The organism is Streptomyces sp. NPDC000594 (assembly GCF_040299965.1).
Taxonomy (GTDB): domain Bacteria; phylum Actinomycetota; class Actinomycetes; order Streptomycetales; family Streptomycetaceae; genus Streptomyces.
This window is the reverse complement of the sequence record NZ_JBEPCY010000015.1, coordinates 57672-114181: the sequence shown is the minus strand read 5'-3', so window position 1 is coordinate 114181 and position 56510 is coordinate 57672. Positions and strand designations below refer to the sequence as shown.

Annotated in this window: 51 protein-coding genes (2 of these 51 cut by a window edge); 22 read left to right on the top strand and 29 right to left on the bottom strand. The window is 72.2% G+C overall.

Annotated elements, in window-relative coordinates:
* Positions 1 to 162: the 5' end (the start) of a polysaccharide deacetylase family protein gene (locus ABT354_RS21575; protein WP_351496168.1), read on the bottom strand. Its footprint begins 624 nt before the window's first position; the window shows 162 of its 786 coding nt (coding positions 1–162); the start codon lies at positions 160 to 162; its stop codon lies off the left edge, out of view.
* 294 nt (positions 163 to 456) lie between these two features.
* Here ABT354_RS21575 and ABT354_RS21570 point away from each other — a divergent pair, with 294 nt between their 5' ends.
* The 4 genes from ABT354_RS21570 to ABT354_RS21560 all read left to right on the top strand — a co-directional run bounded on the left by ABT354_RS21570 (position 457) and on the right by ABT354_RS21560 (position 4441).
* On the top strand, positions 457 to 1872 hold the full coding sequence (locus ABT354_RS21570) for an APC family permease (protein WP_351496166.1): 1416 nt from the start codon (positions 457 to 459) through the stop codon (positions 1870 to 1872).
* 270 nt (positions 1873 to 2142) lie between these two features.
* Positions 2143 to 2421, top strand: a complete 279-nt coding sequence (locus ABT354_RS38100; protein WP_502983464.1) for a helix-turn-helix domain-containing protein — start codon at positions 2143 to 2145, stop codon at positions 2419 to 2421.
* 24 nt (positions 2422 to 2445) lie between these two features.
* Positions 2446 to 2913, top strand: a complete 468-nt coding sequence (locus ABT354_RS38095) for a Scr1 family TA system antitoxin-like transcriptional regulator (protein WP_502983470.1) — start codon at positions 2446 to 2448, stop codon at positions 2911 to 2913.
* Positions 2914 to 3550: 637 nt separating this feature from the next.
* Positions 3551 to 4441: a S1 family peptidase gene (locus ABT354_RS21560; protein ID WP_502983463.1), complete on the top strand. Its 891-nt coding sequence runs from the start codon at positions 3551 to 3553 to the stop codon at positions 4439 to 4441.
* Positions 4442 to 4581: 140 nt separating this feature from the next.
* Here the strand turns inward: ABT354_RS21560 and ABT354_RS21555 are convergent, their stop codons facing one another.
* The 3 genes from ABT354_RS21555 to ABT354_RS21545 form a co-directional block, all read right to left on the bottom strand.
* Complete coding sequence (locus ABT354_RS21555) at positions 4582 to 5355, bottom strand: alpha/beta fold hydrolase (protein WP_351496164.1); 774 nt, start codon at positions 5353 to 5355, stop codon at positions 4582 to 4584.
* A gap of 46 nt (positions 5356 to 5401) precedes the next feature.
* Entirely contained in the window at positions 5402 to 5734 is a 333-nt protein-coding gene (locus ABT354_RS21550; protein ID WP_351496162.1) for a MazG-like family protein, read from the bottom strand.
* Between the two features lie 89 nt (positions 5735 to 5823).
* A complete protein-coding gene (locus ABT354_RS21545; protein ID WP_351496160.1) occupies positions 5824 to 6600 on the bottom strand; it encodes an SDR family oxidoreductase in 777 nt (258 codons plus the stop codon).
* Positions 6601 to 6769: 169 nt separating this feature from the next.
* Between ABT354_RS21545 and ABT354_RS21540 the strand changes: the two genes are divergently transcribed.
* Positions 6770 to 8140, top strand: a complete 1371-nt coding sequence (locus tag ABT354_RS21540; RefSeq protein WP_502983462.1) for a Bcr/CflA family multidrug efflux MFS transporter — start codon at positions 6770 to 6772, stop codon at positions 8138 to 8140.
* A gap of 60 nt (positions 8141 to 8200) precedes the next feature.
* The gene (locus tag ABT354_RS21535) at positions 8201 to 9229 is read left to right on the top strand and encodes a small ribosomal subunit Rsm22 family protein (RefSeq protein ID WP_502983469.1); all 1029 of its coding nucleotides are present in this window, start codon (positions 8201 to 8203) and stop codon (positions 9227 to 9229) included.
* Positions 9230 to 9312: 83 nt separating this feature from the next.
* Here ABT354_RS21535 and ddaH read toward each other — a convergent pair whose 3' ends face one another.
* Positions 9313 to 10137 (bottom strand): dimethylargininase, encoded by an 825-nt coding sequence (ddaH, locus tag ABT354_RS21530; protein WP_351496153.1) that lies wholly within the window; start codon positions 10135 to 10137, stop codon positions 9313 to 9315.
* Between the two features lie 197 nt (positions 10138 to 10334).
* On the opposite strand from ddaH, the gene ABT354_RS21525 reads away from it, so the two are divergent.
* Both ABT354_RS21525 and ABT354_RS21520 read left to right on the top strand, forming a co-directional pair.
* Positions 10335 to 10946 (top strand): TetR/AcrR family transcriptional regulator, encoded by a 612-nt coding sequence (locus ABT354_RS21525; protein ID WP_351496151.1) that lies wholly within the window; start codon positions 10335 to 10337, stop codon positions 10944 to 10946.
* A gap of 162 nt (positions 10947 to 11108) precedes the next feature.
* Positions 11109 to 11948, top strand: coding sequence for a bifunctional DNA primase/polymerase (locus tag ABT354_RS21520; protein WP_351496149.1), 840 nt, complete (start codon positions 11109 to 11111; stop codon positions 11946 to 11948).
* A gap of 19 nt (positions 11949 to 11967) precedes the next feature.
* On the opposite strand, the gene ABT354_RS21515 is transcribed toward ABT354_RS21520, so the two are convergent.
* The 4 genes from ABT354_RS21515 to ABT354_RS21500 form a co-directional block, all read right to left on the bottom strand.
* On the bottom strand, positions 11968 to 12813 hold the full coding sequence (locus ABT354_RS21515; protein ID WP_351496147.1) for an FTR1 family protein: 846 nt from the start codon (positions 12811 to 12813) through the stop codon (positions 11968 to 11970).
* Positions 12814 to 13035: 222 nt separating this feature from the next.
* Positions 13036 to 13878 carry a heme ABC transporter ATP-binding protein gene (locus tag ABT354_RS21510; RefSeq protein ID WP_351496144.1) on the bottom strand — a complete coding sequence of 281 codons (843 nt, stop codon included), beginning with the start codon at positions 13876 to 13878 and terminating at the stop codon, positions 13036 to 13038.
* Entirely contained in the window at positions 13875 to 15044 is a 1170-nt protein-coding gene (locus ABT354_RS21505; RefSeq protein WP_502983468.1) for a FecCD family ABC transporter permease, read from the bottom strand. The genes ABT354_RS21510 and ABT354_RS21505 overlap by 4 nt, the downstream gene beginning before the upstream one ends.
* Before the next feature lie 26 nt (positions 15045 to 15070).
* Entirely contained in the window at positions 15071 to 16123 is a 1053-nt protein-coding gene (locus tag ABT354_RS21500; RefSeq protein WP_502983467.1) for a heme/hemin ABC transporter substrate-binding protein, read from the bottom strand.
* A gap of 314 nt (positions 16124 to 16437) precedes the next feature.
* Here ABT354_RS21500 and ABT354_RS21495 point away from each other — a divergent pair, with 314 nt between their 5' ends.
* From ABT354_RS21495 to ABT354_RS21485, 3 genes are all read left to right on the top strand, one after another.
* Positions 16438 to 17868: an HtaA domain-containing protein gene (locus ABT354_RS21495; RefSeq protein ID WP_351496138.1), complete on the top strand. Its 1431-nt coding sequence runs from the start codon at positions 16438 to 16440 to the stop codon at positions 17866 to 17868.
* 20 nt (positions 17869 to 17888) lie between these two features.
* A complete protein-coding gene (locus ABT354_RS21490; RefSeq protein WP_351496136.1) occupies positions 17889 to 19586 on the top strand; it encodes an HtaA domain-containing protein in 1698 nt (565 codons plus the stop codon).
* A gap of 236 nt (positions 19587 to 19822) precedes the next feature.
* On the top strand, positions 19823 to 20578 hold the full coding sequence (locus tag ABT354_RS21485; protein ID WP_351496134.1) for a PhzF family phenazine biosynthesis protein: 756 nt from the start codon (positions 19823 to 19825) through the stop codon (positions 20576 to 20578).
* A gap of 36 nt (positions 20579 to 20614) precedes the next feature.
* Here ABT354_RS21485 and ABT354_RS21480 read toward each other — a convergent pair whose 3' ends face one another.
* Both ABT354_RS21480 and map read right to left on the bottom strand, forming a co-directional pair.
* Entirely contained in the window at positions 20615 to 21283 is a 669-nt protein-coding gene (locus ABT354_RS21480; protein WP_351496132.1) for a biliverdin-producing heme oxygenase, read from the bottom strand.
* A 257-nt stretch (positions 21284 to 21540) separates the two neighbouring features.
* Positions 21541 to 22398, bottom strand: coding sequence for a type I methionyl aminopeptidase (gene map, locus ABT354_RS21475; protein ID WP_351496130.1), 858 nt, complete (start codon positions 22396 to 22398; stop codon positions 21541 to 21543).
* 59 nt (positions 22399 to 22457) lie between these two features.
* Between map and ABT354_RS21470 the strand changes: the two genes are divergently transcribed.
* Positions 22458 to 22703, top strand: coding sequence for a hypothetical protein (locus ABT354_RS21470; protein ID WP_351496128.1), 246 nt, complete (start codon positions 22458 to 22460; stop codon positions 22701 to 22703).
* A 61-nt stretch (positions 22704 to 22764) separates the two neighbouring features.
* On the opposite strand, the gene ABT354_RS21465 is transcribed toward ABT354_RS21470, so the two are convergent.
* The gene (locus ABT354_RS21465; protein ID WP_351496126.1) at positions 22765 to 24126 is read right to left on the bottom strand and encodes an MFS transporter; all 1362 of its coding nucleotides are present in this window, start codon (positions 24124 to 24126) and stop codon (positions 22765 to 22767) included.
* A gap of 127 nt (positions 24127 to 24253) precedes the next feature.
* Positions 24254 to 24859 carry a hypothetical protein gene (locus ABT354_RS21460; protein ID WP_351496124.1) on the bottom strand — a complete coding sequence of 202 codons (606 nt, stop codon included), beginning with the start codon at positions 24857 to 24859 and terminating at the stop codon, positions 24254 to 24256.
* Between the two features lie 158 nt (positions 24860 to 25017).
* Between ABT354_RS21460 and npdG the strand changes: the two genes are divergently transcribed.
* Together npdG and ABT354_RS21450 are read left to right on the top strand one after the other, a co-directional pair.
* Complete coding sequence (npdG, locus tag ABT354_RS21455) at positions 25018 to 25755, top strand: NADPH-dependent F420 reductase (protein ID WP_351496122.1); 738 nt, start codon at positions 25018 to 25020, stop codon at positions 25753 to 25755.
* 148 nt (positions 25756 to 25903) lie between these two features.
* Complete coding sequence (locus ABT354_RS21450) at positions 25904 to 26089, top strand: hypothetical protein (protein WP_351496120.1); 186 nt, start codon at positions 25904 to 25906, stop codon at positions 26087 to 26089.
* Between the two features lie 64 nt (positions 26090 to 26153).
* Here the strand turns inward: ABT354_RS21450 and ABT354_RS21445 are convergent, their stop codons facing one another.
* On the bottom strand, positions 26154 to 26969 hold the full coding sequence (locus ABT354_RS21445; RefSeq protein WP_351496118.1) for a site-2 protease family protein: 816 nt from the start codon (positions 26967 to 26969) through the stop codon (positions 26154 to 26156).
* A gap of 193 nt (positions 26970 to 27162) precedes the next feature.
* On the opposite strand from ABT354_RS21445, the gene ABT354_RS21440 reads away from it, so the two are divergent.
* Complete coding sequence (locus ABT354_RS21440) at positions 27163 to 30621, top strand: AfsR/SARP family transcriptional regulator (RefSeq protein ID WP_351496116.1); 3459 nt, start codon at positions 27163 to 27165, stop codon at positions 30619 to 30621.
* Positions 30622 to 30665: 44 nt separating this feature from the next.
* Here the strand turns inward: ABT354_RS21440 and ABT354_RS21435 are convergent, their stop codons facing one another.
* From ABT354_RS21435 to panB, 3 genes are all read right to left on the bottom strand, one after another.
* The gene (locus ABT354_RS21435; protein ID WP_351496113.1) at positions 30666 to 31589 is read right to left on the bottom strand and encodes an ABC transporter permease; all 924 of its coding nucleotides are present in this window, start codon (positions 31587 to 31589) and stop codon (positions 30666 to 30668) included.
* Positions 31586 to 32638 (bottom strand): ATP-binding cassette domain-containing protein, encoded by a 1053-nt coding sequence (locus ABT354_RS21430; RefSeq protein WP_351496111.1) that lies wholly within the window; start codon positions 32636 to 32638, stop codon positions 31586 to 31588. The genes ABT354_RS21435 and ABT354_RS21430 overlap by 4 nt, the downstream gene beginning before the upstream one ends.
* A gap of 242 nt (positions 32639 to 32880) precedes the next feature.
* Positions 32881 to 33741 carry a 3-methyl-2-oxobutanoate hydroxymethyltransferase gene (panB, locus tag ABT354_RS21425; RefSeq protein ID WP_351496109.1) on the bottom strand — a complete coding sequence of 287 codons (861 nt, stop codon included), beginning with the start codon at positions 33739 to 33741 and terminating at the stop codon, positions 32881 to 32883.
* 470 nt (positions 33742 to 34211) lie between these two features.
* Here panB and ABT354_RS21420 point away from each other — a divergent pair, with 470 nt between their 5' ends.
* Positions 34212 to 35237: an endonuclease/exonuclease/phosphatase family protein gene (locus ABT354_RS21420; RefSeq protein WP_351496107.1), complete on the top strand. Its 1026-nt coding sequence runs from the start codon at positions 34212 to 34214 to the stop codon at positions 35235 to 35237.
* A 60-nt stretch (positions 35238 to 35297) separates the two neighbouring features.
* Here ABT354_RS21420 and ABT354_RS21415 read toward each other — a convergent pair whose 3' ends face one another.
* From ABT354_RS21415 to ABT354_RS21385, 7 genes are all read right to left on the bottom strand, one after another.
* On the bottom strand, positions 35298 to 37058 hold the full coding sequence (locus tag ABT354_RS21415) for an NAD+ synthase (RefSeq protein ID WP_351496104.1): 1761 nt from the start codon (positions 37056 to 37058) through the stop codon (positions 35298 to 35300).
* Positions 37059 to 37171: 113 nt separating this feature from the next.
* Complete coding sequence (locus ABT354_RS21410; RefSeq protein WP_351496102.1) at positions 37172 to 38857, bottom strand: multicopper oxidase family protein; 1686 nt, start codon at positions 38855 to 38857, stop codon at positions 37172 to 37174.
* An 86-nt stretch (positions 38858 to 38943) separates the two neighbouring features.
* A complete protein-coding gene (locus tag ABT354_RS21405) occupies positions 38944 to 39393 on the bottom strand; it encodes a DUF6153 family protein (RefSeq protein ID WP_351496100.1) in 450 nt (149 codons plus the stop codon).
* Positions 39394 to 39578: 185 nt separating this feature from the next.
* A complete protein-coding gene (locus ABT354_RS21400) occupies positions 39579 to 39998 on the bottom strand; it encodes a CBS domain-containing protein (protein ID WP_351496098.1) in 420 nt (139 codons plus the stop codon).
* A gap of 272 nt (positions 39999 to 40270) precedes the next feature.
* Positions 40271 to 40924, bottom strand: coding sequence for a DUF305 domain-containing protein (locus tag ABT354_RS21395; RefSeq protein ID WP_351496096.1), 654 nt, complete (start codon positions 40922 to 40924; stop codon positions 40271 to 40273).
* A 5-nt stretch (positions 40925 to 40929) separates the two neighbouring features.
* Entirely contained in the window at positions 40930 to 41577 is a 648-nt protein-coding gene (locus ABT354_RS21390; protein ID WP_351496094.1) for a thioredoxin-like domain-containing protein, read from the bottom strand.
* Between the two features lie 113 nt (positions 41578 to 41690).
* Positions 41691 to 42065: a hypothetical protein gene (locus ABT354_RS21385; protein WP_351496092.1), complete on the bottom strand. Its 375-nt coding sequence runs from the start codon at positions 42063 to 42065 to the stop codon at positions 41691 to 41693.
* 208 nt (positions 42066 to 42273) lie between these two features.
* Between ABT354_RS21385 and glnA2 the strand changes: the two genes are divergently transcribed.
* Together glnA2 and ABT354_RS21375 are read left to right on the top strand one after the other, a co-directional pair.
* Positions 42274 to 43635, top strand: a complete 1362-nt coding sequence (gene glnA2 / locus ABT354_RS21380; protein WP_351496090.1) for a gamma-glutamylpolyamine synthetase GlnA2 — start codon at positions 42274 to 42276, stop codon at positions 43633 to 43635.
* A 110-nt stretch (positions 43636 to 43745) separates the two neighbouring features.
* Complete coding sequence (locus tag ABT354_RS21375; RefSeq protein ID WP_351496088.1) at positions 43746 to 44024, top strand: antitoxin; 279 nt, start codon at positions 43746 to 43748, stop codon at positions 44022 to 44024.
* A gap of 91 nt (positions 44025 to 44115) precedes the next feature.
* On the opposite strand, the gene ABT354_RS21370 is transcribed toward ABT354_RS21375, so the two are convergent.
* Entirely contained in the window at positions 44116 to 44664 is a 549-nt protein-coding gene (locus ABT354_RS21370; protein WP_351496086.1) for a pyridoxamine 5'-phosphate oxidase family protein, read from the bottom strand.
* A 256-nt stretch (positions 44665 to 44920) separates the two neighbouring features.
* On the opposite strand from ABT354_RS21370, the gene ABT354_RS21365 reads away from it, so the two are divergent.
* Complete coding sequence (locus ABT354_RS21365; RefSeq protein WP_351496084.1) at positions 44921 to 47911, top strand: bifunctional [glutamine synthetase] adenylyltransferase/[glutamine synthetase]-adenylyl-L-tyrosine phosphorylase; 2991 nt, start codon at positions 44921 to 44923, stop codon at positions 47909 to 47911.
* On the opposite strand, the gene ABT354_RS21360 is transcribed toward ABT354_RS21365, so the two are convergent.
* Positions 47899 to 48555: a TetR/AcrR family transcriptional regulator gene (locus ABT354_RS21360; protein ID WP_351496082.1), complete on the bottom strand. Its 657-nt coding sequence runs from the start codon at positions 48553 to 48555 to the stop codon at positions 47899 to 47901. The genes ABT354_RS21365 and ABT354_RS21360 overlap by 13 nt on opposite strands.
* 288 nt (positions 48556 to 48843) lie before the next feature.
* On the opposite strand from ABT354_RS21360, the gene ABT354_RS21355 reads away from it, so the two are divergent.
* The 3 genes from ABT354_RS21355 to ABT354_RS21345 all read left to right on the top strand — a co-directional run bounded on the left by ABT354_RS21355 (position 48844) and on the right by ABT354_RS21345 (position 53375).
* Entirely contained in the window at positions 48844 to 50406 is a 1563-nt protein-coding gene (locus tag ABT354_RS21355) for an APC family permease (protein WP_351496079.1), read from the top strand.
* A complete protein-coding gene (locus tag ABT354_RS21350; RefSeq protein WP_351496077.1) occupies positions 50382 to 51959 on the top strand; it encodes an amidohydrolase in 1578 nt (525 codons plus the stop codon). The genes ABT354_RS21355 and ABT354_RS21350 overlap by 25 nt, the downstream gene beginning before the upstream one ends.
* A gap of 144 nt (positions 51960 to 52103) precedes the next feature.
* Entirely contained in the window at positions 52104 to 53375 is a 1272-nt protein-coding gene (locus tag ABT354_RS21345) for a serine hydrolase domain-containing protein (RefSeq protein WP_351496076.1), read from the top strand.
* 26 nt (positions 53376 to 53401) lie between these two features.
* On the opposite strand, the gene ABT354_RS21340 is transcribed toward ABT354_RS21345, so the two are convergent.
* From ABT354_RS21340 to ABT354_RS21330, 3 genes are all read right to left on the bottom strand, one after another.
* On the bottom strand, positions 53402 to 54346 hold the full coding sequence (locus ABT354_RS21340) for a phosphatase PAP2 family protein (protein WP_351496074.1): 945 nt from the start codon (positions 54344 to 54346) through the stop codon (positions 53402 to 53404).
* 194 nt (positions 54347 to 54540) lie between these two features.
* Complete coding sequence (locus tag ABT354_RS21335) at positions 54541 to 55632, bottom strand: LacI family DNA-binding transcriptional regulator (RefSeq protein WP_351496071.1); 1092 nt, start codon at positions 55630 to 55632, stop codon at positions 54541 to 54543.
* Between the two features lies 1 nt (position 55633).
* A protein-coding gene (locus ABT354_RS21330) for a glycoside hydrolase family 13 protein (protein WP_351496069.1) crosses the window boundary here: on the bottom strand, positions 55634 to 56510 show its 3' portion. 725 nt of this gene lie beyond the right edge of the window; the window shows 877 of its 1602 coding nt (coding positions 726–1602); its start codon lies off the right edge, out of view — the gene reads right to left on this strand; it ends in the stop codon at positions 55634 to 55636.

Here is a 56510-nt window from a genome sequence, read left to right as displayed (position 1 = left end):
GAACGTCGCCGGAACACCGATACGGTCCAGCATGTCGAGAAGCTGCGGAACGGCTATTTCCGCGCCGTACCGGGCCTGGGAGAGAACCCCGGGACGGGCCGCGTTCGCCGGGTCCTCGGCGAGCCACAATTCCTCGGCGTCGAAGTCGACCGTCAGCGCCAAAGCCGCCTTATAGCCTGCTGGCCACATATGAGGTGGTCCTCTCTCACGGGACATCCCGGTGGGTAGAGGAACACGGTAGCCACGGGTCTCCTTTCCTGGCTTCCGTAAGATTACGTATCGACCGTGCGAACGGCCGAAGCGCTGGGACCGGGGCCCCTCAGGGCCGTATCGAACCGTATTCGGCGCGCTCCCCGTACGTACAGATACGTATGTCGGTCACCCCCTGGTTTTGCGACTCTTCGGGAATCGATTGAACTCCCGTTGAACCGACGGGCGCGGAGAGGAATCAAGCCGGTGTCCAGTACCAACAGAGTCAGCACCGAGAGTGCCCCCCATCTGAAGCGCGTGCTGCGGCTCCCCGCCATCGTGCTCTTCGGCCTCACCTATATGTCGCCCGTCGCCGTCTTCACCACCTACGGCATCGTCAACGACGAGACCGGCGGCCATCTCCCCGCCGCGTATGTGCTGGCACTCGGAGTGATGCTGCTGACCGCACACAGCTACGGACGCATGGTGCGCAGCTTCCCGGCGGCCGGCTCCGCGTACAAGTACTCACAGAAGGTGTTCGGCGGGCATGTCGGTTTCCTGACCGGCTGGACCCTGATGCTGGACTACCTCTTCCTCCCGATGGTCTCCTTCCTGCTGGCGGGCATCTACCTCCACGCCCAGTTCCCCGCGGTGTCCCAGGGCGTGTGGAGCGTGCTCGTCCTGCTGGTCGTACTGGTCTTCAATGTCCTCGGCGTGAAGTTCGTCAGCCGCATCACCGCGATCATCATGGGCGCCACCGCCCTGCTGCTCATCGCCTTCGTGGTCCTGGGCGCCGTGAACTCCGAGGTCCCGGCCGGTGACGCCTTCCAGTCCTTCGTCCCCGAGTCCGGTCAGTGGACCCTCCTCGCCGGTGGCGCGGCCATCCTCGCCCTGAGCTTCCTCGGCTTCGACGCCGTCTCCACCCTCGCCGAGGAGGCGCACAACCCGCGCCGGACCATCCCGCTGGGCATCATCCTCACCACCGCCATCGGCGGCGGCCTCTTCATCCTGGTCGCATGGATCGGCTCCCTCATCCGCCCCGACAACGTCTTCGCCGACCCGGACTCCGCCGGCGCCGAGCTGATGCGTACGGTCGGCGGCTCCGCCATGAGCGGTGCCTTCACCGCCGTCTATGTCCTCGGCTGCTTCGGCTCCGCGATGGTCTCCCAGGCCAGCGTCTCCCGGATCATCTTCTCCATGGGCCGTGACGGGCTGCTGCCCCGCCGGATCTTCGGACGGCTCCACCCCCGCTACGGCACGCCCGTCGGCGCGCTGCTGGCGGTCTCCGCCGTGGCCCTTCTCTCCACCCTTCTCACCCTCGACCAGGCCGTTGTCATGATCAACTTCGGCGCCCTGGCCGCCTTCTCCATGGTCAATCTGAGCGTGATCAAGCACTACCTCTTCGGAGCGGGCCGCCGCACCGGCGAGAATCGATCCCGGAGCCGATTCCTGCTGGTCAACGGCTTGCTCCCGACGCTGGGCTTCGCCAGCACCGTCTGGTTGTGGACCAGTCTGACAGGGGACACCTTCGTCGTGGGGATCCTGTGGATAACTGTCGGAGTGGTGCTCCTGGCCATCTCCACCCGCTTCTTCACCCGCCGCCCGCCCGAGCTGCACATGGGCGAGGAGGGCGAGGAACTCTCCCCCGGCCCGGAGGACGTCCCCGCCCCCGCCCCGCGCTGACCGGACGGCCGGCCCCGGGGGCTCATGCCGCGGCCGGGACCGTGCACCAGGTGCACGTCCCGCGATTTCGCTCACCAGAAGGCGCACCGTGTCGACGGCATTCCAGTCGAGCACACCACTGAGATTCTGAAATCAAGTTTCTGCGTGAACTGCTCCTGTTTCACGGGCCGTTCGCGCGACGGCGAAACATCCTGCTGTGGCGCAGAACGTTTCCTGCTGTGGCAGAACCTTCGCCGACGCACTGGGCAACGCGCGCAGGAAGGACAGCGGATGATCACGGACATCGAGTCGGCCACGCCCGCTCTGTGCCGTCTGCATCTCAGAACGGAGTTAAGGCAACTGCGGCACGCCGCCGGGATGAAGGCCGACCAGGTCGTCCGGCGGCTCATCTGGAGCCCGTCCAAGCTGACGAGACTGGAGACGGGCGAGGACGCCACCGTCGAGCCGTCCGATGTCATCGCGCTCTGCGACATGTACGGCGCCGACCCGGACAAGCGGCAGCTCCTCATGGAGTACGCCGTGGTCACCAAGACCAAGCGCGACTGGTGACAGACGCCGGAGTACCGGCCCGCCATAAGCCCCACCTTCAAGGCGTACCTGGGCCTTGAGGAGACCGCCGCCTCCATGCACAACTACGAGTCCGAGTTCGTCCCGGGCCTGCTCCAGACCGAGGGCTACGTCCGGGCCATCTATCAGGTCGCCTCCGAGAGCCGTGACCCGGATGAGATCGACAGGCATGTGGGCGGGCTGTCGGTGATCCGTGCTCAGCCATCTTCGAGGGCCCCGCCTGGATCGGCTTTGTCGACTCCCTCAAGTCGGGCGCGCTGTAGCGGGCGCCGCTCCGGCACTCGGCCACGGGCCACTCCGTTATTACTGCGGGGTGGCCCGTTGTCGTTGAACTCTCCGGCCCGCTGGGGCGTTGTAAGAGGCAGAGGCCGTGCCCCCGTGTGGGCGTACGGCCATCCCGAGCCGGGTGAACCGCCCCCGCCCCGGCGGAAAATATCCCCACAGCGCGCATTACCGGTCACCCCAGGTCGGTGAAGGAACCGGGCATGAAGCCCAAAGCGGTGATCTGAGGCGGAAGTGGATAGGAGTATTCCGTCCGCCCGTCCACTCGGCGTGATCCATCCGCCTGTCTCGTCGGTCAGTCGCGGCGCCTCCCCGGCGGCGTTCGCGCGGCGGGTCTCCGCGCGGCTCCATGGACCGTAGCGGAATGGCGGAAAGCCACTTTGCGCCCCGTGAACATTCCGTGCCTCACTGTCACTGCCCCGTGTCATATGACGGACTGTCAAGTACGCGTCGATCAGCCAACCCGACGCGGATGGGCTGCTCGGGGGCACTGAAGGATCTTCACATCGGTGTGGCCGATGTAGACCCCATCGACTGGTGGCGGAATCCGGAGGGTGATCGTCAGGATCGTTCGGGACGATCTATGCATATAGCACCGAGTTGCTTCGCGCGCGGATTCGAACAAGAGCCACTTCACGCCATGGCACCCCCTTGCCCATGAGGACGCGCGTAGTGCGTCCTAAAGCCGCGCTGTACCGGTGGGGTGCGGCGGTTGAGGATCGCAACCACGTCGATTGACAGGCCCATGACTGCCGCATTGTCCATGGGGTTGTCCGACGCGTATCCGAAGGTCCGGCCACCGAACGGACCTCAGATCCTCGGAGGATTTGTGAACATCAAGAGGCTCTCCGCCACCAAGTCGGCTCGCATGTTCGCCGTCGCCGCCAGCTTGGTCACCGTCTCCGCGCTCGCCGCTCCCACCGCGGTGGCCGCCGAGTCGGTTGCGAAGCCCACCACGGCGCAGCTCTCGAAGACCAACAGCGCCGTCCTCGACGCCAATATCGGTGGTACCTCCTGGTACACCGACGCCAAGTCGGGCAAGGTCGTCGTCACCGCCGACACCACGGTCTCGGCCGCCGAGATCGCCAAGATCAAGAAGCAGGCCGGCGCCAACGCCGGGAACCTGCAGATCAAGCGGGTCGACGCCAAGATCAACAAGATGATCGCCGGCGGCGAGGCCATCTACACGGCCGGTGCCCGATGCTCCCTGGGCTTCAACACCGTGCGTGGCGGTGTCTACTACGCCCTGACCGCCGGTCACTGCACCAACCTCGGTGCCAGCTGGACGTGGAGCGGTGGTGGCGGCACCCGTGCCGCGTCGGTCTTCCCGACCTACGACCACGGTGTCATCCAGCACAGCAACGCCGCCCAGGCGGACGGCCGGGTGTACCTCTACAACGGCACGTACCGTGACATCGTCAACGCCGCCAACCCGTCCGTCGGACAGCGCATCGAGCGCAGCGGCAGCACCACCGGGTACCGCACCGGTGTGGTCCAGGCGCTGAACGTCACGGTCAACTACGGTGGCGGCCAGGTCGTCTACGGCCTGATCCAGACCACCGCCTGTGCCCAGCCCGGTGACAGCGGTGGCCCGCTCTTCGCCGGCAACACCGCGCTGGGTCTGCTCTCCGGTGGTGCCGGTAACTGCACCAGCGGTGGCTTCACCGTCCACGAGCCGGTCACCCGGCCGCTGAGCGGCTACGGTCTGACCATCATCTGACGCTGAACCGACCCGCAGGGTCATAGCGGCATGGGTGCAGGTGGCCCCCGTCCTCCGGGACGGGGGCCATCCGCCGTCCGTATTCCGCCGGGCCGGGGCCGGGCCGCGCCGAGTCCGAGTCCTGGTCCGGGGCCGAGGGCTCAGACGGAGTGGCTCCGTATCGTTTCGGCGATCAGGTCGGGGACCCGGAGCGGGGCGAGATGGTCCACCCCCGGCATCCGAACGGTGCGGCAGCCGGGCACGCTCTCGGCGATCCGCTCATTGCACTCGACCATGGTGGGGCGGTCCACCTCGCCGATCATGACGACGGCGGGGACGGTGATCTCGCCGAGACGGTCGAAGACCGGCGGGTCCTCGCCCTCGTACTCGGCCTCGGTGATCCAGGCGTTGGCCGCAGAGCGCATCTGCTCCCGGGCCTCGGTGTCCTGCCCGGAACGGGCCCACTCGCGCAGTCCGAAGGCGGTCAGGCCCTGGACGTCCACCCGGTCCACCAGCTGTTCGTACTCCTCGTCCACCTCGGGCTCGTCGGGCCAGGGGTAGCCGCCCACGCCGGGGGTGACGAGCACCAGCGAACCGACCCGCTCCGGTGCCGTGACCGCCAGGGCCAGCGAGGCGGCGCCGCCCATGCTGCATCCGACCAGAGGGACCCGGCCGAGTCCGAAGTGGTCCAGGACGGTGACAAGATCCGTGAGGAGGGTGTACGAGGTGGTGGGCGCGGGGGAGCGGCCATAGCCCCGTACGTCGTAGCGGATGACGCGGTGATCCGGTGTGAGCCGCTCCACCACCCGGTCCCAGATCCGTGAGTCGCCGACGCCGGGGTGGAGCAGGACCAGAGGGGTGCCGTCGCCGCCGGTGTCCTCGGCCCAGATCTCGTCGCCGCCGGCTACGGGGATCAAGTGGTGCGTGATGTGCATGGAGGCAGCTTGAGGCCCGGAAGGAGGCAGGGCAAGGGGATGTGGATCACACCAGCGCGGCGCGCTCGGCGACGACCTCCACCCGGTCCCGGAGGACGCCCGCCGCGTCGGGGGTGAGGGAGCGGAGGGCGACCATCGCCGTGAGGATCACATCGCACAGCTCGGACTCCACATCGGACCACGCGTGGGTGCGGCCCTTGCGGGGATTCTGTCCGGTGGCGCCGACGACCGCTGCGGCCACCTCGCCTATCTCCTCGGACAGCTTGAGCACGCGCAGCAGGATCTCCTCCTCGCGCGGGCGGGTGGAGTGGGCGTCGAGCCAGGTGTGGAGGCGGTCCACGGTGTCCCAGATGGGGTCGAGATCGGCGTGCTGATCCATGCGGGCCAGAGTGCCACGGCCCACGGGCCCCGAGGCAAGGGGTCGGCGCGGGAACCACTCGAACTGGTGATCCCCGCACCTCTGCGCGCTTAGCCCCGTCCGATGTAGGGCATGCTCGTGGCCATGATGGTCACGAACTGGATGTTCGCCTCCAGCGGCAGCTCGGCCATGTGCAGTACGGTCCGGGCGACGTCGGCCACGTCCATCACCGGCTCGACGACGACGGTCCCGTTCGCCTGCTCCACCCCCGCCTCCATACGCCGGGTCATATCCGTGGCCGCGTTGCCGATGTCGATCTGACCGCAGGCGATCCCGTACGCGCGCCCGTCCAGCGACAAGGACTTCGTCAGCCCGGTGACGGCGTGCTTGGTCGCTGTATAGGGAGCCGAGTGCGGGCGCGGGGCATGGGCCGAGACGGAGCCGTTGTTGATGATCCGTCCGCCCTGCGGTGACTGATCCCGCATCGCGCGGAACGCGGCCTGGGCGCAGAAGAACGCCCCGGTGAGATTGGTGTCGACCACCGCGCGCCACTGCTCGGGGGTCAGATCCTCGAAGGGGACACCGCGTGGAGCGGAGACGCCCGCGTTGTTGAAAAGGAGGTCCACGCGGCCGAAGTGGTCGCGGGTGGTGGTGAAGAGACGGGTCACCTCGTCCGGCGAGGTCACATCCGTGGGTACGGGGAGGACGGCGGCGTCCGGCGCGGTCTCCACCGCGAGGTTCGCGGTCCCGGCCAGGGGCTCGGGTCGGCGGCCGGCGGCCACCACGGACCAGCCCGCCCGAGCCAGGGTGACGGCGACGCTCCTGCCGACACCGGAGCCGGCGCCGGTCACGACGGCGACCTTGGGGGAAGCGTTCACAGAGTCCATGGAGCGGCAGCGTAGACCCTTAGCAGGACAGGACTGTCGGTAGGACAGGCAGGACAGGACCGTCAGCAGGACAGGGGTGCGCGGGCGGGTTCGGAGTGGGGAAAATCCCGTTCGGGTCGGATGGATGAGCTGAGAAGATAGGAAAGGATTCAACGATATGGAGAGCTGAATGGACGGCGGCGGAGACGGTCGGACGGCCGAAGCAGACATACGCGTGGGGCGCTCACCCGGAGGAGCACCCCACGCCGACACCACCGGATCCGGTGCCGGGCGGACCCGCACCGCCGCAGCCCCGGCACAGGGAAGCCCGCAGATCACCGCCGCCCGCCGGGCCGGGCTGCTGGTCACCCTGGTCCTCGGTGGACTCACCGCGATGCCGCCGCTGTCCATGGACATGTACCTCCCGGCACTGCCCGCCGTGACCGAGGCCCTGTCCGCCCCGGCCGCCACGGTCCAGCTCACCCTCACCGCCTGCCTCGCCGGAATGGCGCTGGGACAGCTGGTCGTCGGCCCGATGAGTGACAAGTGGGGCCGCCGTCGGCCCCTGCTCGTGGGGATGGTCGTCTATATCGTCGCCACCGCCGTCTGCGCCTTCGCCCCCTCCGCCGGGCTGCTCATCGGCTTCCGGCTGGTGCAGGGGCTGGCGGGAGCGGCCGGGATCGTGATCGCCCGTGCCGTGGTCCGTGATCTGTACGAGGGCGAGGAGATGGCACGGTTCTTCTCCACGCTGATGCTGATTTCCGGCGTCGCGCCGGTCATCGCGCCCGTCATCGGGGCGCAGGTGCTCCGGTTCACCGACTGGCGGGGCATCTTCGCCGTGCTCACCCTCGTCGGGGTGCTGCTCACCCTCGTGGTGGTCAAGTGGCTGCCGGAGACCCTGCCCCCGGAGCGGCGGCAGGACGGCGGGGTCGGCACTGCCCTGCGGACCATGCGCGGGCTGCTCGCGGACCGGGTCTTCAGCGGTTACGTCCTGATCGGCGGCTTCGCCTTCGCCGCGCTGTTCGCCTACATCTCGGCGTCGCCGTTCGTGGTGCAGGAGATCTACGGCGGGTCCGCCCAGACCTTCAGCCTGCTCTTCGCGATCAACTCCATCGGGCTGATCGCGGTGGGCCAGCTCAACGGCCGGGTGCTGGTGGGACGGGTGGACCTGGACACGGTCCTGGCGGCGGGGCTGGCCGTGCTCACCCTGGCGGCGGTGGCGCTGGTGGTGATGACCACGGGCGTCCTCGGGGATCCGGGGCTCTTCGGGGTCAGTGCCGGACTCTTCGTCCTCATGGCGGCCATGGGTGTGGTGATGCCCAACATCACCGCGCGGGCGTTGAGCCGGACCCCGCACGCGGCGGGCTCCGCGTCGGCGCTCATCGGCACGTCGTCGTTCCTCACCGGTGCCCTGGCCTCACCGCTGGTCGGGATCGCGGGGGAGGGGACCGCCGTGCCCATGGCCGTGGTCCAGCTGGTCTGCGCGCTGCTCGCGGTGGGATGTCTGCTGGTGCTCTGCCGTCCATGGCGGCGGTCCTCGGCAGAGGTGGGTACGACCTAGAATCGGCCGGTGTCTTCCACCCACCCCGCCGCCGAATCGCTGCGCGCCGCCCTTGCCGGAATGCTCGATGGGCTGCCCCCCACACGGGCGGCCCAAGCAGTAGAACGACTGATCGCGAACTATCGGGGAACGACCCCGACGGACGCCCCGATTCTCCGGGACCGTTCCGATGTCGCGGCCTACGCCGCGTACCGGATGCCCGCGACCTTCGAGGCGGTACGGGCCGCACTGGCGGCGCTGCGGGATGCCGCGCCCGAGTGGGACCCGGCCACCCATACCGATATCGGTGGCGGAACGGGTGCGGCGACCTGGGCGGTGGCCGATGCGTGGGAGGACGTTCAGCAGGGCGGGCCCCGGACCACCGTGCTGGACTGGGCCGCGCCCGCGCTGGAGCTGGGGCGGGAGCTGGCCGCCGCCTCCGGAATTCCCGCGCTCAAGGCGGCCCGGTGGGAGCGCTCCCGTATCAGTGGGGCGCTCCGGATCGAGAGCAGTGATCTCGTCACGGTGTCGTATGTGCTCAAGGAGCTGAGCGAGGCCGACCGTGCCGCCGTGGTGAACGAGGCCGCGCGGGCCGGCCAGGCGGTGGTGATCGTGGAGCCCGGTACTCCCGATGGTTATGAGCGGATCATCGAGGCGCGTGAGCGGTTGATCGCGGCCGGGATGACCGTGGCCGCGCCCTGTCCGCACAGTGGCGGCTGTCCGATCGTCCCCGGTTCCGACTGGTGTCATTTCTCGGCCCGGGTCAGCCGTTCCTCTTTGCACCGGCAGGTGAAGGGGGGCTCGCTGGCGTACGAGGACGAGAAATTCAGCTATGTCGCCGCCACCCGTTTCCCGGTCCGCCCGGCACCCGCCCGGGTCACCCGCAAGCCGCAGATCCGCAAGGGGCTGGTGCTGCTGGACCTCTGCTCGGAGGACGGGACCCTGGGCCGTGCCACCGTGACCAAGCGGCAGGGCGCGCTGTACAAGGAGGCCCGGGACGCGGAGTGGGGGGACGCCTGGCCCCCGTACACGGAGGACGACTCCGACCCCACCCCGCCCGCCGACCCCACTCTGCCCGCCGACCCCACCCTGCCCACCGACCCGGTCTGACCCCGGCAGAATCCGAACTCAGCGGGATCCGCTCGGGTCAGGGGTCAGGGGTCAGGATTCAGGGGGTCAGGCCCGAAAGGCCATCAGGGGCGCAGCTCCTGGGTGCAGCACTTCACGCTCCCGCCCCCCTTCAGCAGCTCGCCAAGATCCATGCCGATCGGCTCGTACCCCCGGTCCCGCAGGGGTTCGTACAGACCCAGGGCCGCCTGGGGCAGCAGCACATGGCGGCCGTCGCTCACCGCGTTCAGGCCGAACGCCGCCGCGTCCGCCTCCTGGGCGATCAGGGCGTCCGGGAAGAGCCGGGCGAGGACCGCCCGGCTGCCGGGGGAGAAGGCGCCCGGGTGGTACATGATCTCGTCCGCCCGGTCGTCCAGGACACAGAGCGCGGTGTCGAGGTGGTAGTAGCGGGGGTCCACCAGATCGAGGCCGATCACCGGGCGGCCGAAGAACTCCTGGGCCTCCCCGTGGGAGAGCGGACTGGAGCGGAAGCCCCGCCCGGCCAGGACCCAGGAGGCGGTGACGGCGAAGTCGCCCTCACCCTCGTTGATGTGGAGGGGTTCATGGACCGTGGCCCAGCCGTGGGAGCGGAACCACTCCCGGTGGGCCACTGCCTCTCCCTCCCGTTCCCGGTGGGCGAAGCGGGCGAGCAGGACCCGGCCGTCGACCACGGTCGCGCCATTGGCGGCGAAGACCATGTCCGGCAGTTCGGGACGGGGGACGAGCAGCTCGACACGGTGGCCGAGCGAGCGGTAACGGTCCCGCAGATCCTCCCACTGGGTGGTGGCCAGGGGCAGGTCGACGGGTTTCGCCGGGTCCATCCATGGGTTGATGGAGTACGTCACTCTGAAATGCGCGGGTGGGCACATCAGATAGCGACGCGGCGAGGCCTCACGAAGCGATGAGCGCAAGGAACAGCTCCCCTCACCTACGATGCGACAGCTGCGACAGCGGCACGCGGTCCGCGTGCGTGGGAGCCATGGTGAGGCCCCGGTGACCGTCGGCCAACACGCTGTACGGACCCGAAAGTGAAACGGTTCACCACACCGCTGTCGCCTCGGCAAATCGAGACGATACGTATCGGATCCGGCATTGCTAGATTGATGACGTGAACGACACCAGGCCCCCCGGCGCCCCCGACACGCGCCGTCGCAGCGAGCGCTCCCGCCGAGCCATCTATGACGCGGCCCTCGCGCTGGTCACCGAGACCGGTTACAGCCGCACCACGATCGAGGGCATCGCCGCCCGCGCGGGCGTCGGCAAGCAGACGATCTACCGCTGGTGGCCCTCGAAGGCGGCCGTGCTGCTGGAGGCCTTCCTCGATCTGGCCGGCCAGGCGCCCGACGGTGACTACGCCTTCCCCGACACCGGGGATCTGGCCGCCGATCTCCGGCTGGTGCTGCGCGCCACCGTGGACGAGATCCATAACCCCGTGTACGAGGCACCCATCCGTGCGCTGGCCGCCGAGGGGATCATCGACGCCGAGGTCGGCACCCAGTTCGTGCAGCGGCTGCTGGAGCCGCAGCTGCGCCTCTTCACGGAGCGGCTCCGGACCGCCGAGGAGGCCGGTTCCCTCAGGCCGGGGCTGGATCTGCGGACCGCCGTCGAACTGTTCGTCGGCCCGCTCACCCATCGCTGGCTGCTGCGGACCCTGCCGCTCACCCATGCGTACACGGACCGCCTTGTCGACTACGCCCTGTACGGCCTGACCCCTCGCTGATCCCCCGCGACCGAACCGGCCGGGCGGTCCATCCTGAAGATCCATACAGTGCCCGGGAACACCGACGCCGCCCCCCGGTTGGGAAGGGTGGCCACCCGGAGCGCAGGATGGTGGGACGATGGTAGAGACCACGTGGGGCGAGCGTGAGCTGTGAGGGGATAGATGGGCGACGGCAAAGACCGGTACAGCGGCGGTACGGAGGACGGAGCCACCTGGGAGATGCGGCTCCCGCGATGGCTGCGCAGGCGCTCCCGGGAGACCGCCGCCGACGAGGCGTCCCGTCGCGAAGAGATGCTGCTCGCCGTCGCCGGGGCGGGCATGCCGCTGGCGCCCGCCGCCTACCCGGTCGCGTACCGGTGCTCCTGTGAGCGGATCGGCTGTCCGATCCCGGCCCGGCACCCGGTCTCCTTCGCCTGGCAGACGCAGTCCACCACCGACCGGGCCCAGGTGCTGCGCTGGTCGCAGGGCCAGCCGCAGGCGAACTTCATCACCGCGACCGGCATGGTCCACGATGTGCTGGACGTTCCGCTGGACGCGGGCCGTGAGGCGCTGGAGCGGCTGCTGGAGCAGGGCATCGACGTCGGCCCGGTCGCCGAGTCCTCCGGGGAGGGCGACGAGGGCCGGGCCCTCTTCTTCACCGCGACCCGGGGCACCCCCGAGGACGAGGACGAGTGGTGGCCCTGTGAGCTGGACTGCCGCCCCGAGACCATGGACGAGCACCCGGGGCTGCGCTGGCACTGCCGGGGCAGCTATGTCCTGGTGCCGCCCGCCCGGCTCCCCGGGGACCACGCCGTCCACTGGGTACGCGGCCCCGAGCATCCGCTGCCCGATCCGCTGACCCTGCTGGCCGCGCTGACGGATGCGTGCGCACGGTACGCGGGCGAGGCGGAGGCGTACGACGAGTACGCCGGGGAGGGTGACGAGGACGCGGACGGAGCGGAGGGTTCCCCCTACGCCGGGAACGGTGCGCCGGGGGCGGCATGGCCGATGGGGCGCCGCTGAGTACGGCCGTCCGTCCGGTTCATCCGGATCGCTGATCCCCGGTACGTCCGGTGACGGTCCAGGCGCCGGCGCCGGCGATGGTGACGAGGGCCAGCAGCGGTCCGGCCGACCATACGGCGCACTGGAGCGCGGTGGGTTCCACCGGCAGTGCCAGCGCGCCGGTGATCAGGACCCCGTACCAGGAGTCCGGCGGCAGGACGGTGCCGAGGTCGAACACGGCGGTGGCGGGACCACCGCCGAGGAGGCCCGCCGTCCGGAGGTCGCCGACGCCCTGGGCCGTGGCCCCGGCGGCCACCACCGCGAGCAGCGCGCCGGTCGCCCGGTGGAGGGTGGCGCCCGTCAGTCGTGACCAGGCCCGGTGGAGGAGGAGCCCGAGCCCGATGGCCGAGGCCGACCCGAGCAGCAGCAGCGGCAGGGGCAGCCAGGAGCCGGCCGGGTCGGCGCCGGAGCGTACCGTCGCCCAGAAGTAGAGCCCGGTGTCGAGCCCCTGCCGGCCGGTGGCGAGCAGTCCCGCCGTGCCCAGCAGCCAGATGGCCGGTGCCGGGCCGGGTTCCCCGCGGTACGGGGCGCCGCCCGGCGGCCGTGCGGTACGGATGATCCGGTACGCGGCCGTGAGCAGCAGCCCCCCGGCGGCGGTGGAGAGCAGGCCGGAGAGGGTGAGCCGGGCCTCGGGGGTCGGGCCCGCCGCCGCGAACTCCAGTGGCAGTGCGGCGGTGACCGACAGGACGACGGCGAGGACCGCGCCGAGCAGCAGCGGATGGAGCGCGTCCCGCCGTCCGGCGCCGAGGAGATGGCAGGCGATCAGGGTGAGGGCGACCACGGCGGTGAGGCCGTGGCCCAGCCCGAAGAGATAGTTGTCGAACACCCCTGAACACCCCGCCCTGTTCGCCCCCGTCGGCCCTGCGGCCCCACAACCCCCGCAGGTCCCCCGATGATCAGATCATGGGGGCGCGCCCGGGGCCATGGGATTCCCGGCGGGCCCGGCACCATGAGCCACGGACCCGGGCCCCATGAGCCTCGGATCCGGGCCCGGCGTCAGGAGTCACGGACCCGGGCCCCGGCGCCAGGAGCCTCGGGAGCGGTGGCGTCAGGAGTCGCGGCGCGGGAGCACCACCGGGTCGCCGGAGCGCGGATGGGGGAAGACCTCCACCGGCTGTCGGTAGACCCGGGTCAGCAGTTCGTCGCGGAGTACCTCGGCCGGCGGGCCGTCGGCGGCGATCCGGCCCTCGTGGAGGACGGCGACCCGGTCCGCGTGGGCGGCGGCGAGGCTCAGATCGTGCAGGACGACGACGACCGCGTCCCCCGCCGATGCGCGGTCGCGGCAGACGCGCAGGACGAGTTCCTGGTGGCGCAGGTCGAGTGCGGCGGTCGGCTCGTCGAGGAGCAGCAGCGAGGTGCGCTGGGCCAGCACCCGGGCGAGGGCGACCCGGGCGCGTTCGCCCCCGGAGAGCGCCGAGAAGGGGCGGCCGGTGAACTCGCTGGTCTCGGTCGCCGCCAGGGCCTCGGCCACCGCGTGGTCGTCGTCGTCCTCGCGGTCGGTCCCGGCCCAGGGCGCGCGTCCCATCCGTACCACCTCCTCCACCGGGAAGGGGAAGGAGACCACGGCGGTCTGCGGCAGGACCGAGCGGCGCAGGGCGAGTTCGGCCGTGGTCCACTCGGTGGCCGGGCGGCCCGCGATCCGTATCGTGCCCCGGTCGGCGGGGAGATCGCCGGCGAGCGCGCCGAAGAGGGTGGACTTCCCGGCGCCGTTGGGGCCGACCAGGGCGAGGATCTCGCCCGCGCGGGCGTCGAGGTCGATCCCGGTGAGCACCTCGCGGCCGCCCCGGCTGACCCGTACCCCGGTGGCGCGGGCGAGGACCGCGCCGGGTTCGGGCGTCGCGGGAACGGTCCGACCACGGGCCCGGAAGAGGTTACGGACGATCGTGCTCATGCCCAACCACCTTGCTTGCGACGGGTCCTGCGGAGCAGCCAGAAGAAGAACGGGCTGCCGATGAGCGCGGTGAGCACGCCGAGGGGCAGCTCGGCGGGTTCCGCGATGGTACGGGCGAGCAGATCGCCCGCCGCGAGGACCAGCGCGCCGCCCAGCGCGGAGCCGGGGACGAGGAAGCGGTGGCCGGGCCCGTTCGCCAGCCGCAGCAGATGCGGAACGAGCAGTCCCACGAAGGTGATGACACCCGCGACGGCGACCGCCGCCGCCGTGAGCAGCGCCACGACCAGGATGAGGGCCATCCGCATCCGTTCGACATCCACCCCGAGGTGGCGGGCGGGGCGCTCGCCGAGGGAGAGGAGATCGAGCTTGCGGGCGTAGAAGGGGGCGACGAGCAGCCCGATCGCGGTGCACGGCAGCACGGCCAGCACCTTGGGCCAGGTGGCTTGGGAGAGCGAGCCCAGCTGCCAGAAGGTGATCTGGGTGATCTGCGCGTTGTCGGCGAAGAAGATGAAGAGGCCGATGAGCGCGCCGCCGAAGGCGTTGACGGCGATCCCGGTGAGGATCAGGGTGACGATCTCGCTGCGGCCGTCGGAGCGGGAGAGGGTGTAGACCAGGGTGACGGTGATCAGGCCGGAGATGAAGGCGCAGATCGTCACGGTCCAGTTGCCGAAGAAGCTCAGTCCGAGCGCGATGCAGGCGACGGCTCCGACGGCGGCTCCGGCGGAGATGCCGATGATGCCGGGCTCGGCGAGCGGATTGCCGAAGACGCCCTGCATCAGGGCTCCGGCGCAGCCGAGGGAGGCGCCGATGAGCAGGGCGAGGACGACCCGGGGCAGCCGGACGTTCCACAGGACGCTCTCGCCGACCCGGTCCAGGGGGGTGCCGCCCAGTCCGAGCCGGTGCTGGGCGGAGGCGAGGACATCGCCGATCGGGATGTCGTACGCGCCGTAGCCGGCGGAGACCAGGGCGACGGCGAAGAGCGCGGCGAGGAGTCCGGCGGTCAGCAGATAGCCGGTGGAGCGCCGGGCGCGCGGCACCGGCTCCGCGCGGCCCTTCCCGGAGGGGAGGCGCTCCTTCCCGGAGGGGTCGGGCCCGGTACCGGAATCGGCCGCCGGGCTCGCCTCGGTGAGCTCCACCGGTGGTACGGGGGAGGGGGTACGGGACATCTGGGGGTCCGCTTCGATCGTCATGGTCAGCGCCCGTCCGCGTACAACTGGTCCACCAGGGACTTCAGTACCTCATCGGTACGGGGGCCGTAGTTCAGCAGGACGCCGTCCGGGATGGAGACCACCCGGCGGTCCATGCCCGCCGGGGTCTGGGCCACTCCGGGGATCTTGACCAGGCCGTCCACTCCGCCGACGGAGTCCAGCCCCTTGGACATCACCAGGATGGCGTCGGGCGCCGCCTTGGCCAGGGCCTCGCTGGTGATCGCGGTGAAGTCCTTGGTCAGCCCGGACTCCTTGCCCGCGTCGGCGGCGCCCGCCGCCTCCAGGAGGGAGGCGGCGCCGGAGTCGGCCCCGCCGAGGAGATAGACGGAGGCGGTGCCCCGCAGATACAGGAAGGCGACCCGGGGCCGCTTGCCCTCGGCGGGCTCGGGGATGTCCTTCTGGACGGCCGCGATCCGCTCCTGGGTGCGCTGCTTCAGCTCCTTGCCGGAGGCGGGTACGCCGAGCGCGCGGGCGACCGTGTCGATCCGGGGGCCGACATCGGAGAGGCCCTTCGCGGTCTTCACCACGATCAGCGGAATGCCGGCATCGCGGATCTGCTGAATGGATTCGCCGGGGCCGGACACCGTCTCCGCGAGGACGAGGGTCGGCCTCAGCGAGAGGACGCTCTCGGCGGAGACATCGTGGCCCCGGGTGACCACGGGGAGTTTCTCCGCCTGTTCGAAGGTGGCGGTGACATCGCGGGCGACGACCCGGTCGCCGAGGCCCAGGGTGAAGACGATCTCGCTGAGCGAGCCGGTGAGCGGAACGATCCGCTCGGTGGAGGTGACGGTCACTTTCCGGCCGTCCGCGGAGGGCACGGTGACGGGGAGTTCGGGGGTGGGCTTCGTGGTCAGTGGCTCCACCCGGTCGGTGGCGGCGGTGCCGGAGCCGCCCTTCCCGCCGGGGGAGGGGGTGGAGTCCCCGCCGCAGCCGCTCGCCGTCAGGGCGACGGCGAACGCGGTCAGCACCGCGCCCGCCAGGCGGAGTCCGCGCCGGGTCGTCCGCGCCGAGCGTGTCGGGCCCTGAGAAAGCACCAGAAGTACCGTCCTGTCCGTTCCGTCGCCCGCCGGGTGGGGGAGGGCGCTGGGGGGCGTTCCCCCGTACCGAGCCATGTCGAGCCGCCCCGCCCCGGGCCGCTCCGGTCACCGTCGCGGGCCGTTCCGGGTGCCGCTCATCTCCCCGCTCCGGGCCGCTTCCTGGCGGAATCGGTGCGGGATCCGTCGCGGAACCGACGTCCGGGGCGGAACCGGAACGCATGGGGCTACCGGCACAGGCTGGACATAGCTTAGGTTAGCCTTACCTCGCTTTGCCAGACGTCGTACCCCGTCGTACCCCTCGGAAGGGACCCTTCATGCTGCCGTTCAGACCGGCCCGCGCCGTGGTCGCCGCCCTGTTCGCGGCCCTGCTCGCGGCGTTCGTGCTCCCGGCCGCGACCGCGGTCGCGGACGACCGGACGGTCCAGGGCGGCAGACTCGACTGGGGTCTCAAATCGTCGTTCCAGAAGTACGTCACGGGGCCCATCGCCAAGGGCAACTACCGTCTGACCGGAGGCTCGGCGACGGTCGGTCAGAGCCTCTTCCGCTTCCACTCGGCGCAGGGCTCGTACAACGCCGGGACCGGTGCCTTCGAGGCGGGCTTCAGCGGCGGTGTCCACTTCACCGGCCACCGCAAGCCCGACGGCAGCCATGAGATGGACCTCACCCTGAACCGGCCGACCGTCCGGATCGCCGGCGGCCGGGGCACCCTCCATGTCGACATGGTGAGCAAGGAGCGGGGCACCGGGAAGATCACCCGGTCCACCCAGGTCGCCTTCGCCGCGCTCAACCTCTCCGGTATCGACATGCGCGGCGGCACCACCCCCATCGCCCTCACCAACGTCCCCACCACGCTCACCGCGCAGGGCGCCACCGCCTTCGCCGGCTTCTACGAGGCGGGCACCCCGCTCGACCCGATCAGCCTGAGCGTCGATGTGGCGGCGGGCGCCCCGCGGGGCGAGGACCCGAAGCCCGAGAAGAAGCGCGAGTCCGCCGCTCCGGAGAAGAAGAAGGAGAGCGCGAAGGCCGCGGCCGTCCATGACGCCGCCGTCGACTGGGGTGTGCGCCGCACCTTCCGCGAGTACGTCACCGGCTCCATCGCCCAGGGCGAGTGGACCCTCACCGGCGGGGCCCAGGACGGCGGCGCGCTCTTCCGCTTCCCCAGCGGCAAGGGCAGCTACGACGCCGGGAAGAAGACGCTGGACGCCTCGTTCGCCGGAGCCGTGCGCTTCACCGGTGAGCACCTCGACCTCACCCTCGGCAAGGTCACCGCCCAGGTGCGGGACGGCAAGGGCACGCTGAGCGCCGATGTCACCAGCGCGGGCCGCACCCAGCGGGCCGTCCCCCTGGTCACCTTCGCCGCCGCCGACCTCACGCCCAAGGACGGGCTGGTCGCCCTGACCGAGGCCCCGGCCACCCTCACCGCGCCCGGCGCCAAGGCCTTCGGCTCGATGTACAAGGCGGGCACCGCCATGGACCCGATCTCGCTCGCCGTCGCGGTGGAGAAGAAGGCCCAGCTGCCCGCCCTGCCCGACCTCGGCAGTGACGCGGCGGCCACCCCCGCGCCCACCGCCTCGGCCACCCAGGACGCGGCGGGGAAGACCGCCACCGACACCACCGAGAACGTGGCGTCCACCTCCAAGACCTCCACCACGTGGGTGTATGTCGCCGTCGGCGCGGTGCTGCTCGCCGCCGCCCTGGCCACCGCCCTCCTCGTCGTACGCCGTCGTCGTACGACCCAGAACTGATCAACCCAAGGAGTACCCCCATGTCCGCCCCCGTCTCACGCCGTCCGCTCACCCTCATCGCGGCCGTGGCCACCGCCACCGCCCTCGGGGCCGGCGCCCTCTCGCTGCCCGCCTTCGCCTCCGGGACCACCTCCGGGACCACCTCCGGGACCGCTTCCGGGACCGTCTCCGGGGCCGAGGGCACCACCGGCCGGGCCGCCGCCGCGCCCTCCATCGCCCTGAAGGACGGCACCCTGGAGTGGGGCTTCAAGCAGTCCTTCCGGGACTATGTCGGCGCCCAGGGCATCACCGTCAAGGGCGGGGTCAAGCAGGCGGCGGGGAACGGCGCGTTCACCTTCACCGGTGGCAAGGGCGCGTACGACATGGCCACCCATGGCACCCGTACCGCCTTCCCCGGCTCCGTCACCTTCACCACCAGCCGCTTCTCCATCGTGCTCGCCGATGTGCAGGTGATCACGGCGAAGGAGAAGGGGACCATCCAGGCGGATGTCACCGTGGACGGCAAGAAGCGGAACGACATCGCCGTGGCCGCGCTCGATCTGACCGGCAAGTCCCGGCCGGAGCAGGGCCAGGGCGGGGCGATGGTCTTCCGTACCGTCCCGGCGGCGATGACCGCGTCGGGCGCCGCGGCCTTCCGCTACCCGGCGGGCGAGGCGCTGGACCCGGTGACCCTCTCGGTGAAGGCCGACGCCTCTGGGCGGCCGGACCCCAAGCCCACCGCGACCGGCCAGCCGAAGCCGACCAAGAAGCCCGAGCCCACCAAGAAGCCGGAGCCGACGAAGAAGCCCACGGAGAGCCCCAAGCCGCCGGCCAAGACCTCCGGGAAGATCGTCGACGGCAATCTCGACTGGGGTGTCATCGAGCGCTTCCGCAAGTACGTCACCGGCAAGATAGCCAAGGGCAAGGTCGAGCTGGCGGGCGGCGCGAAGAAGTCCGGCGACATCTACCGCTTCCCCAAGGGCAAGGGCAGCTTCGACGCCAAGAAGCAGAAGCTCAACGCCTCCTTCGACGGCAGTGTCCGCTTCCTGGGGCACAAGACCCCCGCCGGGAAGTGGCTGCTCGACCTCAAGCTGAGCGGGTTCGAGGTCCGTGTCGACGGCACCAAGGGCACGCTCGTCACCGATGTCACCTCCAAGAGCCGCTCCACCGGGAAGGTCTCCACCCGCAAGGACGTCGCCTTCGCCACGGTGAAGGTCCCCTCCGGCGGCCTCAAGGCGAAGAACTCGGTGGTCAAGGTCACGGGTGCGGAGACCCGGCTGACCAAGGCGGGCAACGCGGCCTTCGAGAACATGTACACCGTGGGCGACAAGCTGGACAAGCTCACCTTCGCGGTCTCGCTGGACAAGAAGGCGGCGCTGCCGCCGCGGAGCACCGGTGGTGCCACCGGCGGTGACGGGGGCACCGGTTCGACCGGTTCGACCGGCTCCACCGGGGCCTTCACCTCCGGCGGGACGACCGGGGGCGGTACCTCCACCACCGGCGGGGGCACCGTCGGCGGCGGTACGGTCGGCGGCGGCACCGGCGGTACGACGGGCGGCTCCGTGGGCGGGGCGGCCGACAGCGGCGTCGCGGCGACCGGCGGATCGGTCGGCGGCGCGCTGGCCGCCACCGGCTCGGAGCTGCCGACCGGCGTGCTGATCGGCGCGTCGGCGGCGGTGATCGCGGCCGGTGCCGGAGTGGTCCTCGTCATGCGGCGCCGGGGCACCTCGGAGGCCTGATCCGACGGCAGGCCACCGGGCCCGGCCCCGAACCCCGCTCCTCAAACTCCCCCAGACTCCGTCCGGGGGGACCCCCATGGGGCTGATTGTGGTCCGGCCCGGGGCCCGTGCCCGGTGGTCCGGAAGGCCGTGCCCGCGCTCCCCGCGCGGGTACGGCCTTCCCCCGTTTGCGGACGGACCGCACGTCAGAGGGGTCCAGGTGCTTCAATGCCCCCGTGAACCAAGGCGATGCCCCCGTGAACCGACGCGATCCGCGCCAGGCCCTCGATGTCCTCCATGTCTTCTGCGACGCCGAAGGGCGGCACGGCAACGCCCTCGGGGTCGTCCGGGACCCCAGGGCCTGCCCCGATGAGGCCTCCCGGCAGGCGTTCGCCGCCGAACTCGGCTTCAGCGAGACCCTCTTCGTGGACGACCCCGAACGCGGCACGGTGGACATCTACACCCCCGGGCTGCGCCTCCCCTTCGCCGGACATCCGCTGGTCGGCGCGGCGTGGCTGCTCGACCTGGAGGAGCTGAACCCCCCGGCGGGCACCGTCTGGGCGCGTGGCGACGGCGAGTTCACCTGGATCACCGCGCGGGCCGAGTGGGCCCCGCCGCGCACACTGGAGCGGTTCCCCGACCCGGCCGCCGTGGACGCGCTGCCGGCCCCGCCGCCCGGCGAGGGCTGGCTCTACGCCTGGGCCTGGGAGGACGAGGCGGCGGGGCGGGTCCGGGCCCGCGCCTTCCCCCGGCGGGACGACGGCATCGTGGAGGACGAGGCGACGGGCGCCGCCGCGCTGCTGCTGACGGAGCGGCTGGGGCGGGCCCTGAACATCACTCAGGGCCGGGGGTCGCAGATTCTGACGGCCCCCGGCCCCGATGGCACGGTGGAGATCGGCGGGCGGGTCAGGCTCGCCTCCCCGGCGCCCGTCCGGGCGCGCGGGATGCAGGGCCCGGCCCCGGTACCGGCGCGCAGGCTGACGGTGGCGGACGCGCTCAGGATGATGACCTGAGCGGACCCCGGCACCCGGCCCGCGCGGTACCGCGGCTCAGGCGGCGCTGAGCGGGAACTCCTCGGTCAGCGCGGCGAAGATCGCGCCATTGAAGTCGTACGCCCGGCGGCACTCGTCCACGATCCGCTGCCGCTCCAGATCGTCCGCGTTGACCGCGTCCAGCAGGGCGCGGTACTCACGGCGGAAGGCGGCGGGGTTGGTGATCTCGTCGAAGACGTAGAAGCGGACGCCGTCGCCCTTGCGGTCGAAGCCCCAGGTCTTCTCCGCCCGGTCGCGGACGACCTGGCCACCGGCGAGGTCGCCGAGGTAGCGGGTGTAGTGGTGGGCGACATATCCGGCGGTCCACTCCTGGGCGCACTCCCGGATCCGGTCGGCGTACGCCATGGTCTCCGGCAGCGGGACCAGGCCCTCGCGCCAGTGGTCGCCCAGCAGATGGGCCAGATCGCGCTCCAGCCCGGCGGTGCGGAAGAGCACGGGCTGGATGAAGGGCCCCGCCACCGGGTCGTCCTTCAGGGCGTCGGCGGTCTCCTCCAGGGCCTGGTAGACGAACCACAGCTGGGCGGTGTACCGGGCGAAGGCGGCGACATCGTGGCGCCCGCCGAGCAGGTCGCTCATGAAGGGCGACTCGTTCGCCTCGTCGTGCTTCTCGTGGGTCGCCACCCGGATCTGAGCGGAGAACGGGGTAGCTGCGGCGGTGGCGTCCAAGGCGGTGACCTCCAGGGCCAGGGGACGGACAGGTGTACGGCCATACGGGCGCGGCCGTACGGAAGGCGGCGTCGGCCATGGCCGTCACCGCCTCCGATCATCCTACTTAGGCTTACCTAAGTCAATGAGATGCCGACGCCCTGTCGGTAAATTCCCGACGCCCTGTCGGTAAAACCTCCCCGGTGGGACGGATCCTCCGCGCCCGCCCCGCCCCGGGAGCCCCGAGGGTCCGCGGGACCCGCAGGACCCGCGCGACCTCAGGGAAGGGTGAGGATCTCCGTCCCGGTCTCCGTCACCACCAGCGTGTGCTCGAACTGCGCGGTCCGCTTGCGGTCCTTGGTGACCACGGTCCAGCCGTCCTCCCACATGTCGTACTCATGGGTGCCCAGGGTCAGCATCGGCTCGATGGTGAAGGTCATCCCCGGCTGGATCACGGTGGTCGCGTGCGGTGAGTCGTAGTGCGGGACGATCAGTCCGGAGTGGAAGGACGTATTGATCCCGTGGCCGGTGAAGTCGCGGACCACGCCGTAGCCGAAGCGCTTGGCGTACGACTCGATCACCCGGCCGATGACATTGATCTGACGGCCCGGCCGGACCGCCTTGATGGCGCGGTTGAGGGACTCCCGGGTCCGCTCCACCAGCAGCCGGGACTCCTCGTCGACCTCCCCGCAGAGATAGGTGGCGTTGTTGTCCCCGTGCACCCCGCCGATGTACGCGGTGACATCCAGATTCACGATGTCGCCGTCGCGCAGGACGGTGGAGTCGGGGATGCCGTGACAGATGACCTCGTTCACCGAGGAGCACAGCGACTTCGGGAAGCCCCGGTAACCGAGGGTGGACGGGTACGCTCCGTGGTCGCACATGAACTCATGCGCCACCCGGTCGAGTTCGTCCGTGGTCACCCCCGGGGCGATGTGCCGGGCGGCCTCCTCCATCGCGCGGGCGGCGATACGGCCCGCGATCCGCATCCGCTCGATGGTGTCGGAGTCCTGCACCTCCGGCCCGGTGTACGGCGTCGGGGCGGGCCTGCCGACGTATTCGGGGCGCCGGATGGCGGCGGGGACGGAGCGTGCGGGGGACAGCGTCCCCGGGACGAGCAGTGACTGGCCAGACATGTCAGCGAGTCTATCCAGGGGGCGTGGGGCAGCATGGCTGATGAGGAAGGGAGGACCTGATGGCCCTGTTCACGAGGCGCGAGGCGGGCAAACCGGGCGAGTGGTACTACTGCCTGAAGCACGGGAGGGTGGAGGAGGGTCCGGAGTGCCGGGCCGCCGACCGGCTGGGGCCCTATGGGACCCGGGAGGAGGCGGCGCACGCCATGGAGACCGCGCGGGAGCGGAACGAGGAGTGGGACAACGACCCCCAGTGGAACGACTCCCCCCGCGGGGACTCGCCCCGGGGGCCGTCCGACGGGGGCTGAGCCCCTACCCGCCACCGGAAGGCCCCGGGCGCCGGTCCCGGTCCCCGTCCCGGCCCTGTCCTCAGCCCTGGCCCGGGACCTGGGGCCGGGGCCCGGCCGGGGCGTCGGCCTCGGCCTCGGCCTCGGTCTCGGCCTCGGCCTCGGCCTTCGCCAGGGTCGCCTCCTGCTGGGCGCGGCGCCGCAGCGCGTCCTCGTCCGTCTCGGAGTCGTACCGCACCAGCTTCGGCAGGGCGGCGGTCAGCAGCACCACACCCGCCACACACATCAGCCCGCCGCTCCAGATCGCCGCGCGGGTACCGGTCCACCCGGCCATCGCACCGGAGCGGACCTGGCCGAGCTGGGGGCCGACGCTGTACGAGAGCACCTCGATCCCCGCCAGCCTGCCCCGTAGCTCCTCGGGGATGGTCTGGTTCCAGATGGTCATCCGCCCCAGACCGCTGAGGGTGTCGCCGGCGCCCGCGACCGCGAGGGCGAGCAGTACCAGCCAGATGTTGTCGAAGAAGCCCGCCGCCGCCATGGCCAGGCCCCACACCCCCGCGCCGAAGACCACGAAGAGCCCGTGCCGCCGGACCCGGGAGGTCCAGCCGCTCATCACGCTCAGCAGCAGGGAGCCGACCGCGAGGGCCGTGTACATCAGCCCCATCGCCCATTCGGCGTCCAGGTCGTCGGCGAGGAAGGGGAAGATCGCCACCGGGAAGGCGAAGAACATCGCCACCAGGTCGATGGCGTACGTCCCCAGCAGCACCGGACGGGACCAGGCGTACCGGGCGCCCTCCACGATGCCGCGCAGCGACGGCTTCTCCGCCCCCTCGGCGGCGGGCGCGGGCGCCAGCCGCAGACACATCAGGGCGGAGGCGGCGAAGGTGACCAGGGTGATGCCGTACGCGGTGGCATGGCCGGACCACGCCACCACGATGCCCGCCGCCGCGGGCCCGGCTATGCCGCCGAACTGCCAGCGGAGGTTGTTGAGCGCGGCGGCGGCGGTGAGCTGGTCGTGCGGGACGATCCGGGCCATCAGCGAGTCCAGCGCCGGGCGCTGGAGCCCGGCCATCGCGGAGACCCCGGCCGCGACCACATAGAGCGGCCAGAGCATCGGATCCGGCAGCATCGCGTTGACCAGCAGGATCGTGGCGAGGACGGCCAGCCCCAGCTCGGTGTTGACGATCAGCTTCCGCCGGTCGGCGGAATCGGCGAGCGCTCCCCCGTACAGCCCGAAGACGATCAGCGGGATCAGCTCCACCGCGCCCATCGCGCCGACCGCGAGCGGGGAGCCGGTCAGATCCTTGATCTGGAGCGGTAGCGCGATCATCGCCATGAAGCTGCCGAAGTAGGCGATCAGTCCCTGGACCCAGAGCAGCCGGAAATCGGCGGAGGAGCGCCAGGGGGAGAGATCGGGCAGCAGGCCGGAGCGCTTCGATGTCACAACAGGCCATGGTGGGGGCGGGCGCCGACGCCGGGCAAACGATTTAGGTGGCGGATGCAGCGGAGTACCGCCGGAGTCCAGTGGCGTGCGGCCCGGGTCCGGCGGGGTTACGGGGCCGTGGGCGCGGCTACCAGCGCGCGGGCGGGGGCGAGGTGAGGTGGTCCACCACCCGGGAGAGCCGGTCCCGGAAGCGCCGCCGCCCCCGCGCCCCCGGCACGCTGTTCTCCCCCGCCGCCGCGCTCACCAGGTGCTGCACCATGTCGAGATCGACCTCGGGGCCGGGCGACTCCAGCGTCAGCGCCTCGTGCGCCAGCTCCGGCAGCGCCCGGTCCCGCCCGCCGAGGGCCAGCACCGTGGCGCCCGCCCGGCGGGCGTCGTGCACCCGTTCCAGCAGTCCGTCCTCCGGGCGGTCCGGGGCCACCACCAGCAGGGTCTCCCCCCGGCGCACCGCCTCCAGCCGGGACAGCCCGATCGCCAGATGGGCCGGGTCACCGGCCCGGGGACGGTGCCGCACCAGGGTGGGGGCCAGCTCCGGCTGGCCCGACCAGGCGGCCTCGTCCACCAGATGGGCGGCGAGATGCCAGGGCTCGTACGCGGCGGTCCCCACGAGCAGCAGCCCCCCGCCCTGGGGGACCACCGAGGAGCGCAGCGCCCCCGCGAATCTCCGGGTCGCCGCCGGCCACTCCGTACCCGCCAGAACCTCGCGCAGCAGCGCCACCCGTACGGCATCCATGGCCGCATCCTGCCTCCGGGGCGGTCCGTCCGGGGCCGCCCGCGCACCGGCTCACCCGTTCGTGGCAACGGACGTACGGGCAGCGCGCCCGGGGCGGCCGGAACCGTACCCCGGTGACCGGCGGTCCACCGCCCGTACCAGCGAGTAGGGTCGGCCCCATGACTTCCACTGACAACACGGCGACTTCCCCCGACAGCACCGCCGCACCGGCCGCCCCGGCCCCCGCCCGGGACCCGTGGGACCTGCCCGATGTCTCCGGTCTGGTCGTCGGCGTCCTCGGGGGCACCGGTGACCAGGGGCGCGGCCTCGCCTACCGGCTGGCCCGCGCCGGACAGAAGGTGATCATCGGCTCCCGGGCCGCCGAGCGCGCCGAGAGCGCCGCGGCGGAGCTGGGCCTCGGTGTCGAGGGCGCGGAGAACGCCGAGTGCGCCCGCCGCAGCGACATCGTCATCATCGCCGTGCCCTGGGACGGCCACGCCAGGACCCTGGAGGCGCTCCGCGCGGAGCTGGCCGGGAAGCTGGTGATCGACTGCGTCAACCCGCTCGGCTTCGACAAGAAGGGCGCCTACGCGCTCAAGCCGGCCGAGGGCAGCGCCGCCGAGCAGGCCGCCGCCCTGCTGCCGGAGTCCCGGGTCACGGCCGCCTTCCACCATCTGTCGGCGGTGCTCCTCCAGGACACCTCCATCGAGGAGATCGACACCGATGTGATGGTGCTGGGCGAGTCCCGCGCCGACACCGATCTCGTCCAGGCGCTGGCCGGCCGGATCCCCGGGATGCGCGGGGTCTTCGCCGGACGGCTGCGCAACGCCCACCAGGTCGAGTCGCTGGTGGCCAATCTGATCTCGGTGAACCGCCGCTACAAGGCCCACGCGGGGCTGCGCGTCACCGACGTCTGACCGGCCCCGCCCCGGCCGGGCCCGACGGGCCGATCGGTCCGATCCGGTGACCGGAGGGCGACCGGAGTGTCCCGGCGGACGGGGCATGGGGGACACTGAACGGGACGGACATACCCCCCGGTACATCCCCCGACAGGAGTCACCTCCCATGCCCCGCCTCGCCCGCTACGCCCTCGCCGTCTGTGTGCTCGCCGTCGTCGCGGCCGTGCTCTCCTTCACCCAGGGCCTCTGGATCGGTGTCGTCTGGGTGCTGCTCGCCGGGCTCTCCTCCAACATGGCCTGGTACTACTACCGCAAGGCCAAGCTGGAGCGGATCCGCTCGGCCGCCGGCTGAGCGGACCGCCGCCGGACCGCCGCCGGAGCGGTACCGCCCGAACCGAGCACCGCCGGGAGGCGGCCTACCGCTCGGCCAGCGAGGCGCAGAACGGGTTCTCCTCCTGCCAGAAGCGGTAGTACTCCAGCCCGCACGAGGTCTCCAGCTCGCCCACGCCCAGGGCGCTCAGCACCGCGTCCACCCCGTCGAAGAAGATCCGGTTCAGCTCCGGGACGAAGAGCAGCGCGAAGATCAGCAGCAGTCCGAACGGGGCGATCGGCTCGACCTGGCGGCGGATCCGGTACGAGAGCCAGGGCTCGATCACCCCGTAACCGTCCAGCCCCGGAACCGGCAGGAAGTTCAGGATCGCCGCGCTCACCTGGAGCAGCGCCAGGAAGGCCAGGGCGTACCGGAAGACCACCGGCACCCCGTCCAGCGCGTCCAGCCAGAACGGCGCCGTGCAGACCACCGCGAAGAGCACATTGGTCAGCGGGCCCGCCGCCGAGATCAGGCTGTGCTTCCAGCGGCCCTGGATGCGGTTCCGTTCGATGAAGACCGCACCGCCCGGCAGACCGATCCCGCCCATGATCACGAAGAGCACCGGCAGCACGATGCTGAGCAGGGCATGGGTGTAGCGGAGCGGATTGAGCGTCAGATACCCCTTGGCGCCGATGGAGAGATCCCCGCTGTGCAGCGCGGTCCTGGCGTGGGCGTACTCATGCAGACAGAGCGAGACGATCCACGCCGAGGTGACGAAGAGGAAGACGGCGAGCCCCGCCGAAGCGGCGAAATCGGTCCACACCGCCCACCCCGCGACCGCCGTCACGGCGGTGATACCGATGAAGACGGGGCTGACGCGCCGGTCGCTCCGCTGGGAGTACCGGGAGGACGAGGTGGACATGCGGGCGACTCCAGGGCCGGTGATGTACGGGAACGTCCCGAAACGCAGGCGGTGACAGCGGCGGCGGTGACCTCGTTACGGGGACGGGGCGCGCGGATCGACCGTACCCGCGCCGCCCCTCCGCACACAGGGGACACCGCCGCCGCCCGCTCCCGGACCGAACGGCCGCTCCCGGAGCGGGGACAATGACCGGGTGCGCTTCTCCCTCTTCGGCACCACAGAGGCCGTCCACGCCGACGGCACCCCCGCCGCGCTCGGCGGCGCCCGGCTGCGCGCGCTGCTGACCGTACTGGCGCTGCGGCCCGGACATCCCGTCACCGTCGGCCGGATCGTGGCGGAGGTCTGGGACGGCGATCCGCCCGCGGACACCTCCGGCGCCGTGCAGGCCCTGGTGGGACGGTTGCGCCGGAGCCTCGGACGGGACACCGTCGTCTCCGCGCCCGGCGGGGGCTACCGGCTGCTCACCGACCCCGACTCGGTGGATCTGCACCGGTTCGACCGGCTGGCGGGGGAGGGGGTACGGGCCTATGACACGGGCGATCCGGCGAAGGCGGCGGATCTGCTGGCGGAGGCGCTGGAGCTGTGGCGCGGGCCGGTGGTCGCGGACCTCCCGGACCGGACGGCCCGCGCGGCCCACTGGGAGTCCCGGCGGCTGGAGGCCCGCCGCACCCGGCTGGCGGCGGCGCTCGCCCTGGGGCGGGCGGAGGAGGCGCTGCCGGAGCTGACCGAGCTGTGCGCGCTGCGGCCGATCGACGAGTCACTGCAGACCCTGCGGCTCACCGCGCTGGGCGCGCTGGGCCGCCCGGCGGAGGCGCTGGCGGCGTACGAGACCTTCCGCCGCAGGCTCGCGGCCGAGCTGGGGGCGGATCCCTCGGCGGCCCTCCAGGCCCTGCACCGGAGCCTGCTGAGCGCCCCGGCGCCGCACACCGCGCCGGTACCGGTACCGGCGCCGGCCCCCGTACCCGTATCCGCATCGGTGCCGGAATCCGTACCCGCTCCCGCTTCCGTACCGGCTCCCGCTCCCGTACCCGCTGCCGTGCCCGCAGCGCCCCTGGAGAATCCGCCCGCCGGGGTCCGGCCGGCCTCCCGGGGCAATCTGCCCGCCCGGCTCACCTCCTTCGTCGGCCGGGAGGCGGACATGGAGATGCTCCGCACCGATCTGCGCGCCGCCCGGCTGGTCACCCTGCTGGGCCCCGGCGGCTCCGGGAAGACCCGGCTCTCCCAGGAGGTCGCCGACCGGCTCGCGGACGACACCCCCGACGGTGTCTGGCTGGCCGAACTCGCCCCCGTGGACGACCCGGACACCGTCGCCGAGGCCGTCCTCACCGCGCTCGGCGCCCGCCACACCGTGCTGCGCGGCGCCGGGGCCGGGGAGCTGTGGGCCGCCGACAGCCACTCCGACGACCCGCTGGTGCTGCTCACCGAGTACTGCGCCCGGCGGCGGATGCTGCTGATCCTCGACAACTGCGAGCATGTGGTGGCCGCCGCCGCCCGGCTCGCCGAACGGCTCCTCCAGAGCTGCCCCGGACTCACCGTCCTCGCCACCAGCCGGGAGCCCCTCGGCGTGCCCGGCGAACTGGTCCGGCCCGTGGAGCCGCTGCCCGCCCCCACCGCGCTGCGGCTGCTCGCCGAACGCGGTGCGGCGGCCCGGCCCGGCTTCAGCACCGGGGACGACCCCGAGGCGTGCGCCGAGATCTGCCGCCGCCTCGACGGGCTGCCGCTCGCCATCGAACTGGCCGCCGCCCGGCTGCGGATGCTCGCGCCGCGCCAGATAGCCGACCGGCTGGACGACCGGTTCCGCCTGCTGACCAGCGGCAGCCGTACCGTGCTGCCCCGGCAGCAGACCCTGCGCGCGGTGGTCGACTGGTCCTGGGAGCTGCTGGAGGACGACGAACGGGCGGTCCTGCGCAGGCTCTCCGTCTTCATGGGCGGCTGCGATCTCGCCGCGGCCGAGGCCGTCTGCTCGAACGACCCCACTGACCCCACAGGCATCACTGACCCGACCGATCCGGCGGGCGAGCCCGGCCCCGGCCGTCACGATGTCGCCGCCCTCCTCGGCTCCCTCATCGACAAGTCGCTCGTCGTCGCGGCATGCTCCGGCCCCGGCGGGACCATGCGCTACCGCCTCCTCGAAACCGTCGCCGAGTACGCCGCCGCCCGCCTCGACGAGACCGCCGGACGCCCCGCCGCCGAACGCCGCCACCTCGTCCACTACCGCGAACTCGCCCGCACCACCGACCCGCTGCTGCGCGACCGGCGGCAGTCCACCGCCGTCGAGACCTTCCGTGCCGAGTACGAGAATCTGCGCACCGCCCTCCGCCGCGCCGTCGCCGCCCGGGACGAGCAGGAGGCCCTGGTCCTGGTGCTCTCGCTCGCCTGGTACTGGCACATGCGCGATCTGCGGGCCGAGGCACGCCACTGGACGGTGACGGTCTCCGCGCTCGGACCGGACCCGTTCGGACCCGACGCGCCCCTCGCCCCGCCCATCCACGAACGCTGCACCGACGCCCCGCCACCGCTCGGCCCCGAACTGCTCCAGGAGGCGCGCCGACAGGTCGGGCTGCTGAGACTCATCCACCTCAACGCCGACGCCGACGCCTGGACCCTCGCCTGCATGGCGGAGCTGCGCCGGGCCGCCGAGATCTACCGGCCGGGGCTGCCGCAGGTCTGCCGCCCGCCCGCCTCGCACTGGTTCTTCGCCGTCGTCGTCACCGGCGACGGGGAACGGCTGCTGAACATGCTGAACTCGACCGTCGACAGCTGCCGCCGGTACGGCTACGAGTGGGAGCTGGCCTACGGGCTCGGGACCCGCGCCAATGTGCTCGCCAACCGCAGCCACTGGGTCGGGGACGCGACCCGGGACGCGGACGAGGCGCTGGCCATCTTCACCCGCCTCGGCGACGCCTGGGGCGCGGCCGAGGCGCTCTCCGCCCGGGGCGAGGGCCATGAGCGGGCGGGCCGCTACCAGGAGGCGGCCGACGACTTCATCGCCGCCATCGCCCACGCGGAGCGGATCGGCGCCCGGATCCAGGTGGGTCTGTTGCGCGCCCGGCTCGGCGGGCTGCTGATCGAGACCGGGGAGCCGGAGCGGGGCGAGGCGCTGCTGCGCGAGGTGCTGGCGGACAGCGAGGGATCGGCCAATGAGTGCACCGCCGTGGCCCGGATCCATCTCGCCGTCTGGCTCGGCCGCACCGACCGCCGGGCGGAGGCGCGTTCCGTGGTGGAGGCGCTGGGCGGGCAGTTCGGCGACGGCACGCTGGCGATCTTCGAGGCGCTGGTGATCGGCTATCTCGCCTGGCTGGACCTGGTCGACGGAGATCTGGAGGGGGCGCTGGAGCGCGCCCGGAAGGCACTGCGCCTCTCCGACGACGCGCTGACCACCATGGTCGCCCCCCAGTTCGCCTCGGCCCATCTGGTGACGATGGCCGAGGCGCTGGTCCTGCTGCGCCCGGAGCGGGCCGCCGACGCCGCCCGCCTGCTGGGCGCGGCCGACGCGCGGCTGCCCGAGGGGCATGTCCACTATCCGCATGAACGGGAGGCCCGTGAGGTGGCGGAGACCGCCGTGCGGAGCGCGCTCGACGCCGACGCCTACGCACGGGCGTACGCGTCGGGGGCGGGGCTGACGGTCCATGAGGCGGCTGCCCTGGTGTGAGCGCCCCGGTTCGCCGGGCCCCACCGGCCCCACCGGCGCCACCGTCAGTCGCGGCGGCAGAAGCGGGCGACCGCGATCGGCGCGGTGATCGCGGTGATCGCCACCGCCCAGCCCAGCGTCCACCACACCGACGAGGCCAGCTCGCCGCCGTTGACCAGGGCCCGGGCGGCGTCCGCCAGATTCGACAGCGGATTGACGTCGGTGAAGGTCTGAAGCCAGTCCGGCATGGTCGACGTCGGGGCGAAGATCGAGGACCCGAACTGGAGGGGGAGCACCACCAGCATCGCCACTCCCTGCACCGACTGCGGGGTCTTCATCGCCAGCCCCAGCAGAATGAAGATCCAGATCAGCGAGGCGCCGAAGAGGAGCGAGAGCGCCATCGCGGCCAGCAGATGCAGCGGCGAGGTGTGCACCTCCATCCCCAGCAGAAAGCCCATCACCAGCAGGATCCCCATGGAGAGGGACATCCGGGCCAGCTCGACCACCAGCTTGGCGATCAGCACCGACGAACGGGCGATCGGCATGGACCGGAAGCGGTCCATGACCCCCTTGCCGATGTCGTCGTTGATTCCGGTGCCCACCGCCATCGCGATGGAGAGCCCCATCATCGCCATCAGCCCCGGCACCACATAGTTCACATAGGCGTCCCGGCTGCCGTCGCCGGAGACGGCTCCGCCGGGCAGGGAACCGTCGGAGATGGCTCCGCCGGAGATGGCCCCGCCGAAGACATAGACGAAGAGCAGGGTGAAGATGATCGGCGCCGCCAGGGCGTCGGCCATCGACTCCGGATCCCGTTTGATCTGGAGGGCGTTGCGGCGCACCAGCGCGACGATGTGCCGCAGATGGGTGCGGGCTCCGAGCCGGGTGTCGCGGACCGGCGCCGGTGGTCCGTGTCCGGGCGCCCGGGAGGGCTCTGTGTGCCTCCCCCGCTCCTGGGGGACGGTGGACTTCGTCGTGGTGGTGGTCATACGGCGGCCTCCTCGACCGGGGTTCCCTGAGGTGCGGATGTGGTCCGTGAGCCGGGTGCGTCGTCCGGGCCGGCGGCGGCATCGCCGGTGATCGAGAGAAAGACCTCGTCCAGGCTGGGCAGCTGGGTGCTGATGTCCGCGATCCCGAAGCCCCGCTCGGCCAGCAGCGCCACCACGGCGGTGAGCTGCACATCGGCGAGGATCGGCAGCGAGACCAGCCCGTCGTCGGCGAGCACGCTCACCCCGGCGACCCCGTCCAGGCCGGACGCGCGCAGCGCGTCGGCGAGCGGCATCAGATCGGCCGGTTCGGTGGGACGGATCCGCAGGGTCCGCCCGCCGGCGCGGGCCTTCAGCTCCTCCACCCGGCCGCCCGCGATGACCCGGCCCTTGTCGATCACGGTCAGCTCGTCGGCGAGCCGCTCCGCCTCCTCCATGTACTGCGTGGTGAGCAGGACGGTCACCCCGTCCGTGACCATGCGCTGGACCTCGTCCCACACCTCGTTGCGGGTACGGGGGTCGAGACCGGTCGTCGGCTCGTCCAGATAGAGCACCGAGGGCCGGCCGACCAGGGAGGCCGCCAGATCGAGCCTGCGGCGCATCCCGCCGGAGTACGTCCTCGGGGGGCGGTGGCCCGCGTCGGTGAGGGAGAAGCGCTCCAGCATCTCGTCGGCGCGGGCGCGGGCGTCCCGGCGGGAGAGATCGAGCAGCCGCCCGATCATGTAGAGGTTCTCCCAGCCGGACAGCTTCTCGTCCACGGAGGCGTACTGGCCGGTCAGCCCGATGACCCGGCGCAGCTGCCGGGGCTGGCGCAGTACGTCGTACCCGGCGACGGTGGCGGTGCCCGCGTCCGGCACGAGCAGGGTGGCGAGGCAGCGCACCAGGGTGGTCTTCCCGGCGCCGTTGGGTCCGAGGACGCCGAGCACGGTGCCCTCGCGGACATCCACGTCGACCCCGTCCAGCGCGGTGGTGGCGCCGAAGCGTTTGACGAGCCCCCGTACCCGCACAGCGCTGCCGGCCCGGTCGCCGTCGATGGTCCTGTTCTCTGTCATGACCCCACCTTGGGGCCCGGCCCCGACAGGGCGCCGACCGGCCGCCGACAGCTCGCCTACATTCCGCCGACGCCCGGTACTCGGCGCCCGACGCCCGGCGCCCGGTATTCCATGCCCGGCCCGGCCGCCGTCCCGACCGGCCGGAGAAAGGTTCGGGAAGGGCCGGGGAAAGGCGACAGCCCGCCGACGGGGGGAGGTCGACGGGCTGTCGTGCCGGTGGTGGACCACCGGCGGGGGAGGGATCAGTGGAAGGTGTGCTCCTCCTGCGGGAACGCCCCGCCGGCCACATCCTCGGCGAAGGCGCGCGCCGCGTCGCCCAGGGTCTGGCGGAGGTTGGCGTACTGCTTGGTGAAGCGCGGCACCCGGCCCGCCGTCAGACCCGCCATGTCGGTCCAGACCAGGACCTGGGCGTCGGTATCGGGGCCCGCTCCGATACCGATGGTCGGGATGTGCAGCGACCGGGTGACCTCGGCCGCCAGGGCGGCCGGGACCAGCTCCAGGACGACCGCGAAGGCACCTGCCTCCTGCGCCGCCTTGGCGTCCCGCAGCAGCCGGTGCGCCGTCTCGTCGTCACGGCCCTGGACCCGGTAGCCCATGGTGTTCACGGACTGCGGGGTCAGACCGAGGTGGGTCATGACCGGGATCCCGGCCTCGACCAGCAGTTCCGTCTGCGGCAGGGAGCGCTCGCCGCCCTCCAGCTTGACGGCGCCCACCCCCGCCTCCTTGACCAGCCGGGTGGCGTTGCGCAGGGCCTGGACGGGGCCCTCCTGGTACGAGCCGAAGGGCAGGTCCCCGACGACGAGCGCGCGCCGGGTGCCCCGTACCACGGCGGCGGAGAGCAGGGTCATCTCGTCCATGGTGACCGGGACGGTGGTGTCGTAACCGAGGTGGGTGTTGCCCATGGAGTCACCCACGAGCATCACCGGGATCCCGGCCTCGTCGAAGACGGAGGCGGTCATGGCGTCGTACGCGGTGAGCATCGGCCACTTCTCGCCGCGCTCCTTGGCGGCGGCGATGTCATGGACCGTGATGCGGCGGGTGCCCTTGCCTCCGTACAGCGCCTTGCTGCTGTCGGTGGATTTCGGGGCAGCCTGAAGCGTCATGGCTAACGGCTCCTTTTTGTCATCTCGAAGCGCCCTGACGGCGTCTCCGGACCACCTCCATGGTGGCACTTCGTGCCGACCGCACGGAAGGGGCCCTCGCTGGTCACCCAGGGTTTCCGCATGGCTACGGCGGCCGGGCGACGGCACCTCGTGCCGCCCCGCCCGCCCGGTGCCCGCGGCCCCGCCCCGCACCCCGTCCCGCCCGGTGCCCCGACGCCTGGGGCAGGGTGCCCCGGGGGCCCGGGCAGGGTGCGCCGCGCCGGGTCGAAGGATCGATACCTCATGGAACACCCCACCTGTGCGGCTTTGGTCACACCATTCCCACCTGGACCGATTCGGGGAACCGTGTACCCCTTCCGGTCGTCCTGGGCACAGAACGGCCGCCCCCGGGGCGGCGGCACACGGACCGTCATCGCCTAGGGTCTTCCATGAGGCTTGTGTGACGGCAGCAAGGTGTAAGGGACAGCTCCATGGCGCAGACGTTCACAACGGAGGAAGCGAACACCGATCCCGAGGCCCCCGCCCCGGGATCCCGCTTCCACCGTCTGCTCGGACGGCTGCGCAGAGACCCGGGCATCTGGCGGCGCGGTGTGGTGCTCGCCGTCTGCGCCGTCGTGCTCACCCTGCTGATGGGGCTTCATGCGAGCCTCCCCAACCGGTTCGGCAACCTGGGCTCGCTCAGCGAGACCTTCCTGCCCTGGCTGGGCATCGTCTTCGTGCCGCTGCTGCTGGCGGCGGGGATCTGGCGGCGCTCGGCCACCGCACTGCTCGCGCTGCTGCTGCCGGTGGTCGTCTGGCTGGACCTCTTCGGCGGGCTGCTGACGGACAAGTCCTCCACCGGTGGCGATCTGACCGTCGCCACCCACAACGTCAACGCGGAGAACCCGGATCCGGTACGCACCGCCCAGGAGGTCGCCGCCTCCGGCGCGGATGTCCTGGCCCTCCAGGAGGTCGCCCAGGGGCAGGGCAAGGTCTATGCCAAGGCGCTGGCCGGGACCTATCGCTATCACTCGGTGCAGGGCACCGTCGGACTCTGGAGCAAGTACCCGCTGACCGACACCCGGCCGGTCGACCTCCGGCTCGGCTGGACCCGGGCGATGCGCTCCACCGTCCGTACCCCGCAGGGCGATGTGGCCGTGTATGTGGCCCATATGCCCTCGGTACGGGTGAAGCTGCGGGCGGGCTTCACCGCCGGGCAGCGCGACGCCAGCGCGGACGCCCTCGGCACCGCCATCGCCCATGAGCGGGTGGACCGGGTGATCCTGCTCGGCGACCTCAACGGCACCATGAACGACCGCGCGCTCAACGCGGTGACCTCACAGATGCGTTCGACCCAGGGCGCGGCGGGCGACGGCTTCGGCTTCAGCTGGCCCGCGTCCTTCCCGCTGGCCCGGATCGACCAGATCATGGTCAAGGGCGTGGAGCCGGTCTCCTCCTGGACCCTGCCGCGCACCGACAGCGACCATCTGCCGATAGCGGCCCGGATCGACCTCTGACCGCCACCTCCGACCACCACCTCCGACCCCCGCCGCGCGGCGGGGCCAGAGGCGGGTGGTTCAGTGGTGGGTGGTCTCGCGCCAGCGGTTGGTGATCGGCAGCCGGCGGTCCTTGCCGAACCCCTTGGCGGAGATCTTCGTCCCCGGCGGGTACTGGCGCCGCTTGTACTCGGCGGTGTCCACCATCCGCAGGGTCCGCGCCACCAGCTCCTCGTCGAACCCGGCCGCCACGATGGCGTCCTTGCCCTGGTCGCGGTCGACGTACAGCTCCAGGATCCGGTCCAGGACGTCGTAGTCGGGCAGTGAGTCGCTGTCCACCTGGCCGGGCCGCAGCTCCGCGCTGGGCGGCTTGGTGATCGAGGCCTCGGGGATCGGCGGGGTCTGCCCGCGCTCCTCGGCGGCCCGGTTGCGCCAGCGCGCCAGCCGGAAGACCGTCGTCTTGTAGACGTCCTTGATGGGGCCGTAGGCGCCGACGGAGTCCCCGTACAGCGTCGAGTACCCCACCGCCAGCTCGGACTTGTTGCCCGGCGCGAGGACGATATGGCCCTCCTGATTGGAGACGGCCATCAGCAGGGTGCCCCGCAGCCGCGACTGGAGGTTCTCCTCGGCCAGGCCGGTCAGGGCGAGCGAACCGGTGTACGCGTCGAACATCGGCTCGATCGACACCGTACGGAAGGAGAGTCCGGTACGCCGGGCCAGCTCGGCGGCGTCGTCCTTGGAGTGCTCGGAGGAGTACTTGGACGGCATCGAGACGCCGTAGACGTTCTCCGCGCCGACCGCGTCACAGGCGATGGCCGCGACCAGCGCGGAGTCGATCCCGCCGGAGAGCCCGATGAGGACCGAACGGAAGCCGTTCTTCGCGGCGTAGGCGCGCACCCCGACCACCAGCGCGGAGTAGATCTCCTCGTCGTCGTCGAGGCGTTCCGCGTAACCGCCGGCCAGCTCCGCCGGGTAGGCGGGGACCGGGTCGGTGGAGAGCACCGCGTGGTCGATCCGCAGCCCGTCGTCCACGATCCCGGAGGGGACCTCCGGCCCGGCGGCGGGCAGCTCCAGATCGAGGACCACACATCCCTCGGAGAACTGCGGCGCCCGCGCGATGACCTCGCCCGAGGCGTCGACCACGATGGAGTCGCCGTCGAAGACCAGCTCGTCCTGGCCGCCCATCATCGCCACATAGGCGGTGGTGCACCCGGCCTCCTGGGCGCGCTTGCGCACCAGCTCCAGCCGGGCGTCGTCCTTGCTGCGCTCGTACGGCGAGGCGTTGATCGAGATCAGCAGCCCGGCACCGGCGGAGCGGGTGGCGGGCACCCGGCCGCCGTCCTGCCAGAGGTCCTCGCAGATGGCGAGGGCGACATCGACCCCGCGTACCCGGATCACCGGCAGGGTGTCCCCGGGGACGAAGTAGCGGAACTCGTCGAAGACGCCGTAGTTGGGCAGATGGTGCTTGGCGAAGCTGAGCGCCACCGAACCCCGGTGCAGCACGGCGGCGGCGTTACGGGGCGCGCCGGCGGGCTGGCCGAACCTCGGCTGGGCGACATCGGAGCGGTCGAGATAGCCGACGACCACGGGCAGCTCGCCCAGGCCCTCGGCGTCCAGCCGGGCGGCGAGGGCCAGCAGTGCGGCGCGGGACGCCGCCACGAAGGAGGCGCGCAGGGCCAGATCCTCCACCGGGTAGCCGGTGAGCACCATCTCGGGGAAGGCGACGAGATGCGCCCCCTGCTCGGCGGAGTGCCGGGTCCAGCGCACGATCGACTCGGCGTTGCCGGAGAGATCGCCGACGGTCGAGTCGATCTGATTCAGGGCGAGGCGTAGTTGAGGCACGCCCCCCAGTCTAATCGTCTTTCTGACGCGATGGGGTGGGTGGCGGTGTGGGGCGCCCCACGGCCGGGTGCCCCGGGCGGCGTGCCCGGGGCCGGCGGCGGGGCGCCCGGGGCTCACTTCCGGTAGCCGAGGGCCGTCATCATGCCCGCCTCCGCGTGGTAGACGTTATGGCAGTGGATCATCCACCTGCCCGGGTTGTCGGCGTCGAAGTCGGCCGTCAGGGTGGTGCCCGGCAGCACCACGGCGGTGTCCTTGCGGGCGCCGCCCGCCCGGTCGGCCAGGGCGAAGGTGTGCCCGTGCAGATGGACCGGGTGCCACATGGCGGTGGTGTTGCGCACGACGAGCCGTACCCGCTCCCCGGCGCGGACCGCGTACGGGATCCGGCCCGGGGTGTACGGGGTGCCGTCGAAGGCCCAGTCGTACCGCGCCATCCCGCCGGTCAGATCGATCCGCAGGGTCCGGTCGGGGGTACGGCGGGGCAGGGCGACGGAGTCGTCGGCGCGCAGCCTGCCTGCGGTGAGCAGCCGCCGGGACAGCTCCCGGGGGCGGGTTCGGGCGGTGGGCGCGGTGCCGGAGCCGGTGCGGAGCACGGCCAGCGCGGCGGCCCGTTTGCCCTCGGCGACGGCGGTCAGCGGGAAGACGCCGTCGCCCGCCGTCACCAGCACGTCGTACCGCTCGCCCATGCCGAGCAGCAGGGCGTCGGTCCTGGCGGGCCGCACCGGGAAGCCGTCGGTGTGGGTGACGGTCATCTCATGGCCGCCGAGGGCGACCCGGAAGGCGGTGTCGCCGCCCGCGTTGATGATCCGCAGCCGGATGCGGTCGCCGGGCTTCGCGGTGAGGACGGCGGGATCCTCCGGGGTGCGGCCGTTGATCAGGTAGTACGGGTAGGCCACGTCCCCGGCGTCGCCGCCCAGCAGATCGCTGCGGGCGCCCATCATCATCCGGGAGGGGCCCTTGCCCCCGGGGTCGGGCTTCCGGGGCGCGGTGGCGGCCCGTCCGCCCATCGGAGCCGTCCCGCCGTGGCCCTCATGGCCGCCACCGCCGCCGCCCATGCCCTTGCTGAGTTCGGCGAGGACCGCGTCGGGGGTGGAGCCGTCGACGCCGTCCACCCAGTCGTCCAGGACGACGACCCACTCGCGGTCGTACGCCAGCGGCTCCCGGGGGTCCTCCACGATCAGCGGCGCGTACAGGCCCCGGTCCTGCTGGACGCCGGAGTGCGGATGGAACCAGTAGGTGCCGGGGTGGGCCAGCGCGAAGCGGTAGGTGAACTCGGCGCCGGGGGCCACCGGCCGCTGGGTGAGGCCGGGGACGCCGTCCATGTCGTTGCGGAGGGCGAGGCCGTGCCAGTGGAGCGAGGTGGCCTCGGGGAGGTTGTTGGCCAGGGTGAGGGCGAGGGTCCGGCCCGCCGTGACCCGGACCTCGGGGCCGGGGAGGTCGTCCCCGTACGCCCAGGAGCGGACCGTGCGGCCGCCGCCCAGCTCCAGCCGGGCGGGGGTGGCGGTCAGCCGGACCCGGTGCTCGGCGCCGCCGCGCCGGGCGGCCTCGGCGGCGGCGACCTCCTTGCCGTCGGGGGCGACGAAGCCGCCGGGGGCCTCGGAGGGGTCGGTGGCGGCGGGCCGGGGCGCGGAGCCGCCGTGGCCGCCGTGGTCACCGCCGCCGGAGCCGGAGCCGGAGCAGGCGGCCAGGACACCGGTTCCGGCCACGGCGAGGGACGCCCCGATGAGGGAGCGGCGGGTGAACGGGCCGGAACGGGTCGCGGGGGTGGCGGTGTCCGGGGTGGTGGGAGTGCGCGAAGGCATGACGCGGTGCACCTCGTGGTGTCGGGAAGGCATACGGACCGGGCCGGGCGCGCCGGGGACGGGAGGTCCCGGGCGCGACGGCCTCTCTAGGTCCGCAGCACCGACAGCCGGATGAGCGTCGTACGGGGTGGCGGCGCCCGGGGGCCCTCGCCCCGGGCCGCCCGTGACGGGCGGGTCCGCACGGCCGGGGTCCGCCGGCGGCGCGGCCCGTGGGCGCCGAGGGTGAGCAGGGCGGCCCCGAGGGCGCCGAGGACGGCGAGACAGACCATCGCGGGGTCCATCCCGTGGCCGCCGCCGGATCCGCCCTCGCCGGCCCGCACCTCCGCCGGGGAGCCGGGGGAGTGCTCCAGGATGTCCTGGCCGCCCGGGCCCGGGGCGCTGTGCCCGCTGTGTCCGGTGGGGGCATGGGCGCTGTGTGCCGCCGGGGTCCCCTCGGCGGACGGGTGGCCCATGGTGTGCATCGAGGTCAGCCCGAGGAGCAGGGCGGCCAGCAGCAGAAGCCGCCGTGCCGTGTGTCCGCAGGTTCCCCTCGCCATGATCCGTATAGTACCCCTACTGGGTAGGGGTGTCCGCGCGGCCCACGGCACCGATCGCGGGGGCGCCGGATCCGGGCGCCGGGCCGATGGTGCCCCGGGTGGCGGTCCTGTGGTGTCCGGGTGGCGGGGCGCCGGGTCGTAGGGGTGTCCGCCGCGTCCCCGGCGGCGAGACCGCCGCAGAGGGGTCAGGCCGTTGCGTAGACCCGTTCCACCCACTCCGCCAGCTGGTCCTCCGGCAGATGCTGGGCCAGATCGGCCTCGCTGATCATGCCGACCAGCCGCTTGTTCTCGATCACCGGAAGCCGCCGGATCCGGTGGGTCTCCATCTCGTACAGCACCTCGTCGACCCCGGAGTCCGCGTCGATCCAGCGCGGTGTGCCCTGGGCCATCTCGCCCGCCGTGGTCTTCGCCGGGTCGTGCCCCTTGGCCACGCACCCGACCACGATGTCCCGGTCGGTGAGGATGCCGCAGAGCCGCTCGTTGGAGTCGGCGATCGGCAGCGCGCCCACATCCAGCTCGCGCATCAGCTGAGCGGCGCGGTCGAGCGTCTCATGGGCGGGGATCCACTGGGCCCCGGCGTGCATGATGTCCTTGGCGGTGGTCATGGTCTTCGAGCCTCCTCGGGCGGTGAACGGCGGGCGACGGGGGGCCGCGCCCACCCGGGCGCGTACGCCCTCGCGCTTTCCGGAGTACCGCGAGCGCACCGGACCAAACCACACCGTGCCCTGCCCGGCCTGAGGGAACCGGGCCGTACCCCACCCACCGCACCGCACCCGCACCGCGCCGGACCGCCTGGTCCGGACCGCTCGCCGGGCCCGTCCGCCCCGGTCACCCGGGGCGGACGGCTGCCCGTGGGGCCGCCGCAGGGGCGCCGGGCTCAGGTACGGACCTGGGCCCCGCGCTTCCTGAGCAGATCCACCATCAGCTCCACCTCGGAGCGCTGTGCGTCGACCATGCCCTCGGCGAGCGTCCGCTCGGTGTCCACCGCGCAGAGCCGGACACAGCCCTGGGCCATGTCCACGCCGCCGTTGTGGTGCACGATCATCAGCTGGAGATACTCGATCTCCGCCTTCTTGCCGCTCAGCTCGCCCAGCCGGGCCAGCTGTGCGGGGGTCGCCATGCCCGGCATCGGGATGTCGGCGCTCTCCCCGGAGCCCGCTCCATGGCCGGCGTGACCGCCGTCGGCGGCCATCCAGGCCATGGGCTCCTGGTCGGGCGCGGTCTTCGGCAGACCCCACAGATCCAGCCAGCCCTGCATCATGCCGCGCTGGTTGGCCTGGGTGTTGGCGATGTCGAAGGCCAGCCTGCGGATCTCCTCGTCATCGGTGCGGTCCCGCACGATGAACGACATCTCCACCGCCTGCTGGTGGTGGATCGACATGTCCCGGGCGAACCCGGCGTCGGCGGAGGAGTCGGAGGGGGCCGCCGCGCGGGCGGGCCCGTCGTCCTCGCCCGCCACCACCGTGGCGGTGCCCGCGAAGAGCAGCGCCAGGACGACGGCGGCGATCGAGGCCCAGTGGGTACGGGACATACCCATCACTTGGCGCTCACTCCGCCGGTGCACGCGGCACCCGGCTCCGGGGTCTGCGGACCCTGGACGTACTTCTTGAAGAAGGTGTCCACCCGCTTGTCACTGGCGCTGTCCACGGTGAGCTGCTTGCCCCAGGCCGTCAGCATGATCGGGCCCGTCTGCTCCTTGACCGGGCTGATGAAGGTGTAGGAGGTCTTCTTGACCTTCTCCTCCAGCTTCTTCACCTCGGCGGCGGGCGTCTTGTCGTTGTAGCTGACCCAGACCGCGCCGTGCTCCAGGGAGTGCACCGCGTTCTCGTTGGGGACCGCCTCCTGGTAGACATTGCGGTCGCAGTTCAGCCACGCCTGGTGGTGGTCGCCGCCGACCGGGGGCGTCTGCTCGTACTTCACCTGCTTGTCGACGTGGTTGCGGCCCAGCTTCTTGGCGTCCCAGGACTTCTCGTCGGCTATCGGCTGGGTGAGGACCTTCTGCTCCGCCTTCTCCTCCTCGTTCTCCTTGTTGAGCACATAGGCGCCGAAGCCGACGAGGCCGAGCACGACCACGCCGCTGAGGGAGATGGTGAGGATGCGGTTGCGGCGCTCGCGGGAGGCCTCGGCCTTGCGCATCGCCTCGATACGGGCGCGCCGGTCGTCGCTGGTCTTACGGGAAGCCATGGTGTGTCGTCCTTCGTCGTGGGGAGCTGCGTAATGATCGGATGATCGTGAGGGGAGGCGGAACGGAGCAAGGGCGCACGGCTGTACGGCCCCTGTCACCACCTGACAAGGGCCTAGGTCCGTGACACCTGAAGGACGTGCAGATCGGGGGCGCGCGGCCGGGCCGGCGTCACCGGGGACGTGCCGGCCGCCGGCTCCTGGTCCAGGCGTGGCACCGGCTGCCCGGCGTCGGCCGGGGCGTCCGGGGGCGACGCGGTCAGGACGGCGGCCGTGACCACCGGCAGCAGCCCGCAGGAGCCGTTCTCGTACGGGCAGGAGAAGGCGGGTGCGGGCGGTCCCGAGACCGGGGTGAAGGCGGCCCGGGGGCCGCTGTGCTCGTCCGGTGCGCCGAGACAGAGGAAGAGCACGCCGAGCAGCGTCGCCACGGCACTCAGCAGTGCCGTGGGACGCTGGACGCGTGCGCTGCGGCCGGAGTGTGGACCCCCCATGTCCGCAGATCGTAGCGAGCGTGGCTGTGCGGCACCTCCCATGGGGCGGCACGGTGGCCGGTCCGCCCCCGGGCGGGGACCTTCGGGGTCGTTTCACCAGGACCGCTGACCCACAATGGGGCTCGGCCCCGGGTTCGCAATGTGCCCGAAACCCGTGGATGGGATGCTCAGCGGAGCAGGCGGCTTGACCAGCAAGGATTGGGTGGAAATGGATAAGCAGCAGGAATTTGTGCTCCGCACGCTGGAGGAGCGTGACATCCGGTTCGTGCGTCTGTGGTTCACCGATGTGCTCGGCTTTCTGAAGTCGGTCGCGGTGGCCCCCGCCGAACTCGAACAGGCATTCGATGAGGGGATCGGTTTCGACGGATCCGCCATCGAGGGCTTCGCCCGGGTCTATGAGTCCGACATGATCGCCAAGCCGGATCCGGGCACCTTCCAGATCCTTCCCTGGCGGGCCGAGGCACCCGGGACCGCCCGGATGTTCTGCGACATCCTGATGCCGGACGGCTCCCCCTCCTTCGCCGATCCCCGCTATGTCCTCAAGCGGGGCCTGGCCAAGGCGTCCGACCTGGGGTTCACCTTCTACACCCACCCCGAGATCGAGTTCTTCCTGCTCAAGGACAAGCCGCTGGACGGCTCCCGCCCGGTGCCCGCCGACAACTCCGGCTACTTCGACCACACCCCGCAGAACGTCGGCATGGACTTCCGGCGCCAGGCGATCACCATGCTGGAGTCGATGGGCATCTCGGTGGAGTTCAGCCACCACGAGGGCGCCCCGGGCCAGCAGGAGATCGATCTGCGGTACGCGGACGCGCTCTCCACCGCCGACAACATCATGACCTTCCGGCTGGTGATGAAGCAGGTGGCGCTGGAACAGGGGGTCCAGGCGACCTTCATGCCGAAACCGTTCAGCGAATATCCCGGCTCCGGGATGCACACCCATCTCTCGCTCTTCGAGGGCGACCGGAACGCCTTCTACGAGTCGGGCGCCGAGTACCAGCTCTCCAAGGTCGGCCGCTCCTTCATCGCCGGACTGCTGCGGCACGCCGCCGAGATCTCCGCCGTCACCAACCAGTGGGTCAACTCGTACAAGCGGATCTGGGGCGGCTCCGCCCGCAGCGCCGGCGCGGGCGGCGAGGCACCCTCGTACATCTGCTGGGGCCACAACAACCGCTCCGCGCTGATCCGGGTCCCCATGTACAAGCCCGGCAAGACCGGCTCCTCCCGCGTCGAGGTCCGCTCCATCGACTCCGGCGCCAACCCCTATCTGACCTACGCGGTCCTGCTCGCCGCCGGTCTGCGGGGCATCGAGGAGGGGTACGAGCTGCCCGCGGGCGCCGACGACGACGTCTGGGCCCTCTCCGACGCGGAGCGGCGCGCCATGGGCATCGAGCCGCTGCCGCAGAACCTGGGCGAGGCGATCGCCCTGATGGAGCGGAGTGAACTGGTCGCCGAGACGCTGGGCGAGCATGTGTTCGACTTCTTCCTGCGGAACAAGAAGCAGGAGTGGGAGGAGTACCGCTCCGAGGTCACCGCGTTCGAGCTGCGCAAGAACCTTCCGGTGCTCTGAGCCCCGCCGGGTGGGCCGACGGCTCCGGGCCGCCCCGCCGCGCCGGGATGCGGAGCGCACCCGGTGCGGCGACCCTGGAGGGGTGGGGGACAGGGCGAAGGGAAATCTCCATGTCCATGTTGGACAAGCTCAAGCAGATGCTCAAGGGCCATGAGTCCAAGGTCGACCAGGGTGTCGAGAAGGCGGGTGACGCCTTCGACGCGAAGACCAAGGGCAAGTACTCCCGGCATGTCGACACGGCGCAGCAGAAGCTGAAGGACCAGTTCGGCACGGGTGCCCAGGGGCAGCAGCCGGGACAGCCCGGGCAGCCCGGACAGCCCGGACGGACCACAGCCACCCCGGGGGAGCCCGGGGCGCCGGGGCAGAACCCGCCGCCGCCCCCGAGCTGAGCGGGGGCCGGCGGGATACCGCCCCGCGTGCGGGCCCGGACGACGACCGCCCAGCCGTCCCGGCCCGTACGCACGCGCGCGGGGCGGCGGGTCAGTGGGTGCCGGGGGCCGGGAAGCTCCAGCGGGTCTGGCCGTACGGGTCCTTCGCGAAGCCGAAAGCGGTCCTCGGCGCCACCCGGAACGCCAGCGCGGGACCGCCGTCGCCGACGAGGAAGCCGTCCGCCGCCTCGAAGGCCCACTCCGCCCCGTACTTCTCCCGGTACGCCCGTGCCAGCGTCCGCAGCCGCCCGTCGTCCGTCACCCGCTCCGCCCGGCCCTCGATCACCAGATCGGTGCCTCCGTCCATGGTGTTGACCCCGGTGGTGAGGACCACCTCCGGGTTGACGCGGAGATTCAGCTCCTTGCGCTCGCCCCGCCCGGTGCAGAAGTGCAGCCCGCCCCCGGACCAGACGGCGATCAGCGGGGTGACATGCGGACGGCCGTCCGGCCGCACCGTCGACAGCCAGAACAGTTCCGCCTCCGCCAGCAGCGACTCCGCCTCCGGCCAGCCCAGCGCGGTGGCCCCCTCCTCGCTGTAGTCGGCATTCAGCTCGGTGCGCGGGCTGGTGCGCGGGCTCTCCCGCGGCGCGTTCGACGACATGACCGGTCCTCTCCTGTTCGCTCCACGGGGCCTGTACGGGAACCCTGCTCCCGGTACGGTCCCGCTTCGTGGCGCGGGCCCGCACGGCCGGTACTCATCGGTCGGCGGCCGCCGGTGGGGCCCCCGGGGCCGCCCCTGCGGATAGTCTCGATTCCACGGGTCTTGATCGCAGAGGAATCACGGGATACCGGCGGGCGACCGCGGGCCCGGCACCGGTGCGGGCGGATCGCGGAACGCGGAACGAGGAGACGGCGGGATGACGGCGGTGCCGGGGCGCAGAAGCAGTACCTTCACACGGCTGCTGCGGCACGGCTTCACCGACCCCGGTGTCGCCGAGCGGCTGCTCGAACTCCCCGACATGGCCCCCGTACGGGCCGACTCCGTCCTGCTGGACGCCCTGGGCGCGGCCGCCGACCCCGATCTGGCGCTGCGTGCCCTGGTGCGGCTGGTGGAGGCGCAGCCGGACGCGGACCGGCGGACCCTGCTGGACACCCTGATCGCCGCCAAGCCGCTGCGGGACCGGCTCCTCGGGGTGCTCGGCGCCTCCGAGGCACTCGGCGACCATCTCGCCCGCCACCCGGGTGACTGGCGGGCGCTGGTCACCTATGAGGCCGCCGATCTCCACCCCGGGGTCGAGGAGTTCGAGGAGTGCCTCGGCGGCGCCGAGGACCCCATCGCCCTGCGGATCGCCTACCGGCGGTGTCTGCTCTCCCTCGCCGCCCGCGATGTGTGCGGCACCGTCGACCTCGCCGAGACCGCCGCCGAACTCGCCGACCTCGCCACCGCCACCCTGCGCGCCGCCCTCACCATCGCCCGGACCGCCGCGCCCGGGGACGCCGCCCGCTGCCGGCTCGCCGTCATCGCCCTCGGCAAGTGCGGCGGCCATGAACTGAACTACGTCTCCGACGTGGATGTCGTCTTCGTCGCCGAACCGGCGGGCGGCGCTGAGGAGAACGACGCGATCCAGGCCGCGACCCGGCTCGCCTCGCACATGATGCGGATCTGCTCCGAGACCACCGTCGAGGGGACCATCTGGCCGGTCGACGCCAATCTGCGCCCCGAGGGACGCAACGGCCCCCTGGTGCGCACCCTCTCCAGCCATCTCGCCTACTACCAGCGGTGGGCCAAGACCTGGGAGTTCCAGGCGCTGCTCAAGGCGCGCGCGGTCGCCGGGGACCCGGCACTCGGCCAGAGCTATGTCGACGCCGTCTCCCCGATGGTGTGGCAGGCGGCCGAGCGCGAGAACTTTGTCGCCGACGTCCAGAAGATGCGCCGCCGGGTGATCGACAACATCCCCGTGGACGAGGTGGACCGCGAGCTGAAACTCGGCCCCGGCGGGCTCCGTGACGTGGAGTTCGCCGTCCAGCTGCTCCAGTTGGTGCACGGCCGCAGCGACCCCTCCCTGCGCAGCGGCTCGACCCTGGAGGCACTGGCCGCCCTCGCCCGGGGCGGCTATGTGGGCCGGGTCGACGCCGCCCAGCTGGACGAGGCGTACCGCTTTCTGCGCTCCATGGAGCACCGCATCCAGCTGTACCGGCTGCGCCGCACCCATCTGGTCCCCGAGGACCCGGCCGATCTGCGGCGCCTCGGCCGCTCCCTGGGCCTGCGCCGGGACCCCGTCCATGAACTGCACCGGGAGTGGCGCCGGCACGCGGCGGTGGTGCGCCGGCTGCACGAGAAGCTGTTCTACCGGCCGCTGCTGGACGCGGTGGCCCAGCTCGCCCCGGGCGAGACCCGGCTCAGCACCGCGGCGGCGGGCCAGCGCCTGGAGGCCCTCGGCTATGCCGACCCCACCTCCGCGCTGCGCCATCTGGAGGCGCTGGCCTCCGGCGTCTCGCGCAAGGCGGCGATCCAGCGGACCCTGCTGCCGGTGCTGCTGGGCTGGTTCGCCGACTCGGCCGACCCGGACGCCGGGCTGCTCGGCTTCCGCAAGGTCTCCGACGCGCTCGGCAAGACCCCCTGGTATCTGCGGCTGCTGCGGGACGAGGGCGCGGCGGCGGAGAATCTCGCCCGGGTCCTCTCGGCCGGGCGGTTCGCCCCCGATCTGCTGCTGCGGGCGCCGGAGGCGGTGGCGATCCTCGGGGACCCGGGCGGTCTGCGGCCCCGGGGGCGGGACCATCTGGAGCCGGAGATCGTGGCGGCGGTCGGCCGTGCGCAGTCGGCCGAGGACGCGGTCGCGGTGGCCCGTGCGGTCCGCCGCCGGGAGCTGTTCCGTACCTCGGCGGCCGATCTCATCGGCTCGTACGGCACCGAGGAGAACCCCGCGCAGAGCGACACCGCCGCCCTGGTCGACCAGGTCGGGCAGGCGCTGACCGATCTGAACGCGGCGACCCTCGCGGGCGCGCTGCGGGCGGCGACCCGGGAGCGGTGGGGGGACGACCCGCCGACCCGGTTCGCGGTGATCGGCATGGGCCGGTTCGGCGGCCATGAGCTGAACTACGGCTCCGACGCGGATGTCCTCTTCGTCCATGAACCCCGGGAGGGGGTGGACGAGCAGGAGGCCGCGCGCGCCGCGAACACGGTCGTCTCGGAGATGCGCCGGCTGCTCCAGCTGCCCACCGCCGATCCGCCGCTGCTGATCGACGCGGATCTGCGTCCGGAGGGCAAGAACGGCCCGATGGTGCGGACGCTCTCCTCGTACGAGGCGTACTACCGGCGCTGGTCGCTGGTGTGGGAGAGCCAGGCCCTGCTGCGGGCGGAGCCGATGGCGGGCGACCCGGGGCTGGGGGCGCGCTTCATCGAGCTGATCGATCCGCTGCGGTATCCGATGGAGGGGCTGGGCGACGGGGCGGTCCGGGAGATCCGCAGGCTGAAGGCGCGGATGGAGTCGGAGCGGATGCCGCGCGGCGCCGATCCCACCCTCCACACCAAGCTGGGCCGGGGCGGGCTGAGCGATGTCGAGTGGACGGTGCAGCTGATCCAGATGCGCCATGGCTGGGCGGAGCCGGGGCTGCGGACCACCCGTACCCGGGTGGCGCTGTCCGCCGCGCGGGCCGCGGGGCTGATCCCCACGGAGGAGGCGGAGATCCTGGACGACGCCTGGGTCCTGGCCTCCCGGGTGCGCAACGCGGTGATGCTGGTACGGGGGAGGGCGGGCGACACCTTCCCCTCCGACGGCCGTGAGCTGGCGGCGGTGGGGCGCTATCTCGGCTATGAGCCGGGGCATGTCGGCGACATGCTGGACGACTACCGCCGCACCACCCGGCGGGCGCGCGCGGTGATGGAGACCCTCTTCTACGACGCCTGACGGCCCGGGGGCGCGGGGTCGGGAGAGCCTGCCCCGGTCGTCTCCGCCAGCAGGGCGCGGAAGCGGTCCAGGCAGGCGGCGAGGGTCAGTTCGAAGGCGGCGTCGGTCCGTCCCTCGGGCCGGGCCGCCAGCGCCCGGGCGAGCAGCGGGGTGGCGGTGGCGTCGGCCGGCTCCCACATGGTCTCCGGCGCCGCGAGATCGAGCGCGGAGCCCAGGATCAGATTCTCCAGCGCGATGATCACCCGCATCACGTCCCGCAGCGCGAACCCCGCGTCCAGCAGGACCCCCACGGCCGCCTCGTACTGGCCGAGCACCCTCGGCGCCCGGACCGGGGCCGCCATCAGCAGCGGGATCGCCCGGGGGTGGGCGGCGAAGGCGGCCCGGTAGGAGCGGGCCCAGGCGGCCACCGCCGCGTCCCAGGGCAGGGTGCCGAACATGGAGGCGTCGATCGCCTCGCAGACCCGCTCCCGTACCAGCTCCACGATCGCGTCCCGGCCCTCCACATGGTGGTAGAGCGAGGCCGCCCGTACCCCCAGCTCCCGGGCGATCTCGGGCACGCTGAACTCGCCCCGCTCGTCCACCAGCCGCAGGGCGGCGGTGGCGATGCGGTCGCGGTCGATCAGGGGTGTGCGCGGCCGTCCCATGTGGTGTCGTCCCTCTCGCCTCTCGCCTCTCCCCGCGACGCACCGCCGGGTCCGGCCCGCCCGGTGTCCCCGTCGGGTGTCCTCGCCGTGGGTCCCGCCGTGTGTTCCCGGCCATGTCTTCCCCGTCGCGTCCTCCGGAGGTTACATTGCCCATAACCGAAAGCCTTTAGGTTTCCCGGTTCCCCCTGGCGTGCCCCCACGCACCCACGCGTCCGCCGCTCCCCGCCGCCGGGCCGCAGCGCTGTCCCCGCCGTACCGCCGTACCGCCGTGGAAGGGTAGATCCGCCGATGTCCGACACCTCCCCGGGGCTGAGAACCGGCACCCTCTCCACCGCCGACATCGCCTTCTTCGTGATCTCCGCCGCCGCCCCGCTCACCGTGATGGCGGGCGTCGCCCCCATCGCCATCGTCCTCGGCGGCATCGGCGCCCCCGCCGGATATCTGCTCGCCGGGATCACCCTCGCGATCTTCGCCGTCGGCTTCACCACCATGAGCCGCCATGTGCGCGGCGGTGGCGCCTTCTCCGCGTACATCACCCGCGGCCTCGGCCCCGTCGCCGGGATCGGCGCCGCGCTGCTCGCCCTCGTCGGCTACACCGGCATGGCGATCGGTGTCTACGGACTCCTCGGCTCCGCCACCGCCGACACCGGAGCGGCCCTCTGGGGCGCCGACCTCCCCTGGCTGCCCGTCTCCCTCCTCGGCCTCGTCCTCATCTGGTACGGGGGCCACCGCTCCATCGACTTCGGCGCCAAGGTCCTCGGCGTCCTCCTGGTCGCCGAGACCGGGATCCTCGTCCTCCTCGCGGGCGGCGTCCTCGCCCGGGGCGGCGCCGACGGCCTCGGCCTCGCCTCCTTCACCCCCGGCCAGGTCCTGGTCCCCGGCACCGCCGTCGTCCTCGCCTTCGCCTTCGCGGCCTTCATCGGCGTCGAGTCCACCGTCATCTACCGCCGGGAGGCCCGCGACCCCGAGCGCACCGTCCCCCGCGCCACCTACGTCGCCGTCGCCTTCCTCGGCATCTTCTACGCCTTCATCGTCTGGACCGTCATCCAGGCGTTCGGCGACGAGGCCGTGGTCGAGGCCGCCACCGACGACCCCGGCGGGCTCTTCTTCGCGGCGATCACCACCTATGTCGGGTCCTGGGCCGCCGATCTGATGCATCTCCTCATCGTCACCAGCGTCCTCGCCTCGCTGCTCGCCTTCCACAACGCCATCAACCGCTATGCCCTCGCCCTCGCGGAGGAGGGCGTCCTGCCCCGGGCGCTGGCGAGGATCCACCCCCGCCACCGCTCCCCGTACCTCGCCGGAGTCGCCCAGACCGCCCTCGGCGCGGTGGTCGTCCTCGGTTTCGGCCTCGCGGGCGCGGACCCGTACACCCAGCTCCTGCTCTGGGTGAACACCCCCGGGATGATCGCCCTGATGGTGCTGATGGTCCTCGCGGCGGTCGCCGTGTTCAGGTATTTCCGCCGGGTGGAGCACGGCGAGGGGGTGCTGCGGACGGTGGTCGCGCCGCTGCTCTCGGCGGTGCTGCTGACCGTGGCGATCCTGCTCATCGTCGACGGGATCCAGCTCTTCACCGGGGCCTCGACCCTGGTGAACACGGTCCTGCTGGCGCTGGTCCCGGCGGTCTTCGCGTTCGGCACCGGGCTGGCGCTGTGGCTGCGGCGCCACCGCCCGGAGGTGTACGCGAACTTCGCCGCCGAGCCCCCGCCGCCGGGGACGGACGGTGACCTCAGCCGCCCCCGGGACCCCGGGGGCATCCCGAAGACCGGGGGGACCCCGCACCCCGGGGACACCCCGGACGACGACCTCGAACCGAGGAGTGAACCGTGCCCACAGCCGACATCGTCCTGACCGGAGCGAAGGTCCGCACCCTGGACCCGGACCGGCCGCACGCCACCGCCGTCGCCGTCAGGGACGGACTGATCACCGCGGTCGGCGACGACCGGGACGCACGGGAGTGGCGGGGCCCCGACACCCGCGCCCTCGACCTCGGCGGCGCCACCCTCACCCCCGGCTGGACCGACGCCCACAGCCATCCCGTCTGGGGGCTGGAACTCGCCACCGGTACCGATCTCTCCGCCGTCGGCGACCTGGCCGGGCTGACCGCCGCGCTGCGGGGCGCGGAACGGACCGACGGCTGGATCCTCGCCCACGGCCTCGACCACAACGCCTTCGAGGGGCGGGCGCCGCACCATGCCCTGATCGAGGAGGCGACGGGCGGCGCCCCCGCCCATATCCGGCTGTACGACGGACACTCGGCGCTGGTCAGCGCGCGGGCGCTGGAGCTGGCCGGGATCGACGGGCCGCGCTCCTTCGACCAGCGCGCCAGCGTGGTCTGCGACAGCGAGGGCCGGCCCACCGGACATCTCATCGAGCACGCCGCCATGGAACTGGTCGCGCCGGTCCTGCCGCGCACCCCCGACACCGAGCGCGCCACCCGGCTGACCGGGCTGCTGACCGCGATGGCCGCGACCGGGCTGACCACCGCCCATGTCATGGACCTCGGCGGGGACGCGCTCCGGCTGCTCACGGCGGTCGAGTCGGCCGGGGAGCTGCCGCTGCGGCTGCGGCTCTCGCCCTGGTGCATGCCGGGGGCCGGGCCCGGGGAGCTGGCGGAACTGGTCGCGCTCCAGCGGGAGCGGGGGCGCGACTGGTACGTCGGCGGGGTCAAGTTCTTCATGGACGGCACCGTCGAGGGCGGCACCGCGTGGCTGGACCACCCCGACTGCCACGGCCAGGGCACCGACGCCTTCTGGCCCGACCTGCGGGCGTACAGCGCGGCGGTACGGGTGCTGCACGGCGCGGGGGTGCCGACCGCGACCCATGCCATCGGGGACGCGGCGGTCCGCCATGTCCTGGACACGGTGGCCGCGCTGCCCACCGGGGACGGATCGCCCCGCCATCGGATCGAGCACATCGAGACCGTGCCCGACGACCAGATCGGGCGGTTCGCCCCGCTCGGTGTGGTGGCGTCGATGCAGCCGCCGCACGCGGCGTACACCCGGGCCGACCACAGCGACGAGTGGTCGCTCCGGCTCGGCGGGGAACGCGCGGGGCGCGCCTGGCGCTGCCGTGATCTGAGGGACGCGGGCGCGGTGCTGGCCCTCGGCTCCGACTGGCCCATCGCCCCCTACGACGCCCGCCAGGTGCTGGCGACGGCGCGGGCGCCCCGGGGCGCGGTGACCGGTCCGGGGCTGACCGGGGCGATGGCGCTGGAGGGCATCACCTCCCATGCCGCGCTGGCCGCCGGCGAGGAGCACCTCACCGGCCGTATCGCCGCCGGCTTCCGCGCCGACCTCACGGCCCTCGCCCTCGACCCGGTGACCGCACCCGTGGACGAACTTCCCGACGCCCCCGTCCTGCTGACGATGGTCTCGGGCCGTGTCACCACCCTGACCCTCTGACGGTGCCCCCGGCCCGTACCCATGGCCGGATCCCACCGCCCGCTCCCGGACAAGCTCCGGACGGAGTCAACCCCCGGCTCCCGGGGCGGGGTCCTCCCTGATGCAGGGGAACCAAGGACACCACCAGCATCAGGGAGCACAGACATGCCCGCAGGACACAACACCACTCGCAGGACCCGCATATCCCGCAGGATTCGCGCCGGTGTGGTCGGGGCGGTCGCGGCGGCGCTGGCCGCGACCGCCTTCACCGCCGCTCCGGCCCAGGCCGCCGACCGGGCGGAGCGGGGCCATGAGACCACCCAGCGGGCGCTGGAGTCGCTGGTGGCCGCCGGCTACCCGGGTGTGGTGGCGGAGGCACGGGACAGCGACGGGGTCTGGCAGGGCCGAGCCGGGGTCCGGGACCTCCGCACCGGCGCCCCGCGCGACCTCCAGGACCGCTATCGCATCGGCAGTGTCACCAAGACCTTTGTCGCCACCGTCCTGCTCCAGATGGAGGCCGAGGGCCGGCTCGACCTGGACGACACCGTGGAGAAGCACCTCCCGGGGCTGGTCCGGGGCAACGGCAACGACGGGCGGAAGATCACCGTACGGCAGCTGCTCAACCACACCAGCGGGCTCTACAACTACACCAACGACCCCGCCTTCGCCGCCCGCACCTTTGTCGCCCCCGGCTTCTTCCAGCACCGGTACGACAGCCACGCCCCCCGCGACCTGGTGCGGATCGGCCTTTCCCACCGGCCGGACTTCGCGCCGGGGACCGACCACGCCTACTCCAACACCGGCTACATCCTGGCCGGGCTGATCATCGAGAAGATCAGCGGCACCAGCTACGAGCAGCAGGTCCGCCAGCGGATCGTGAAGCCCCTCAAGCTGCGGCACACCAGCCTCCCCGGTGACCGCCCCGATCTCCCGGCCCCCAGCTCGCGGAACTACTCCACCCTGAGCGAGGACCCCGCCGAGACCCGGCTCCACGATGTGACCGCCAACAACATGTCCTGGGGCTGGGCGGCCGGGGACATGATCTCCACCACCTCCGACGTGAATCGTTTCCTCGGGGCGCTGCTGCGCGGAAAGCTGCTGCCGGCGGCCCAGCTCGACGCGATGAAGACGGCCGTACCCGTGGCCGGAAACCCCATGTACAAGAGCTATGGCCTCGGTCTCTACTCCGTCCGCAACAGCTGCGACCGCGAGCTGTGGGGCCACAGCGGCGGCGTGATCGGCAGCGGCACCGAGGCGACCGGCACCGCCGACGGCCGTCATCTGCTGACCTACACGGCCAACGGTGAGCAGGGCGGCGGTACGAGCCCGGTGGAAGCCGAGTTCTGCGGCGTTACGGGCAAGGGCGCCGGGCCGGCCGGGGAGGGCAAGAGCGCCGGGACGGCCGAGGGCGCCGGGCCCCGTACACCGCTGCGCTGACCAGCGGAGAGCACGGGGGCGTGCGCTCAGACGCGGGCGCCCCCGCGCACCGGCGCCGCCGTCCGCTCCGGCTCCCGCTCCTCCCCGGCCCCGGCCTTGGCTCGGGCCCCGGGCACCTTGGGCAGCCGGTGCGGCAGCGCCAGATACCAGCCGTACGAGACCGCGAAGCCGACCGCGAGGCAGAGGATTCCCCCCACCGCGTCCAGCCAGAAATGATTCGCGGTGGCGACAATGACGACCAGGGTCACCGTCGGATAGAGCAGCCCCAGGATCTTCACCCAGGGCGCCTTCGCCAGCAGGAAAATGATGACACCGCACCACAGCGACCAGCCGATGTGCATCGACGGCATCGCCGCGTACTGATTCGACATGTTCTTCAGGTCGCCCGATGCCATCGACCCCCAGGTCTCATGGACCAGGACCGTGTCGATGAAATCCACGCCCTCCATCAACCGAGGCGGAGCGAGCGGATACAGGTAGTAACCGACCAGGGCCACACCGGTCGTCGCGAAAAGCACGAGACGGCCCGCCGCATAGCGCCCGGGGTGCCATCGGTAGAGCCACACCAGGACGCCGATCGTCACGATGAAGTGCAGCGTCGCATAGTAGTAGTTCATCGACACGATCAGCCATGTCATGGAATTCACCGCATGGTTGACCGAATGCTCGAAGGCCAGCCCCAGGGATTTCTCGAATTCCCAGATCCAGTCCGCGTTGCGCAGCGCCTGAGCCTTCTGCTCGGGCACCGCATTACGGATGAGGGAATAGGTCCAGTAGCTGATCGCGATGAGCAGGATCTCGAACCAGATACGCGGACGCCGGGGCGAGCGCAGCCTTCCGAAACTCCCCCGCAGACGCGCGGCGCGGGAGCGTGCCGATACCGGTTCCGAGGAATCCGCCGTCTCCCTTTCCATGGGTGACGGGCCGGTGGCCGTACGGCCATCCCTGGTCTTCACGGTCGTTTCACCCATAGGACGAGAGTCTGCCAGATGCACGCCCACCCACCGATCATCCCCTGGTCCCCTCACCGCCGCGACCGCTCCATCCTAGGGAGGAGACGCCGTGTCCTCACAGCGGGTTCACCAGGGGCGGCGGAGAGCGACAGCCGCCCTCCCGGACGTGGACAGCCCGGACGTGGACAGCCCGGACGCGGACGGCCGTCCGCTCAGGCGCGGGGGCCCGACGCGGTCGAGCCCCGCACCACCAGCTCCGGCATGAAGACGAACTCCCCGTAGGTCCCCGAGTCCGCCCGCGCCCCCGAGTCCCCCCGGTCCGCGCCCGTGGCGGACCGGATCTCCTCCAGCAGCGCCCGTACCGCCGCCTGCCCCATCGCGGGCACCGGCTTGCGCACCGTGGTCAGCGGCGGATCGGTGAAGGCGATCAGCGGGGAGTCGTCGAACCCCACCACCGAGATGTCGTCCGGGACCTCCAGGCCGCGCTGGCGCGCCGCCCGTATCGCCCCCAGCGCCATCATGTCGCTGGCGCACACCACCGCCGTGCACCCCCGGTCCAGCAGGGCCGAGGCCGCCGCCTGTCCGCCCTCCAGCGAGTACAGCGAGTGCTGGATCAACTCCGCCTCGATGACCTCCGGCGCCACTCCCAGCCGGTCCCGGACCACCTGGACGAAGCCCTCGATCTTCCGCACCACCGGGACGAAGCGGCGCGGGCCGAGCGCCAGCCCGATCCGGGTGTGCCCGAGCGACACCAGATGGGTCACCGCCAGCCGCATCGCCGCCCGGTCGTCCGGGGAGATGAAGGGCGCCCGCACCTTCGGCGAGAAGCCGTCGACCAGGACGAACGGCATGTTCTGCGCGCGCAGCTGCTCGTACCGGCCCATGTCCGCCGTGGTGTCCGCGTGCAGCCCGGAGACAAAGATGATCCCGGAGACGCCCCGGTCCACCAGCATCTCGGTGAGCTGGTCCTCGGTGGCCCCGCCGGGGGTCTGGGTCGCCAGGATCGGCGTGTAGTCCTGGCGGGTCAGCGCCTGCTGGATCACCTGGGTCAGCGCGGGGAAGATCGGGTTGTCCAGCTCCGGGGTGATCAGCCCCACCAGCCCCGCGCTGCGCTGGCGCAGCCGCACCGGTCGCTCGTAGCCGAGGACGTCCAGTGCGGCGAGTACGGACTGACGGGTGGTCGCGGCGACGCCGGGCTTGCCGTTCAGAACACGGCTCACCGTCGCTTCGCTGACCCCCGCCTGGGCGGCTATGTCTGCCAGTCGTGCGGGTGCGGTCACAGGGGTGGACTGTACCCGCCGCATCTCAGACTGCCCACCAGACACAGGTCTCGCCCGGGATACGGACGGCGGCACCGCCGAACTCCAGGGCGGCGGAGGAGAGCACCGGACGCCCCGGCACCGGCAGTTCGGCCTCGGTCGGCAGGGTGTTCAGGGTGCAGACCAGACCGGGACGGCCGAAGGCCAGCACGCCCTCGGGCGCCGGGAGCCACTCCATCTGCCCGTCGCCGAGCCCCGGCAGCTCCTTGCGGAGCGCCAGCGCCGAGCGGTACAGCTCCAGCGTGGAGCGGGGGTCCCCGCTCTGCGCCGCCACCGACAGACCGCGCCAGGCCGCCGGCTGCGGCAGCCAGCTGCCCCCGGGGCCGAAGCCGTACGGGGCCTCGTCGCCCGACCACGGCATCGGTACCCGGCAGCCGTCGCGCATACCGTCCTGGCCGTCGCCCCGGAAGAAGGCCGGGTCCTGGCGGACCGCGTCGGGGAGGTCCTCGACCTCGGGCAGCCCCAGCTCCTCGCCCTGGTACACATAGGCCGAGCCGGGCAGCGCCAGGGTGAGCAGCGCCGCCGCACGGGCCCGCCGCAGCCCCTGCGCGCCGCCGCCGTAGCGGGTGGTGTGCCGGACCACATCGTGGTTGGAGAGGACCCAGGTGGTGGGCGCCCCCACGGAGGCCGTCGCGGCCAGCGACTCGTCGATGACCTTCCGCATCGCCGCCGCCTCCCAGTCACAGGTCAGGAACTGGAAGTTGAACGCCTGGTGCAGCTCGTCGGGGCGGACATAGAGCGCCAGCCGCTCCGAGGTGGGCGCCCAGGCCTCGGCGACCCCGATGCGCTCGCCCTCGTACCCGTCGAGCAGGGTGCGCCAGGAGCGGTGGATCTCATGGACGCCGTCCTGGTCGAAGAAGGGG

What these genes read in the sequence shown, in the direction of transcription:
- ABT354_RS38100 (WP_502983464.1), top strand. Translation starts at nt 2,143, where the DNA reads ATGATCACGGACATCGAGTCGGCCACGCCCGCTCTGTGCCGTCTGCAT.
- ABT354_RS21555 (WP_351496164.1), bottom strand. Translation starts at nt 5,355, where the DNA reads ATGCACATCACGCACCACTTGATCCCCGTAGCCGGCGGCGACGAGATC.
- ABT354_RS21550 (WP_351496162.1), bottom strand. Translation starts at nt 5,734, where the DNA reads ATGGATCAGCACGCCGATCTCGACCCCATCTGGGACACCGTGGACCGC.
- ABT354_RS21545 (WP_351496160.1), bottom strand. Translation starts at nt 6,600, where the DNA reads ATGGACTCTGTGAACGCTTCCCCCAAGGTCGCCGTCGTGACCGGCGCC.
- ABT354_RS21540 (WP_502983462.1), top strand. Translation starts at nt 6,770, where the DNA reads ATGGACGGCGGCGGAGACGGTCGGACGGCCGAAGCAGACATACGCGTG.
- ABT354_RS21535 (WP_502983469.1), top strand. Translation starts at nt 8,201, where the DNA reads ATGCTCGATGGGCTGCCCCCCACACGGGCGGCCCAAGCAGTAGAACGA.
- ABT354_RS21520 (WP_351496149.1), top strand. Translation starts at nt 11,109, where the DNA reads ATGGGCGACGGCAAAGACCGGTACAGCGGCGGTACGGAGGACGGAGCC.
- ABT354_RS21510 (WP_351496144.1), bottom strand. Translation starts at nt 13,878, where the DNA reads ATGAGCACGATCGTCCGTAACCTCTTCCGGGCCCGTGGTCGGACCGTT.
- ABT354_RS21505 (WP_502983468.1), bottom strand. Translation starts at nt 15,044, where the DNA reads ATGTCCCGTACCCCCTCCCCCGTACCACCGGTGGAGCTCACCGAGGCG.
- ABT354_RS21495 (WP_351496138.1), top strand. Translation starts at nt 16,438, where the DNA reads ATGCTGCCGTTCAGACCGGCCCGCGCCGTGGTCGCCGCCCTGTTCGCG.
- ABT354_RS21490 (WP_351496136.1), top strand. Translation starts at nt 17,889, where the DNA reads ATGTCCGCCCCCGTCTCACGCCGTCCGCTCACCCTCATCGCGGCCGTG.
- map (WP_351496130.1), bottom strand. Translation starts at nt 22,398, where the DNA reads ATGTCTGGCCAGTCACTGCTCGTCCCGGGGACGCTGTCCCCCGCACGC.
- ABT354_RS21470 (WP_351496128.1), top strand. Translation starts at nt 22,458, where the DNA reads ATGGCCCTGTTCACGAGGCGCGAGGCGGGCAAACCGGGCGAGTGGTAC.
- ABT354_RS21460 (WP_351496124.1), bottom strand. Translation starts at nt 24,859, where the DNA reads ATGGATGCCGTACGGGTGGCGCTGCTGCGCGAGGTTCTGGCGGGTACG.
- npdG (WP_351496122.1), top strand. Translation starts at nt 25,018, where the DNA reads ATGACTTCCACTGACAACACGGCGACTTCCCCCGACAGCACCGCCGCA.
- ABT354_RS21450 (WP_351496120.1), top strand. Translation starts at nt 25,904, where the DNA reads ATGCCCCGCCTCGCCCGCTACGCCCTCGCCGTCTGTGTGCTCGCCGTC.
- ABT354_RS21445 (WP_351496118.1), bottom strand. Translation starts at nt 26,969, where the DNA reads ATGTCCACCTCGTCCTCCCGGTACTCCCAGCGGAGCGACCGGCGCGTC.
- ABT354_RS21435 (WP_351496113.1), bottom strand. Translation starts at nt 31,589, where the DNA reads ATGACCACCACCACGACGAAGTCCACCGTCCCCCAGGAGCGGGGGAGG.
- ABT354_RS21430 (WP_351496111.1), bottom strand. Translation starts at nt 32,638, where the DNA reads ATGACAGAGAACAGGACCATCGACGGCGACCGGGCCGGCAGCGCTGTG.
- panB (WP_351496109.1), bottom strand. Translation starts at nt 33,741, where the DNA reads ATGACGCTTCAGGCTGCCCCGAAATCCACCGACAGCAGCAAGGCGCTG.
- ABT354_RS21420 (WP_351496107.1), top strand. Translation starts at nt 34,212, where the DNA reads ATGGCGCAGACGTTCACAACGGAGGAAGCGAACACCGATCCCGAGGCC.
- ABT354_RS21410 (WP_351496102.1), bottom strand. Translation starts at nt 38,857, where the DNA reads ATGCCTTCGCGCACTCCCACCACCCCGGACACCGCCACCCCCGCGACC.
- ABT354_RS21405 (WP_351496100.1), bottom strand. Translation starts at nt 39,393, where the DNA reads ATGGCGAGGGGAACCTGCGGACACACGGCACGGCGGCTTCTGCTGCTG.
- ABT354_RS21400 (WP_351496098.1), bottom strand. Translation starts at nt 39,998, where the DNA reads ATGACCACCGCCAAGGACATCATGCACGCCGGGGCCCAGTGGATCCCC.
- ABT354_RS21395 (WP_351496096.1), bottom strand. Translation starts at nt 40,924, where the DNA reads ATGTCCCGTACCCACTGGGCCTCGATCGCCGCCGTCGTCCTGGCGCTG.
- ABT354_RS21390 (WP_351496094.1), bottom strand. Translation starts at nt 41,577, where the DNA reads ATGGCTTCCCGTAAGACCAGCGACGACCGGCGCGCCCGTATCGAGGCG.
- ABT354_RS21385 (WP_351496092.1), bottom strand. Translation starts at nt 42,065, where the DNA reads ATGGGGGGTCCACACTCCGGCCGCAGCGCACGCGTCCAGCGTCCCACG.
- glnA2 (WP_351496090.1), top strand. Translation starts at nt 42,274, where the DNA reads ATGGATAAGCAGCAGGAATTTGTGCTCCGCACGCTGGAGGAGCGTGAC.
- ABT354_RS21375 (WP_351496088.1), top strand. Translation starts at nt 43,746, where the DNA reads ATGTCCATGTTGGACAAGCTCAAGCAGATGCTCAAGGGCCATGAGTCC.
- ABT354_RS21370 (WP_351496086.1), bottom strand. Translation starts at nt 44,664, where the DNA reads ATGTCGTCGAACGCGCCGCGGGAGAGCCCGCGCACCAGCCCGCGCACC.
- ABT354_RS21365 (WP_351496084.1), top strand. Translation starts at nt 44,921, where the DNA reads ATGACGGCGGTGCCGGGGCGCAGAAGCAGTACCTTCACACGGCTGCTG.
- ABT354_RS21360 (WP_351496082.1), bottom strand. Translation starts at nt 48,555, where the DNA reads ATGGGACGGCCGCGCACACCCCTGATCGACCGCGACCGCATCGCCACC.
- ABT354_RS21355 (WP_351496079.1), top strand. Translation starts at nt 48,844, where the DNA reads ATGTCCGACACCTCCCCGGGGCTGAGAACCGGCACCCTCTCCACCGCC.
- ABT354_RS21345 (WP_351496076.1), top strand. Translation starts at nt 52,104, where the DNA reads ATGCCCGCAGGACACAACACCACTCGCAGGACCCGCATATCCCGCAGG.
- ABT354_RS21340 (WP_351496074.1), bottom strand. Translation starts at nt 54,346, where the DNA reads ATGGGTGAAACGACCGTGAAGACCAGGGATGGCCGTACGGCCACCGGC.
- ABT354_RS21335 (WP_351496071.1), bottom strand. Translation starts at nt 55,632, where the DNA reads ATGCGGCGGGTACAGTCCACCCCTGTGACCGCACCCGCACGACTGGCA.